We start from the raw sequence: 57671 nt of genomic DNA on the forward strand, positions 1-57671 counted from the left end.
ACAGTGAGGCTGTAGCAGGCAGGATTGATGATGAGGTCAAGGAGATAATAGACGACTGCTATAAGCAGGCATCGGATATAATTGCAAAGCACCGCGATGTTCTCGACAGATGTGCGGAGCTTCTTATAGAAAAAGAAAAAGTTACAAGGGAAGAATTTGAGGCGCTGTTTTAACATAAAAATGTATTGGCAGGTATTGCAACAGGTCATATGTATTTGAGTGTATACAACAAATTCGACATTTTGTACAAAAAAATATGTCAAATTTTGTTACATTTGTGACCACTTACAGTAGGCGCGATGCTATAATAAATATCGTAAAAACCCCCCAATACATTATTTATATATTACACCCCATAATAAGTGAAATACCTTCTCCAAAAAGGACAGCCTGCAACGCTGTCCTTTTTGCATGTTTTTTTGCATGCTTTTTTACAAGTCTTTTTACACAGTCTTTTTTACAAGTTACTTTTTCCCTTGAATTATCCCCCGTTTCGTTATAAAATTAATCTGTATATGTTGTAGTTTTGGAAGGAGAGCGGTCCCGATCTATGCGAATTACTAAGAATTTTGATGGCATGACGGTTTGTGAGAAGAGACTTAATTATCTCATGAATGTTAAGCCTATACTTAATATACATGCCATATTCAGTGATGCAGGTCCGGAATACAGAATTCCACCAGAGCCTGATAAGGATGAGAATGTGAAGCTTAGGCTTAGAACAGCAAGATACAACATCGACGAGGCCTGCGTTGTGGTTAACAATAACAGAATTGCCATGCACAGGACATTTTCTAATGAGCTGTTTGACTTCTATGAGGCAGATATTAATGTCGGAAGTGAGAAGCTTTATTATTACTATGAAGTACGTGTTGGAAAGGTTGTATGTTATTATAACCAGATTGGCGTTATGAGAGATCTTAACCCATTCTACAATTTTCAGATAATGCCGGGCTTTAAGACCCCACAGTGGGCTAAGGGTGCTGTCATGTATCAGATTTTTGTTGACCGTTTTTGTAATGGGGATAAGACCAATGATGTGCTTACTAATGAATATGCATATATCGGTCAGCATGTTGAACGTGTAGAGGAATGGGATTCAAGACCTAATGAGATGGATGTGCGCCGTTTCTATGGCGGTGATCTTCAGGGCGTTATGGATAAGCTTGATTATCTTCAGGATCTCGGTGTTGACGTAATATATTTTAATCCATTATTTGTGTCACCGTCTAATCATAAGTATGATATTCAGGACTATGATTATATAGACCCACATATCGGCAGGATTACAGATGATGGCGGAAGCCTGCTTGACGAGGGGGATAATGACAATACAAAGGCTTCAAGATATATAAAGAGAGTTACGGGAAAGAATAATCTCGAAGCAGGCAATGAATTCTTTGCGCAGCTTGTGAGCGAAGCGCACAGAAGGAATATGAAGGTCATTATTGACGGAGTTTTCAATCATTGCGGTTCGTTCAACAAATGGCTTGACAGAGAACATATATATTATGCATCAGAGGAGAACTATGAGAAGGGGGCATATGTAGACCGCAACAGCCCTTACCATGACTTCTTCAAATTCTACGGGGATACATGGCCTGATAATAATTCATATGACAGCTGGTGGGGCAATGATACGCTTCCGAAGCTTAATTATCAGGGATCACCAAAACTTGAAGAATATATACTGAGAATAGCAGCTAAGTGGGTATCGGCACCGTATAATGTCGACGGCTGGAGACTTGATGTGGCGGCAGACCTTGGATATGGTACGGAGTACAACCATGAGTTCTGGCGTAAGTTCCGTAATGTCGTGAAGAAAGCCAACCCTGATGCGCTTATTCTTGCTGAGAATTATGGAGATTCATATGACTGGCTGCAGGGTGACCAGTGGGATACCATAATGAATTACGATGCATTTATGGAACCTGTTACATGGTTTCTTACAGGAATGCAGAAGCACAGCGATGAGTTCAGGCAGGATATGCTTGGCAATGTAGACAATTTCTTTGGCGTAATGAATCACAATATGGCAAGAATGGGAGGACAGGCAGTTGGTATTGCCATGAATGAACTGTCTAACCATGATCATTCAAGATTTCTTACAAGGACTAACAGGACTGTCGGCAGGCTTGCATCAAAAGGTTCGGATGCTGCATCCCAGGGCGTCAATAAAGCCGTATTTATGGAGGGAGTAGTTATTCAGATGACATGGCCGGGCGCACCGACGATATATTATGGTGATGAAGCCGGTGTATGTGGATGGACCGATCCTGATAACAGAAGAACATATCCGTGGGGACATGAAGACAAGGAACTTATAGCATTTCACAGGGATATAATAGCTGTGCACAAATCAAGTCCTGCACTTATGCATGGATCATATAAGATGCTTGTCGCAGAACATAATCTTATATGCTATGGAAGATTCTGCGAGGATGATGTGGTTATCGTAGTCATTAACAACGGTGATGACGAGCGGCGTGTGAATATACCGGCATGGCAGACAGGACTTACTTCGCATGATGATGTGGAGCAGGTGCTTGTTACGTATGATGGCGGATATAGCACGGAACGTCTTGGATACAGTGTGCCGGGGGGATATCTGGATCTTGGATTAAGAAGAACATCTGCGGTAATACTAAGAAAGATACAGTATTAGATTGGAGAATATATGGATAAGAGAGATAACGAATTAAACAATATACAGAATTCACAGGCAGGTCAGGAGAGCAGGCCTAAGGCTGACGGAATGAGAGAGCCGAGAAGACTTGCTAAGTCAGTCCCACCTTCATCGGGAACACCGAGACGTCAGCGCCCGCAGGGACAGCAGGCAAAGCAGGGCGCAGGAAGCGCATCTTCGGGCGCGGCGAGACGCCCACGTCAACAGGGACAGCAGAGCGGAGAGAGAAACGCTGACGGACAGGGAAGAAGCCCTCAGAGACAGTCGGGACCGGGACAGAGCAGACCGAGAAGAATGCCTAATCCCGGCGCACAGGCGAAGAGAGCTGAAGGACGCAGATATATACCTCTTGATGAGGCGGATGACAGTCGTTTTACCGACATTAAGCTGAATAAGAAGATGCGTACATGGAACAAATACAAGAACTATATATTCGGCGGTATCGCAATTATAATTCTTGTGGTAATAGTGGCATTCAGTGTCCGTTCATGTGCCAATGACAAGAAGCAGGAGGAAGAGTCACTCTATTCAAAGCCTTCAATGGGACCGCTTCAGGTAACACAGGGAGCTGATACCCAGACTCAGACACAGGCATCGACAGAAGTGCAGACGACACAGGCAGCTACACAGGCAGCGGGAGGAGTTGTATCCACTACTAAGACGGCTGCGGCTGAGGACTTTACAAGTGAGGCATCATACAGCAAGAGTGTATTTATTGGCGATACAATTGTATCGGGAATGGAATACTATAAGTATCTGGGCTCAGATAAGATAATAGCTGATACTAATCTTACTGCATCAAAAGCAGCGGATAAGGTGAGCCAGCTTGCATCATCTAATCCTGAGAAGGTCTATATCATGCTTGGACTTAATGATCTTAACTACAACTCCAAGACTGTAGACTCAATTGCACAGGATTTTGCAAGTCTTATTACACAGATTAAGCAGACAGTTCCAGCAGCAAAGATATATCTTGTTTCTGTAACACCTATAACAAAGGCATGTGAGAGCAAGAGCAGCATTTACATTACAATGAGTAATGTTGAGGCACTTAATGCAAAGTTAAAAGAGGTTGCGGCAACATCAGGGGCAACATTTACGGATATTAATTCTGCATTCCAGGATTCTTCGGGATATCTTAATTCGGCAGTGACAGGCAATGGATATAACCTTAAGAATGAGTATTACGGATTCCTTCTGAATACGCTTGCAGAGATGACTAAGTAAGAGCGGAGCACGTGAGATGAATTTTCATGTATTAACATTGTTTCCACAGATGATACTTGACGGGATGAATACAAGTATTATGGGGAGGGCAATCAGCAAAGGAAAGCTTTCTGTTGATGCTGTGAATATCAGGGACTTTTCAACCAATAAGCATATGAAGGTTGATGACTACACATATGGAGGCGGGGCAGGAATGCTTATGCAGGCTGCTCCGGTATGTGCGGCATATCGTTCGGTTGAAGAGAGCATAGGAAGGAAGCCGAGGGTTGTGTATCTTACACCGCAGGGACGGGTGTTTAACCAGCAGATGGCATGGGAGCTTGCGCAGGAGGATGAACTTGTATTCCTGTGTGGACATTACGAAGGTATTGACGAGAGAGCGCTTGAGATGATAGTTACGGATTATGTATCTATAGGTGATTATGTTCTGACAGGCGGTGAGCTTCCGGCTATGGTTGTTATGGATGCCGTGGCGAGACTTGTGCCGGGTGTGCTTAATAACGATGAGTCAGCTCAGTTTGAAAGTTTCCACGACAATCTTCTTGAGTATCCGCAATATACAAGACCTGAGGAATTCGAGGGCAGGAAAGTTCCGCCGGTTCTTCTGTGCGGTGACCATGCTAAGGTTGAAGCATGGAGACTTGAACAGTCAATTGAGAGAACTAAAAAGTTCAGACCGGATCTGTACGAAAAGTACAGACAGGAACATCCGGAAGATACAGCAGGTAAGAAAAAGAGATAAGAGTGATATAGACTAGACAGGGAATACAAAGGTATGATAGATACATATGTTGCCATAGATCTGGAGACAACCGGAACCAATCCTGCTGAGGACAGGATAATTGAGGTAGGGGCGGCAAAAGTGGAGTGTGGACGTGTCGTGAGCATATTTTCAACATTTGTCAATCCACAGATATCAATAAGTCCGAGAATAACGTCTCTCACAGGCATTACAGATGAAGATGTTGCGGGTGCACCGGTAATTGCCGATATAATTGCTGATATGATTGCATATACAAAGGATGTTCCGATTCTCGGACACAATGTGATATTTGATTACAGCTTCATAAAAAAAGCAGCAGCTAACAGTAAGCTGGAATATGCAAAAGAAGGAATTGACACGCTTAAGATTGCGCGAAGAATTCTCCCGGATGTTCCGCATAAGAATCTTCCGGCGCTGTGTGAGCATTTTAAGATAGACCCGGGCAAGAGCCACAGGGCGCTTGATGATGCGATAAGTGCATCGAAGCTGTATTACGCACTGTATGCTGTTAATCCGGAAGATGAGATGTTCAATAAGGCAATGGTTCTTAATTATAGCGTTAAGAAGGATTCGCCGATAACGCCGGCACAGAAAAAATACCTTACGGCACTTGCTCAATACCATAATGTGGCGGTAACAGTTCCAATAGACAGTATGACAAAGAGCCAGGCCTCACGCATGATTGATGGTATTATCGGACAGTATGGCAGAATCCCGGTATATTAAGTACGTGGTCAGGCATTCAGCTCATCCATTTTTTTGAGAATATACTTTTTCATCGGAGTGTTCAGCATATGAACGCGGTTACGGAGATTGTTGAATTTGTCTGAATCTCCGTTTTTTATATAGCAGGATGCCAGCAGAATGTAGTTGCTGCTTGTGTCAGTACCGCATTCGATTCCGAATTCAAGGACGCGGACAGCTTCTTCAACATGACCTTCATTAATGAGCTGCTCACCCCACTTTACTATGGTGCCGGTAAGTGATGCATAATTATTATCATACTCAGAGAGTGCGGGCAGATTGGCAGCACCGTAAGTAAGCTTAAGGTCTGTGTTGGTTATTCCCTGAAGATTTACTATCCTGCATGATGCGAGATGCCTGATTGTTTCCTGACAGGAAGCAATTTCTTTTGAGGGATTTGAAAAAAATGGTAGGGAATCAAGCGGGATTGTGATATAATCAAGAGAATCAAGGCTCTGCCGTCTTGTGGCGTTGGCCCTGGATTCACGCTCAAGATAAGCCGATTCGGTTAATCTGTCACGGCGGTAAGTGTATTTTACAAAAGCCGTGAATGCAAGTGAAAGAATCAGAACAATAATAAATATCATCGAAAGCCTCCTGAAAGGAAAATTATGATTAATTTTACAAGCATAAAGAATAAAAAAATCCTAGTTGTAGTAATATCTATAATGATAATAGCGATGGTAGCACCGCTTGTGTTAAGCTCAGTACTTGGAATATTGTAATACCTGTACTGTACAGCTGTCAATTACAATGCTTATGCACGAACCTGAGATGCGCATAAAGTAGCGCAGGAATGGAGGATAGTGATAGTATGCTCTCGGATACAGTTTTCAGAAGAAGCGTTCTTAAGAATATAACTGAATACAGATCAGGCAGCCAGGGCATATTATCAGCAGTCAGCAATGGAAGATATGCGGTTATTGATGCATGTAATGCTCTTGCGTGCCGCGGCGGGGAGCCGGAAGGCATTAATGCGGCGGTTACAATCCCTGACAGCTATGATGAGAAGTTACTCAAAAAGCTCATTGCAGATATAGATGCGCAGTGCAGAACGTGTGGGACACATATTGAGGATGTTGCGGTCAGTACATCTCAGCACATACGGAAGCCTGTTATAACAGCAAGTGCATTTGGCAGAAGCAGTGAGGAAATGCCTGCCGGTATGCAAAAGGCGGGCGGTAATCTTGATATAATCGCATCAGGAAGTATCGGAATGTCAGGCATAATGAATGTGCTGGATTCGCATATGGATGAGGCAAAGAAAGTCTATGCTGACAGTGTCATTAATGCGGCGGCTGCAGACGCGGGGAAGCTGTCTGTCGCAGACAGGGCGTCACTTGCAGCAGGGGCAGGAGCATCATACCTTGTGGCAGCAGGCGATGGCGGTATATACGCAGCACTGTGGCGGCTGGCAGCGGATAATGGATGTGGTTTTGATATTAATCTCAGAGATATTCCTGTAAAGCAGGAGATAATCGAGATGTGCGAGCTGTTTGATATTAATCCTTATGAGTTATCATCTACGGGATGTATGCTGATGACAGCTGAAGATGGATGTGGTATAGTTGATGTACTTAATGAGAATGGCTATGACGCTGTTGTTATCGGGCATACAACTAAGGAGAAGGCTAAGATGATGCATCTTGAAGATGAGGTGCGTTATCTGGATGTACCGCGTAATGAGGAATCAGAAAGGTTTATACAGCTTTAATATAATAGAATGGAGAAGGATAATGAGAGAGAAGATCCTGAATATGCTTGAAAAAAACGGCCGTATTGATATTAAAGATATGGCGACAATGCTTGGAACGAATGAGACTGTAATAGCTAATGAGATGGCAGATATGGAGAAAGAGCATATCATATGCGGCTATCATACACTGATTAACTGGGATAACACAAGCGATGAGAAGGTTACTGCACTTATAGAGATTAAGGTAACTCCACAGCGCGGCGTAGGATTCGACAGTATAGCAGAGAGAATCTACAATTACGAGGAGATTACATCACTGTATCTTATGTCTGGCGGATTTGACTTTACTGCAATTATCGAGGGTAAGACAATGAAGTCCGTAGCACAGTTTGTCTCGAGCAAGCTTGCACCGCTTGAATCTGTTCTTAGCACTTCAACACATTTTATTCTTAAAAAATATAAAGATTACGGCACGGTTCTTGATGTGCCTGACAAAGATGAGAGGATGCTGGTGACACCATGAGAAACCCTGTAGCAAAGAAGGTCACACAGATTGAGCCTTCAGGAATAAGAAAGTTTTTTGATATTGTAAGTGAGATGCAGGATGCTATTTCTCTTGGCGTTGGTGAGCCTGATTTTGACACTCCGTGGAGCGTAAGGGAAGAGGGCATATATTCACTCGAGAGAGGAAGAACGTTCTATACTGCTAATGCGGGCCTTAAGGAACTGCGTATTGAGATTGGCAATTATATCTCAAGAAAATATGACCTGCATTATGATGCTGTTCATGAGATTATGGTAACAGTCGGTGGAAGCGAGGCAATAGACCTTGCACTTCGTGCAATGGTAGATCCGGGAGATGAAGTGCTTATTCCACAGCCAAGCTATGTATCGTATCTGCCATGTGCGGTTATGGCAGATGCCAAGCCGGTAATAATTAATCTCAAGGAAGAGAATGAGTTCAAGCTTACCAGAAAGGAGCTTGAAGAGAGTATAACAGACAAGACTAAGATTCTGGTGCTTCCGTTCCCGAATAATCCGACGGGTGGAATTATGACTAAGGAAGAACTTGAGGAGCTTGTACCGGTTATTATAGAGCATGACCTGTACGTTATCTCTGATGAGATATATGCGGAGCTGACATATAAGGGCAGGCATGTATCGATAGCAAGCCTTCCGGGGATGCATGACAGAACTGTCACGATTAACGGCTTTTCAAAAGCATTTGCAATGACAGGATGGAGACTGGGGTATGCTATAGCACCTAAGATGATTATGGACCAGATGATTAAGCTTCATCAGTTCGCAATTATGTGTGCACCTACCAACAGTCAGTTCGCTGCTGTCGAAGCACTTAAGAACTGCGATGATGAAGTCGCAAAGATGGTAGAAGCATATGACCAGAGAAGAAGATTTTTGATAGATGCATTAAGAGGAATGGGACTTGAATGCTTTGAACCGTTTGGAGCATTTTATGTATTCCCATCAATTAAGAAGTTCGGACTTTCATCAGATGAATTCGCCAGCAGGCTGCTTAGAGAGGAGAAGCTTGCTGTAGTTCCGGGAACGGCATTCGGTGACTGCGGAGAGGGCTTCCTGAGAATATCTTATGCATATTCACTTACTGATTTGAAAAAGGGATTAGAGCGATTACAGAGATTTATTAATAAACTTCAGACCGAATGATGGGTTTGATGAGGTTCCTGTATTCGTGGAGGGAGATACTATGGCGGATTTTAATGTAAACCTTATTAACCCATTTCTTATGGCATCATCGAGCGTGATAAGAGATGTATGCCAGTGCGAACTTAAAGTAGGTAAGCCATACGTAAAAGGCGGAGATTTTAAAGAGGATACTGTAATGATAATGATCGGACTTACGGGCGAGCTCAGAGGACAGGTAATGCTTGTGTTCAATGAGAAGAATGCACTGTCGGTCGTAAGCCGGATGGCGATGATGGAGATTACAGAGATGAATGAACTTGCGGTAAGTGCCATAAGTGAGCTTACCAACATGATTATGGGTAATGCCGCGACAATTCTTTCAACGAAGGGAATTGCTGTGGATATTACACCCCCTACATTCTGTCATGGTTCATTCAGTGTTAGTACCGCTTATACGAAAGATGTATGTGTGCCTCTGCTCTCAGACGGAGAGACATTCGTTGAAGTTGATATTGCGATAAAAGGTGAGGAAGAATGATAAATATAGTACTGCATGAACCGGAGATGCCTGCTAATACCGGTAATATCGGACGTACATGTGTGGCAGCAGGAGCAAGGCTGCATCTCATAGAACCGCTTGGATTTCATATCAATGAAAAGATGGTGAAGAGGGCGGGACTTGATTACTGGGACAAGCTTGATGTAACAGTGTATGATAACTATGAAGATTTTCTTGAGAAGAATCCCGGAGCCAAGATATATATGGCAACAACGAAGGCACCACATACCTACTGTGATGTGCGCTATGAAGATGACTGCTATATTATGTTTGGTAAGGAAAGTGCAGGAATACCGGAAGATATACTTGTGCAGCATCCGGATACTGCAATAAGAATACCTATGATAGGCGACATACGCTCATTGAATCTGTCCAATTCGGTTGCAATAGTTCTGTATGAAGCTTTAAGACAGCATGATTTTGCGGATATGAGGCTTCATGGGCATCTGCGTAATTATGAATGGAGCGAATAATAATCAATGCGGCTTTCTGTAAGAAAGCCGCATTTTTTATACAGATTCAGTGCAGCCGTGTTCCTTCCTGATACCTGAAGCATGAATACAGGCGCAGGCATATTGTTATCATTGGAAGTTGTTAATGCGGCAGCTATGATACACTGCATAAGAAGCAATGCAAGCCCCTTACGGCGGTGATGTGCGTCTGTCTCAACACCCCAGATGCATATGTAGGAATTCTCATCATCAAGGAAGCAGGATGACAGGATATTATCTTCGGAATCAGTTATACAGCAGAACACTGATTCCTCTTCTTCATCTTCATGGAAAAAAAGGTTGGCAGCCGCAAGCTGTTCCTGCAAAGGAACCGGAAGTCCCCCATATAAAGCAGAGCCGGAATCATTATCGGAATTCCCTGCCGGATAATTATTACAGTCGAGCTTCAGAAGATACTCAGAATGTGAGTATGCAGGTGAAGGATTGGATGCTGTATCCGGTGTATTGTCTGATGTGTGGACAGGTGCGTAATAAAAATGGCTTATGTTAAGAAGCGCGGCCGAATGCCGCGCTTCATTAAGCAGTAAGCCAAACACACCCCTGCTGCGCATATCAGGAGCTACAAGTGCAGTAATCTCAGCTTCATCACATCCCGGGACATAGATGAATGAAAGAAAGCCTATTAGATGGCTGCCATCCCAGGCAGCAAAGAAAACGTCAGCATCAGCCTGCACCTCATCTTCATAATAAAGTTCGTATTCAGGCATGCAGGAATTAAGGCTCTCAATACATTCAAGAACATCCGTGGTTAAGCTGTTGTATGCTTTTATTGTAAAAATATTATCAGACATATGGTAACCTAATCTCCGTAAATTATGTGATTATGCGGCATTGCCGGAGCTTAAGGACGAAGTCCCATTCCACCCTCAAGTGTTATTGTCTCACCGCTCATATACTTGAAGTCAGGAGATGCAAGCTGTACGCATGCACGTCCTATCTCAGTCTCTACGTTGCCGTAATGTCCGGCAGGCGGCATCTTAACATTAGCCTTGAATGCATCAGGATAAGCCTGCTGGAACTTCTCAAGCTGGGCAGTCCATGCAAGAGGACATACGATGTTGACATTGATTCCGTCAGGGCCCCATTCTGTAGCCGCAACTCTTGTAAGCCCACGGATACCTTCCTTGGCAGCAGCGTATGCACACTGTCCGAAGTTACCGAAAAGTCCGGCACCCGACGCAAAGTTAATTACTGTTCCCTTAGTCTTCTTAAGATATGGATAACATGCCTTCATGTAGTAGAATGCAGCATAAAGACCTGAATATACGGCAAGGTCAAACTGCTCTGTTGTGTGGTCTGCAAGAGTTACACCTGAAGCAGAGGCCTGTGCATTATTGATAAGTACATCAATTCTCCCAAATGTATCAACTGCCTGCTTAACTACGTTCTGAACGGCAGCCTCATTGTCGGCACCTGCGCTTACATCAGCCTGGACAGGAAGAACCCTGATGCCGTAAAGGCGCTCAAGTTCTTCTTTGGCATCCTCAAGCTTCTGCACGTTACGTCCTGTTATGACAAGGTTAGCCCCTTCCTTTGCATAAGCAGTTGCAATACCATAGCCGATAGAACCGCAGCTTCCGTTACTTAATACGGCGCGTCCTCCACCTGTGATAATGGCTGTCTTACCTGTAAGAAATCCCATGATTCTTATTCTCCTCTCATAATTGAAAATAGTTGCGTTTTGATAACAAAACTTATGTATTATTTTATAGGATATCGAATGTTTAATCAACCAATGAGTTATGTATAATTTCTCAGTATGTATCTTTAAGTATGAAATATTGCAATATGTAAATTGTAATGCCACGAAACAGGGTATTCATTACAACATTGCTATTTGCCATATTTGAATGTATAATTAACTATTATTTGTAGAGGAGCGTATGTAAATGGGCAGGGTAGCAGTACTTACGGACAGCAATAGCGGAATTACGCAGATAGAAGCAAAAGAACTTGGAGTTAGTGTAATACCGATGCCGTTTTTTATTAATGGCCAGATGTATCTTGAAGATATAAATCTTACACAGGAGGAATTCTATAAGCATCTGGTTGAGGATTCGGAGATATCAACATCAATGCCGTCTCCCGGAGAATGCATTGATGCATGGGAGAAACTTCTTAAGGAGTATGATGAAATTGTATTTATACCTATGTCGAGCGGTCTCAGCAGCTTCTGCCAGACAGCAACAATGCTTGCAGAGGATTACGATGGAAGAATACAGGTTGTCAATAACCAGAGAATATCTGTTACGATGAGACAGTCGGTTCTTGATGCGAAGCAGTATGTGGCACAGGGACGCAGTGCGGCGGAGATTAAGCAGCTGCTTGAAGAGTCTAAGATGGAGTCGAGTATTTATATAACACTTGATACACTTAAGTATCTTAAGAAGGGTGGCAGAATAACACCTGCAGCGGCTGCAATCGGTACAATACTTAAGCTTAATCCGGTACTGCAGATACAGGGTGAGAAGCTTGATGCATTTGCAAAGTGCCGCGGCAAGCAGGCAGCTAAGAAGACGATGATTAGCGCCATTAAACATGACCTTGAGACAAGATTTGCAGATGCGGCAGGCAATAAGAGAATTCATATTGGTGCAGCATATACAGGTAATCCTGAAGAGGCAGCCGTGTGGGAAAAAGAGATAAGGGAAGCATTTCCTGAATATGATTTACATATGGATCCGCTGTCACTCAGTGTTGCATGTCATATAGGACACGGCGCGCTTGCAATAACAGCGACTGTATATGGTCCGGAGCTTGATTCATAGTATGTAAGGAGAACAGTATGTTAAGATGTGACGTTGCTAAGACAGACAAGTGGAGCATTGAGGATATATACGAAGATGATGCTGCGTGGCAGTCTGATTATGACTGCTTTGCGGATGAATTAAATAAAGGACTTCAATACAGAGGGCGTCTCGCTGATTCAGCGCAGACGCTCCTTGACGCAATAAAGATATATGATGAACTTGATGAGAAAGCAGAGAAGATATATGTATATGCATATATGAGGCTTTATGAAGATATGTCAGATGCTGCAAGTCAGGGAATGGCGCAGAAAGCGCAATCGCTTGTAGTTAAGTTCGCTTCTGAATATTCATTTATTGAACCGGAGATTCTGGCAATTGACGAGAATATCCTGCGCGGCTGGATGAATGGAAATTTGGGGCATTATACGCATATGATAGAGGATATCCTTCTGGAGAAGCCGCATACACTCTCAGCAGACAAAGAACAGCTGCTTGCACAGGCGTCGGTTATGCAGAGTGCGCCTAAGGATATATTTTCACAATTCAACAATTCAGATATCAGGTTCGCAGATATCACGGACGAGAACGGAGAAAGTGCGTCTCTTACCAATGGCGTATATGGGAGATTTATGGAGAGCAGCGACAGGCGTGTAAGGAAAGAAGCTTTTGAGAGCCTGTACAGGGAATATGCCGGGCATATTAATATGCTTGCGGCGGCATATACAGCCAATCTTAAGCAGGCGGGATTCTATGCGGGAGTGCGTAATTACGGTTCATCTCTTGAGATGTATCTTTCACAGAATAATATACCGGTTAATGTATACACAAATCTCATAGATACAGTGAACAGGCGGATGGAGCTTATGCACAGATATGTAAGGCTGCGTAAGCGGGCACTCGGAGTTGATGAGCTTCATATGTATGATGTCTATGCACCTATGGTTCCGGATTACAGTATGAAGGTGGGCTATGATGAAGCCAAGGAGATGGTGCTTGAAGGAATGAGACCGCTCGGAGAGCATTACGGCAGGATACTCCGTGAAGGCTTTGACGGTGGATGGATTGATGTAAGGGAGAATCAGGGCAAGCGCAGCGGTGCGTATTCATGGGGAGAGTATGGAACACATCCTTACGTAAGCCTTAATTATTCGGACAGACTTGATGATGTATTTACGCTGGCACATGAGATGGGGCATGCAATACATACATATCATTCTAATAAGAAGCAGCCGCATGTATATGCAGGATACAGGATATTTGTTGCAGAAGTGGCCTCTACATGTAATGAAGTACTGCTTATGAGAAGTCTTCTTGAGAAGTGTACGGACAATAGGGAAAGAAAGTATCTGCTTAATCATTTCCTTGAGCAGTTCAAGGGAACTTTGTTCAGACAGACGATGTTTGCTGAATTTGAAATGCAGACGCATGAGGCACTACGGAATGGAGAAGCACTTGGGGCGCAGGACATTTGCAATATATACAGGAAGCTGAATGAAAAGTACTTCGGAAGTGATATGGTGCTTGATAAACAGATTGAGTATGAATGGGCAAGAATACCGCATTTTTATACGCCTTTTTATGTATATCAGTATGCAACGGGCTTTTCGGCAGCAATTGCTATAGCCCGGTCACTTATTGACGGTTATAAGAAGGGGGATGACAGTGCCCGTGAGGGATATTTCAGATTCCTTTCGGGCGGCAGCTCTATGCATCCGATTGAACTTCTTAAGCTGTGCGGCATAGATATGACATCACCGGCTCCTGTCGAGGCCGCATTGGATGTATTTGAGGAGTTGTTGGATGAATTTGAAAATGGAATCTGAAGGAATGAAATGTGGTATGGTTCTCGATAAAATATACAGGTATACTGTCGGAATGCTTATGATTGTTATTACGGGTGTACTGTTCGCAATGGCATTGTGCGGTACGTCATTCATATCCCAAAGTGAGCATACGACATACAGGGCAGACAATTTTATTGTGCAGCTTGCAGCAGTACTTGCCGTTACCGCAATTACATTTGCTGCCGTCAGGATTAAGAAGCAGCCGGAATTTAGAAAAGCCGCAGCTGCGGCATGTGTACTGCTTGGAATTTTTCTGTTTGCGCTTATAGTCGGAACTCAGATGGCACCCGGTTCGGATTCGGGAATGATATGTGCGGTCGCAAGACGGATAATACGCAATGACCTGTCGGAAGATTTTACACAGACAACGATTCGGTATATGCAGAAGTATCCCAACCAGAATGGAATGGTTGTATTTATATGGGCACTGTTTAATTTTATCGGAACGGACAATTATATTGCACTTCAGCTGATTAATCTTGCAGCACTTTTTATTGCATATTACTACATATACAGACTTATAAAGGAAGTGTTTGGCGAAGATATTGCAGCGGTAAGCGTTATTGTCATGTGTATGTTCCTGCCGTTTTCAATATATGTCATGTTTGTCTATGGAACGATGCTCGGAATGGCATGCGCCATGGCGGCGTGCTATATGCTTGTACGTTTTGTCAGAGACGGACATATGAGGCATGGCGTGCTGTCAGCAGTCATGGTGGCACTTGCATGCGTATTCAAGTCTAATTATATGATTGTGTTTGCAGCACTCCTCATTACAGAGCTGATTACACTGATTAAGACAAGAAGCAGGAAGATGCTCGCAGCAGCAGTGCTTATGACAGCACTTAATATGATGGTAAGTCCGCTTACATCAGCTGCATATACTGCAATATCCGGCGATGCCGCAAGTGACGGAGTACCGCATCTTGCATGGGTTGCAATGGGACTTCAGGAAAGCCCCGGCAGGGCAGAGGGCTGGTATAACGGATATAACGACAGGGTATATGCGGATAATAATGGGGATACGGCGGCTGAGTCACAGCAGTGCAGGGAATATCTCAGACAGAGAATTCCTTATATGTTAAAAAATCCTGCATATACAGTTAAGTTCTTTGCAAAAAAGACGGCATCGCAGTGGAATAATCCTACATTTGAATGTTTTACGTTTATTGGGGACATGCAGACTGCCAATCATAAAGTAATGCCATCAATGGAAGCTATATATACTGACGGTACTTCAGTTAACAGCCTGCTTATAAAATTTATGAATATAATGCAGAGTGTGATACTGGGTGGTGCATTCGCATATTTCGTACTTAATTTTAAAAGGTCAGACTTACAGGAACTTATATATGCACTCATATTTGTCGGCGGCTTTTTGTTTCATTTTATGTGGGAAGCCAAATGCCAATATACGGTTGTATACATTTTACTATTGATACCTTACGCAGTTATGGGATATAATGCCATGTGTAGAAGACTACAGGAACGGGGTAGATAAGGGAATGGGAATTTCCACATGCAAGGGCATATATGAAATCATAAGAAGAACACTTTCCATGGTTAACCGCAATATAGTCAATCACGGAGAAGTGGTAGGATATATAGTTTCAAAGATGCTGGAGTACGAAAGAGTATATACACATGCTGAGATAGTCAACTATACAATGGTTGCAATGCTTCATGATATAGGAATGTACCGCGAGGAGAATATTAAGAATGTAGCCGATTTCGAGAATATTGTTGTATGGGAACATTCTGTTTACGGATATCTTTTCCTTAAGTATTTTACACCTCTTGGCAATCTTGCGGATATCGTGCTGTATCACCATCTGGCTTATAAGAAGCTGAAAACGGTTGAGTCAAAGCATGAGCATATAACAGAATGTCTTGCACTCGCTGATCAGATGGATACATATATGCAGCAGAAGAGCGGGATGATGGATAAGTCATATTTTATTAATAATGTGGATGTCAGATTCTCAAGAGCTGCGCTTGAATTATTCTTCAAGGCGGATGCCCGGTACGGAATACTTAAACATCTGTCTGACGGAAGCTATAAGGATGAGATTAATGAACTGCTGGACAAGTTTGAACTTAACGAGCGTGAGAGAAGGGCATATCTTGATATGCTTGTATATACAATCGATTTCCGAAGCGAATTTACCGTAATACATACGATGTCAACAGTCAATTTTGCGCAGCAGCTCGGACGCCTTATGAGACTGTCAAGTGTTGACCTTAAGAATCTGTACTATGGTGCACTGCTTCATGACCTTGGCAAGCTTGCAATTCCGGTTGAGATACTTGAGTCGCCGGGAAGACTTAACGATGCCGATATGGAGATTATGCGTTCACATGTTACAATAACAAGAGAGATTCTTGACGGAATAGTGGATGATGCCATAAGGGATATTGCGGCGAGGCATCATGAGAAGCTTGACGGTTCGGGATATCCGGCAGGACTTACAGAGAAAGATCTGACATTCCCGCAGCAGATAGTAGCTGTGGCAGATATACTCAGCGCACTCTATGGCAAGAGGAGCTATAAAGAAAGCTTTGATGCAGACAAGATAAAAGATATATTAAGAAGTGATGCGGATAACGGCAAGATAAGCCGGAGGGCTGTAGACTGTCTTATGCGTAATTACGATACGATTATAAAGAATTATGAGAAAGAGAAGGCTAATACAGTCGGTCTTTATCTCATGATTAAGCAGAAGTATGACGAGATTATTCCGGGCTTCAGGGCACTTGGCAATAATTGAGTCCTGACTTAATGAACGGTGGAAACTGATGTTTATAGGTAATGTTGAGATTAAGAATAATGTGATTCTGGCACCGATGGCAGGCGTAACCGACCTGCCATTCAGACTGTTATGCAAGGAACAGGGCTGTGGAATGCTCTATTCCGAAATGGTAAGTGCCAAGGCCATAATGTATAATAACAGAAATACGGATGAACTTCTTAAGGTAAGACCTGAGGAGAACCCGGTAGCTGTCCAGTTATTCGGATCTGATCCGCAGATTATGGCTGATATGGCTAAGAGAATTGAGGAGCTGCCATTTGATACGATAGATGTCAATATGGGCTGTCCGGTACCTAAGGTGGTTAATAACGGAGAAGGCTCCGCACTTATGAAGAATCCGCTGCTTGTCGGGCAGATAGTGAGTGCAATGGCAAAAGCCGTGAAGAAGCCGGTAACCGTGAAGATACGCAAGGGCTTTAATGATGATATGATTAATGCGCCTGAGATTGCCCACATAATTGAAGAATCCGGAGGAGCATGTGTTGCCGTACACGGAAGAACAAGAGAGCAGTATTATACCGGTAAGGCAGACTGGGACATTATAAGACAGGTAAAGCAAAGAGTGCATATTCCGGTTATCGGTAACGGAGACATAACGGATGCGCTGTCTGCCAGAGCCATGCTTGATGAGACCGGCTGTGATGCCGTAATGATAGGAAGAGCTGCGAGAGGTAATCCATGGATATTCAGGGAGGTGTCGGAATATCTTCAGAATGGTACAATACCACAGCGTCCATCGGATGAAGATGTCCGTAATATGATACTCAGGCATGCCAGACTACTTGTGGAATGTAAGGGCGAGTTTACCGGAATAAGAGAGATGAGGAAGCATTTTGCCTGGTACACGGCGGGCTTTCCCAATTCGTCGATGCTGCGCAATCAGGTCAACTTTATAGAGAGCCTTGAAGCCCTTGAAGAGCTCGTTAAGAATGTTAAAAAACTATGAAGAAATGATTAAATTTTGTTTGACACAAAATAGCGAATATGGTACGATACAAGAGGTTGAGGGACATGATTTGTTCACAATTCAACCTCATTATTTTTATTTTTATTCGGAGGTACTTGGAATGAAAGGTACAGTAAAGTGGTTTAACAACCAGAAGGGTTACGGCTTCATCTCAGACGAGTCAGGTAACGATGTATTCGTTCACTACTCAGGACTTAACATGGAAGGCTTCAAGTCACTTGACGAGGGCGCTGAGGTAGAGTTCGACGTAGTTAATGGCGCTAAGGGACCACAGGCTACTAACGTAACAAAGTTATAATCAAAGAAGTTTTACAGTGTGCCTTTTTCTGATAAAATATATATATAATTTATTTAGAAGAGATATATTGTTACACAACGAAGATTATGTACATGAGGACTGCTGCGTATGCGGCGGTCCTTTTGTAATGTCTAAATGCATTGCAAAATCCGTTTCGGTTATTTATAATAGAGATACCGCATTTTTGCGTGGGAAAGGATTAATGTTTTATGAATGATGGTTTTGATTTATCTATGATTGACATGTCACAGACGGTGCCGGACAGCACGGCATCCCTTATAAGTGCAGGAGGCATGGTTATACTATCGGTATTCCTTGTGCTGCTTTTTGTAATTTTCATACGTTACAAAGCTAAGATAATGCCGCTTATAGCAGGTGTTCTGGGATATGTGATATTTATATTTATGGGAAGTAATTTTGTCATAAGCATACTTCCGGACTTCGCAAGGCCTGACGGAATGACAGGAGGCATGGAGATATGTATGACATCACTTGTCATGACACTGTTCTACACGATTGCGAGAATATGTGTTGCTAACATAATTAAGGACAGATATAAGGGACCGGGAGATGTATTTATCGCCGGACTGGGGCTTGGTGTAGGTGATGGCGCAGTGTATGGAATAACAACGATTATGACTATGAGTGTGCTTGCATCGTCAATTAACCATGCGGGACTTGAGGAACTCCTTCTTAATACGGGGCTGTCAGCAGATGCGGCCGTAGATCTGTATGTGTCTACAATATCACCGCTGATTCATGTACCTCCTGTTGTATGGCTGCTTATGGGAATCAGTCTCAGTATGGACATGATTATGAATATAGGCCTTATGATGATATGCAGCGGTGTTGCGGACGGAAAGCTTGATGGCAGATGGTATGCAATTACAGCGGTTATTAATTTTGTAATGCTTATTCCGTTTACATTTAATTCAACTAATTACACAACGACTGCGCAGGCTGTTGTACCATTTGTAATTAAAGCAGCCATGTTTGCTGCATTTGCATATATGGTGTTAAGAATTGATAAGGAAAAGCTTGGTTCAATGCTCAGTAAGGATCTTAAGGGTTACACATATGAGAGGATGCCAAGATTCGGTAATCTGAGGAAGAAGTAATGAGGGATATGGGACACAATAATCAGAAAAAGGTTGCTGCAATCAATGACCTGTCGGGATTTGGAAGGTGTTCAACTACGGTGCTGCTTCCGATAATTTCATATATGGGAGTCCAGTGCTGTCCTGTTATTACATCCATATTTTCCAATCATTCAGGATATGACAGTTATTTTTTTGATGACTGCACTGATAAGATGCAGCCGTATATTGATGAGTGGAGGAAGCTCGGTCTTGAGTTTGAAGGAATCTATACCGGGTTTCTGGGGTCACACAGACAGATTGATATTGTAAGACGTTTTATAGATGATTTCAGGACGGAGAGAACAACAGTAATAGTCGACCCTGTTATGGGGGACGGAGGCAGTGCATATTCAACATATACAGAAGATATGTGCAGGGATATGAGGCAGCTTGTCAGCAAGGCGGATATTGTGACACCTAATGTTACGGAAGCGTGTATGCTTACGGGAACCGAATACAGGGAGAAGTATACGGACGCGCAGCTTCACGAACTGGCAGGAATGATAGCACAGCTTGGTCCGAAGAAGATAGTTATAACAGGAATCCGGCAGGGAAGCAGTTATATTTCCAATTATGTATATGAGGAGAATGCTGACGGCAGTGTTAATGCAAGGCGGCTTCGTTCTAAGCTTGTAGGTACTACAAGATGCGGAACGGGTGATATATTTGCATCAATAATATGTGCCGACGCTGTCAACGGGGTACCTCTTGAAAAGTCAGTAAGAAAGGCATCTGCATTTATAAAGGAATGCATACTTAAGTCAATGGAATATGATATTCCTGAGACGGACGGAGTGTGCTTTGAGGAAGTCCTCTACAGACTGAAAAGATAGGAGCAGTAATGAAAAATCATAAGACTAATGCCATGAGGCAGTTGGATGCAGCAGGGATCGAGTATGATGTTAAGGAGTATGAGGTGGATGAGAACGACCTTTCGGGGGTGCATGTTGCAGCACAGCTTGGGCAGCCGCCTGAGCAGGTATTTAAGACGCTTGTCCTGCATGGTGACAAGATAGGATATTTTGTGTGCTGCCTGCCTGTGGATCAGGAACTTGACCTCAAAAAGGTTGCCAGGGCATCAGGCAATAAGCATGCGGAGATGATTCCGATGAAGGATCTGCTTGGGGTGACGGGATATATAAGGGGCGGATGTTCGCCTATAGGTATGAAGAAAAAGTTCCCCACATTTATTGATGAGACGTGTGAGCTTTTTGATGAGATGGCCGTTAGTGCAGGTGTACGCGGCATGCAGATAATAATTAATCCGCAGACACTTATTAAGTTCACGGATGCAACCCTGGCAGATCTTACCACGTATTAAATGTAGTGCAAGGGTGGATTTTATTGGATAATAGTGATATAATCCACTACGGTAAATATTGGATATCAGGATATTAAGGGAAGAGGCAAAATGAAGAAGAACGATGATGATTTGTTGGATATCGAGGACATAAGCCTTGATGAGACACAGAATCTGTCAGATGCATTAGAGGATATCGAAGATATTCTTCTCATGGACGATTCGGACGATGATGACGATTCAGATGATAATTATATAGCAATGTATGATGATACAGATGATGACAATCAGAGCGGTAATGACGGGGTATTTGAACTCGATCTTCAGGAAGTAGATGAAGATAATGATGATTCCGTTGATGACAATGACGATGAGGACGATTCAGATGATGATGATGAGTCTAAGGGTGTAATTGAGCTCCTTGGACATGTTGGCGGACGTATTGCAGCATTTACGAAAGGCAGATATGCAATAGCTGCCGGCGTAGCAGCTGTTATTGTTGCCGTTGCAGCGGGAACAGCTGTTGTACTTACTATACGCAATACTAATAAAAAGGCGGCATCACCGCAGACTTCACCGGTTGTTGCACAGGCAGTTGTTGAGACTGAGGAAGCAACACATCCTATGCCGCTTCAGGGAATGAAGCTTGAGGCAGTTGCGGATGAGTCATCGATTACGGCGAAGATACTTGATGAGTCGGGTTCAGCACTGGAGGGACATGATTTTGTTGTTAAGCTTTTCTCGGGAAGCCTTGATGATAATAAGGAGAAGGTAGACAAGATCCTTGAAAAGCAGAAGGAGCTGGCAACTCAGGCAACTACGCAGGCAGCAACAACAGGTGCGACTAAGGCGGCGCAGACACAGGCAGCCCAGACCAAGGCAGCACTTGATGCACTTGAGGAAGATGCCATGTCATACAAGGATGAAGACAAGAACGGCGAGGTTGTGATAAAGAATCTTGATGCCGGTACATATACGCTTCTCGTTCAGGCCGAAGCAGGATTTGAAGTTCCTGATGCAACTGAAGCCACTATAGTCAGGTATGAAGTCATTGACAATATCATGGAGCAGGTTGTCGAGCAGGATGCAGATACCGAGAAGGAAGATCCGCAGGCAGTAAGGGAAGCGGAGGCACAGCAGCAGACAACTGCAATATCTGCAACTACGCTTCCTGCAGTAACCAAACCTTCTGTAACAGCAGGAAAGAAAATCATTACTATTACAAAGTTTAAGAAAAATGGTGATGAGATTGTATACACGGCTAATAACACAGGTACATATTACAATTATTCGGATGTTGAATCTTATATTAACGATGACAACAGACAGACGATAAGCCTTGACGGTGGTTCTTCAATTACAGGATATGTATATGAAAAATCCACATACAAGATTACGGATGGCGAGTATGATGTTGTATCAAAGCTGCTTGTGGAAGTCGATAAGACTGCAGATGCATCAGAGCTTAATATGCTCTCGGATATGGCGGAGGTAAGACTTACATCTTCGTCTAAGGCTGCGGCAACACAGGGACAGACGCAGAATCAGTCATCAACTAAGCCACAGGAGACAACTAAGCAACAGGAGACAACTAAGCCGCAGGAGACAACTAAGCCGCAGGAGACAACTAAGGCGCAGATAACAACACAGGCACAGACAACGACGCAGGCACAGACAACAACGCAGGCACAGACAACAACACAGGCACAATCCACGGCTCAGGCACAGAGAAGATTCCAGGTTGTTGAACTCAGCGTGGTAACAGAAGAAGAGACAAAGCAGGTATTGGACGGCTGGTATGCTGATGGCGGAAGTATGATGTATCTTGATAACGGAGCAGCATTCACCGGATGGCATTGGATAGACGGACTTAACTATTATTTCAATGCAAGCGGCGCACTCAGCTCAACTCTTGTAATCGATGTCTCAACATATAATGGCGATATCAACTGGAGTGCAGTCAGAGCGTCAGGCATAGATAATGTAATTGTCCGTGTCGGGTACCGAGGCTGGGGAACAGGACGTATTGTTAAGGACAGCAGATTCGACCAGAATGTAAGCGGCGCAAGGGCAGCAGGACTTAATGTGGGTGCGTACTTTGTAACACAGGCAGTCAATACGGCTGAAGCTGTAGAGGAAGCCAGCTTTATTGTTCAGGAAGCAGCAATGAACGGACTTAATCTTCCACTTGCAATTGATGTTGAGTGGGCCGGAGGCGGCGGAGAGCAGGGCAGAGGCAATTACCTCTCAGCCGGTGAGAGAACAGCAGTTATCAATGCGTTCTGTGAGACTGTAGCAAGTGCTGGAAGAATGCCTATGGTATATGCAAGTAAGTCTTGGTTTAATAACTATATTAACGCAGGAAGCATTGTATCATATGCGCAGATATGGGTAGCACAGTATGCAGATATTGATGAGACAACATATGGCGGAAGATATGATATGTGGCAGTTCAGAAGCGACGGAGCTGTTAACGGAATCGGCGGTAATGTAGATATGAGTGCATATCTCAGATAAAGAATCAATTACTTCAGCAGAGTAACGGCAATTGGAGGAATAAAAACCGTGTGGAATTACAGTTTTGTTTCACACGGTTTTTTAGAAAATAAGAGTTAGACATAACTAACACATGCGATGACAAACGCAGCCGGGATTGGGGAGTGAGTGGAAGATTTAAAATTTCAAAAAATGGTAAAGTAGACACAAAAATATTTTAAAAAAATTAGCACTCACCTCTTGACAGTGCTAACAATTAGTGTTATAACATAGCCAGAACGAAGGAAGAGAACAAAAGGAGGACATGAATGAAAGTCCTATGAGTTCCCATAACATCCCGGTTCCAGGAAACAAGGTAACGTGCATGAGATGTTCACAGAATGTGAACATATATTAGAAAAGGAGCGATGACTTATGTTAATGCCTAGTATTTTTGGAGAAGATTTGTTTGATAATTTTATGAATGATTTTTCATTTTACAATGATGCACCATTCGAGAATGTTGAGAAGAAGCTTTACGGACATCACGCAAAGAATGTTATGAAGACGGATATCAAGGAAACGGATGAAGGATACGAACTTGAGATTGACCTTCCGGGCTTCGCAAAGGATGAAGTTAAGGTTTCTCTCGACAATGGATATATGACAGTTTCTGCTGCTAAGGGTCTTGACAAGGATGAGCAGGAGAAGAAGTCAGGTAAGTATATCCGCCGTGAACGCTATGCAGGCGCCTGCGAGAGATCGTTCTATGTTGGTGATGAGATTACTGAAGAAGATGTAAAGGGCGAGTTTAAGCACGGAATGCTTAAGCTGTTCATACCTAAGAAGGAAGCTAAGCCGGAAGTTGAACAGAAGAAGTACATTTCAATTGAAGGCTGATTGAATTGAATCTGTAAGCTGCATCCCGCAGGCAGATTAATTCAATACATAATGTGAATATGAAGCACCGGAAGCGATTCCGGTGCTTTTGTTATGCTGTCTGCTTAAATTATTCTACTGTATTAATTAAGATATGTTATAATAAAATACATAACATAACGGAAGGAAAAGAAAATTAATGAAGAAAAGCAGAGCAGCAGTATTGCTTGCACTTGCTGTAATATTTATATTCGGCAGAAGTGATAGCGTACGTGCGGAGGATGATTCTAATTTTACAAATCTTATTGTATTTGCGAGATTTGCAGATGAAGATGAATTTGTTGATGATGTTTATGAGGGAAGCACGGTAAGGGAAATAACAGATAATTCATATAATACGGCAGAGTACAGCGTTAGTGATTATTACCGGAGTGTATCAGATGACAGGCTTCGCATGAAGAGTGTATATCTGTTTGATAATGGCGGTTCTGTCCGATTGTCACATCAACGCGGATACTATGCAGAATACAGCGATACCAATAAGATAGGTTATGCAGATGACAGTGAGGCCGCAGCCCGCATGTATGAGCTTAAGCGTGAATGGTCAGATGCGGTCAATGCTGCAATATCTGCCGGAAATGTGATATCTGATTATGACGGTTCAAAGACATATTCATTTGACGAGCTCGACAAAGACGGTAACGGAACAATAGATTCAATTACAATAATTTATAAGAATACGACACAGAACAACATTGCTGTAAGCTGGGCATCACCATTGTGGAATTATACGGATTACGCGGATTATGTTGAGATAGGCACCGGCAAAGGCACCATAAAAAGCAGCAGGTATGTACAGATCACCAATTCATATGCAAGACCGGATGGAGATTCCAACGGATATCTGTTCAGGGATTCTGACGGCAGAATTATGTTGTCTGTTGCAGCAGCAACACACGAGATGGGACACGTAATGGGGCTGCGGGATTTGTACAATTCCTACAATTCATCACCTGTATATTATATGTCATTAATGGCTAAGCATATATCGCCGGTGCCGCAGTTTATTTCGGTGAAAGAGAAGGAGGCGCTTGGCTGGGTTCATGAAGGGGACGTTGAAACACTTGTGGCGGATGGCGAATATAATCTCAGGGCGCTGGGGACATCCGGCGGTAAAGGTGCAATAGGGTATAAGCTTGATATACCGGCTAAGAATAAGACACTGTATCTTGAGTACAGAAACTTTGAGACAGATGGCAATAAGTATGATTCTCAATATAAGACCCTGTATAAGATGAACGGTAACACGGTTGACAGAATTCCGATGAAATCCGGTCTTGTCTGCTATCTTATAGATACCGGTACCAAATTTCCAAGCAATATGAATTTCTCATCACCGAGATGGAATTATGAAGTACTTGGCGGCACATATAATACAAAATCAGATGCGGCGCTTGCAGCGGGAGAAGATATAGGTATTTATTCTGATATATATATTGAAGTAGAAAGTGTTGATGATAACTGTCTTACTTTCAGAATTGAAGGTGACTTTGAAGAGCACATACATACAGGAGGAGAGGCAACATGTGTTGAACGTGCTGTATGTTCTGTATGTCATAAGAAATATGGAGAGCTCAATCCCAATAATCATAAGAATACATTTATAAAAGGAGCATCGGATGCAACATGCCGCGAGACCGGATATACAGGCGATATGTATTGCAAAGACTGTGACAAAATGATATCTAAGGGCAGTGCAATTGACAGAATCCCACATCAGTTAAAGCACGTTGAGGCCAAAGCGGCAACGGCTGCAAAGGAAGGAAATACGGAATATTATTTCTGCCGGATATGCTCAGGATATTTTGCTGATGACGCCGCATCGCATGAGATTGAGTTTAAAGATACGGTGACGGACAAGCTTAAGCCTTCAATAATAGAAGGCAATAATGCATCTGTTGATGCATCGGCGGCAGTGGCAGCAATATTCAGGTCTGATGCAGCATATTCGGATTTTATCAGAGTTGCGGTTGATGGCAGGCAGCTTGTGGAGAATAAGGAATTCTCTGCCATGGAAGGCAGCATAATTATCACGCTTACTCCTGAATTCATAAAAGGTCTTTCAGCAGGAAGGCATACATTGGAGATTGTTTCGGCAAGTGGAACGGCAGCAACAGATTTTACTGTTATAAGTGGCGGCAGCCAGCAGGAGCCGACAACAGCACCGCAGGAGACAACGGCAGCACCGCAGGAGACAACGGCAGCACCGCAGGAGACGACAACAGCACTACAGGAGACCACAACAAAAGAACCACAGGAGCCAGCAGCGGCAGCACAGGAGCCGACGGCAAAAGAGCCGCAGGAGACAACGGCAGCAGCACAGGAAACCACAACAGCTTCAACCGCTCCATATTCAGCCGGGGATATATCATCACCTGATACAGGAGACAGTTCACATGCCGGCATATGGATTGTCATAGCAGTAATATTTGCATTTTTTATATGGCTGATGTTGACATTAAAATCAGCACAAGACCATAATTATAAGTAGTTAGTATAAACTTACTATGACCGGAGGTTATTTATAATGGACAATGTGAATTATAAATATAATGACATTAATGAGAGATATAAGCGACTTAACCATTTTACCATACTGTCAATATCCATTATGGCTGTTGTAGTATTGGCCTATCTGTGGCTTAAGCTTGCCAATGGCGGGATTAATAAGTCTCTTGTATATGGTGTAACGGCTGTTGTAGCTGCAGCAAGCATCATTAATGGTATCATTAATGTGAAGAATAAGTCTAATTCGTATCTGAGTATTGCAGCCGCAATTGACGTATATATTATATATATTCTTATAGGGTTACAGACGGATGCAACATTTATTCACTATATGCTTTTTGGTATTCTTATATTACAGATTCCGTATTACAGGAAGAGAAGAATGCTCTATACAACGATAGGTGCAATCGTTTCATTTATACTGGTACTCGTTATGCAGGCTGTACACGGTGTCAGCGCTATGGATGTTAATGCATTTTGTCAGGCGATGCTTGAATTGTCCGTAATTGTCGGAATATATTTTGCGGGAAAGATATCGATTGCATTCAATGGTGATGCGCTTGGTGCAGCCAAAGACGAGCAGGAGCGTGTTAATAGCATACTTAATGATGTTTTGAATACCTCAAATACTGTTAAGAATGAAACAGCCAGAAGTACACAGCTTATGGATGAGCTTGTTACAAGTACTAAGTCTGTTGCCGGCAGCATGAATGAGATATCTGATGCTGCTTATTCCACAGCAAAAAGTATAGAAGAACAGAATACTATGACCGCCCATATTCAGGAAGCAATTGCACAGACTGAGAGCAAGTCCGTGGAGATGGTCAGCATAGCTGACAGTTCATCCGAGAGTGTGCAGAGTAATATCAAAGTGATTGAGGAGCTGGAGGAACAGTCAGCCAGAATCACCGAGACTAATAAGAAAGTAACTGAATCCATGACCAAGCTTCAGAACAAGACGGCAGAAGTTGAACAGATTGCGGGAATGATTCTTAATATATCAAGCCAGACCAATCTGCTTGCACTTAATGCATCTATAGAAAGTGCAAGGGCGGGAGAGGCCGGACGTGGTTTTGCGGTTGTTGCGGATCAGATAAGACAGCTTGCGGAGCAGACCAAGAATTCTACTGAAGAGATTACGAGAATAACATCAGAACTTAATGCTAATTCGCAGGATGTTGTCAATTCCATTAATGGTTCGATTGAGGCCAGTGATATTCAAAGCCGGAAGATATATGCGGCCGGAGAGGCATTTAAAGAATTAAGCAATAACATGGAAGAACTCAGGAGCCATATTAATGAAGTTGACAGCCATATTGCAGAGCTTTCCAAGTCTAACGACAGGATTGTTGAGAATATCTCACAACTTTCGGCGGTTACTGAGGAAGTCACGGCGAGTGCCGATCAGGTCAGGAATATGAGTAATGATAACCTTGAATGTGTTGAGAAGGTGAAGATGGCTGTTGATACTATCAGAAGAACAGCGGATTGTTCACAGAATGTATAACAGCCATGGACAGCATTTGTATTTTTGCTTGTCAGTGGAATATTTAATTGGTTATCGGGCAGTGGAATTGATTAGTTCCATAATAACCGGAATAGCATCATTCTGACGGCTTACGCTCATTGCACCGATATACTGGTCACGCCTTGCATAGAGGTCATTAATTGCTTTGAGAAGCGTTTCATTGGTAATATTCTCTTCTTCTATGACACTGCTGTATCCCTGCTGTTTGAATGAGTTGGCATTAAGAATCTGATCACCGCGGCTTGCATTGGCTGAAAGCGGAATCAGAAGGTTAGGCTTTCTTAATGCCAGCAGCTCGCAGATAGCGTTGGCACCCGCTCTCGACACAACAATATCACTCATTGCGAATAAATCACGCATCTCTTTGTTAACGTACTCAAACTGCACATAACCGTTAAGATTCTTAAGGCTCTCGTCAGTTTTGCCGGCACCGCACAGATGGCATACCTGATAGGTCTTGAGAAGTTCGGGAAGTATGGCACGTATAGCATTGTTGACATGAACTGCGCCGGTGCTTCCTCCTGTCACAAGAAGAACGGGCTTAGCTGTTGTAAAACCACAGAAATTAAGACCTGCAAGCTTGTTGCCGCTGAGGAGCTCCTGCCTTATAGGTGTACCTGTAAGAACGGCTTTGTCAGCCGGGAGCAGTTTGACTGTCTCAGGAAAATTACAGCATATCTTACTTGCGGACTTAGCAGTGATTCTGTTAGCCAGACCCGGAGTCATATCCGATTCATGGCTTATGACCGGGATATGATGCGCTGCAGCAGCGAGAACAACCGGCACGGACACATATCCTCCCTTTGAAAAGACAATGTCAGGCTTCAGCTTTTTCATAAGTGACGCACTTTCACTATATCCGTGGATTACATGGAATGGGTCACTTAAGTTCTTAAGGCTCTTGTAACGTCTTAATTTGCCTGTATCTATTCCGTAATATGTTATTCCGAGATCTGTAATAAGCTTCTTCTCTATTCCGTCATAGGAGCCTATGTAGCAGATGTCATAACCGGCATCCTTAAGACTTGGAATAAGTGCAATATTAGGTGTAACATGTCCGGCAGTTCCACCACCGGTAAATACGATTCGTTTCATGATTATTCTGCCTTTCCGATTCCGTCCTTATATGCAAGGAGTGCCAGTGCAAGCTGGTCAGGACATGATGTTGACTTGAATCCGCATCTGATGCCTTTCATACGCTTAATGGCTTCATCAATATCCATACCTTCAACAAGTCTTGCAACACCCTGTGTATTACCTGAACATCCGCCTTCAAACTGTACATCTGTGACTTTATTGTCTTTTACGTCAAATGTGATTGAACGTGAGCAGACACCTTTTGTATTGTATTTCATGATAGTACCTCATTTCTGTGCCTGGGAATTATATGCACATAAAATTTTACAATATAGTATATCACAAATGAGACAACGATATCAATAGAGGGAAAAATCCGTTTTTGTATAAATTTATGCTCTGATATCCATACTAATTACGGAAGTATTATTTAAATTAAGGTGAAATGAGGCAGTCTATGATAAAGGGAAAACAGAGTATCGAATTTGAAAACACGCCATATGTTATAGGATATGCATGTACTGCAGGGAAAAAGGAAGGCGAGGGCCCGCTTGGAAGCTATATAGATACAATAAGTGAAGATGCCATGTTTGGTATGCAGACATGGGAGGAGGCGGAGAGTCATATGCAGAAGCTTACGGCACAGACACTGCTTGATAAATCAGGACTTACAGCGGAAGATATCAGATATATATTTGCAGGAGATCTGTTAGGGCAGCTTATTGCAACTTCGTATGGAATAATGGATCTGCAGATTCCGCTGTTTGGTGTGTATGGTGCATGTTCGACAATGGGAGAGACAATGGCACTTGCGTCAATGAGCGTGGCTGCCGGATATGCCCCGAAAGCTGTAGCACTTGCGTCAAGCCATTTTGCAAGTGCTGAGAAGCAGTTCCGATTTCCTCTTGAATACGGCAATCAGAGACCGCTTGCGGCAACATGGACTGTTACGGGATGCGGAAGTGTTGTCTTAAGTGAGGATGACAGTATGCATGACGGAAGCGGAAAGAGGGCACATATAAGGGTTGCCGGCATAACAACCGGGAAGATAGTAGATTACGGAGTGAAGGACAGTATGAATATGGGGGCCTGCATGGCGCCTGCAGCGGCTGAACTTATTGCGCAGAATATGTCAGACTTCGGTGCGGGTGATGACTATTATGACCTGATAATAACGGGGGATCTCGGCCTTGTTGGCAGGACCATAATACTCGACCTGCTTGAGCGTAAGGGAATACACATAGAGGACAGATATTCTGATTGCGGAATAGAGATATTCGACGGAGATAAACAGGATACGCATGCCGGCGGCAGCGGATGCGGCTGCTCAGCGGTAACACTGTGTGCAAAGATACTTCCCATGATAGAACAGGGAAGGCTTGGACGTGTATTGTTTGTGCCGACGGGAGCATTGATGTCTCCGACAAGCTTTAATGAGGGCAAATCAGTTCCCGGAATTGCACACGGAATTGTGCTGGAGCATGTGTGAAAAGAGGAACAGCTATTTGTGTCTGCGGAGTGGAGGATTAAAATGGAAAAATATGTAATAGCTTTTATTGTTGGTGGATTTATATGCGCAGCGGTTCAGGTGCTTATGGAAAAGACGAAGCTTATGCCGGGCCGCATTATGGTGCTTCTGGTGTGTGCCGGTGCAGTACTTGGTGCCGTAGGACTGTATCAGCCGTTCACAGACTGGGCAGGTGCAGGGGCAACTGTACCGCTGCTTGGGTTTGGCAATGTATTGTGGAAGGGTATAAAGGAAGCTGTAGACAATGACGGAGCTTTGGGACTGTTTAAGGGGGGATTTACAGCCGGAGCCGTGGGCTGCAGTGCTGCACTGATATTTGGATATCTGTGCAGCCTCATCTGCAATCCTAAGATGAAGAAGTAGATTTGGGAGTCTTAAGAGAAAATACAAATTCAGTTCCGACACCCTCGGTACTTATGACGTCAATACGTTCACCGTGGGTCTGTATAATCTCACGGACGATGGCAAGCCCGAGGCCAGAGCCTTTTTTGTCACGTCCGCGGGAATTATCCGTCTTGTAGAAACGCTCCCAGATTTTCTTGAGGTCGTCCTTTGGAATACCGATGCCGTTATCCTTCACGGAGATAAATGCGCGTCCGTTCTTCGTGGTTGTTGAGATTGCAATAAATGAATCCGGATGGCTGAACTTTACGGCATTGTCAACAAGATTGTATACAACCTGCTGGATCTTCTCCATATCTGCGTGAACCATGAGCTGCCTTGATGAAAATGTAAGCTTAAAGGTAATCTTTTTCTCTGTACATACGCCCTCAAACGTCTCAATAGTGTGACGTATAACATCATTAATGTCAAAATCACTGTAATTAAGACGGACACTCTTAGGGTCAAGGTCATTGAGAGTAAGCAGATTATTGGTGAGCTTGGTAAGGCGCTCGGTTTCGAACAGGACAATTCCGATATACTTCTGATGAAGCTCCGGAGGGATTGTGCCGTCAGACATTGCTTCAAGGTATCCCTTTATGGATGTCAGCGGAGAACGGAAATCGTGCGATATGTTGGAGATGAACTTCTGCTGGAACTTATCCATCTCATTAATCTCGCTGCTCATGTAGTTAAGGGATGCACCGAGCCTGTGAAGCTCATCACCCGGGGCAAGGTCGATGCGGTAATCAAGATTGCCTTTGGAATATTCGTCAACACCTTTGATAATCGCCTTAAGTGGTCTGTGAATCATTATGAAATAAAACGCCACGAAAAGAAGGATAAGCATCATCATAATAATAAATGTCACATAGTTGGTGTTAAATGTTGTATATACCTGCGAACGGAGTGTGCCAAGCGGTATGTGTATGGCTACATATCCCTTGACAGTGTAAGCGTTGGTAATCGGAGCCATAACGCTCAGCATATCCTCACTGAAATAATCAAAAAAACGTCCGGACTGGGAATAGCGGCTGCCGCTTCTTGTATAGTCAAAATCATTGAGCCGGACGCTGTTCTGGCCTGTAATATCGCGGGATGTATCCATGAGAATGTTGCCGTCAGTATCTATGAACATAATACGTTCACCTGATGCTGAGGCAACGGTTATCATCTCACTTCTGATAAGCCTTATTTTCTCGTCTGAAAAATATGTGCTGGCATAATCTTTGGATATCGAGACAGCCTGATTATACATCTGTTCAGTCTTCGACTCTATAATGGCACGGTAATCAAGGGAATAACAGATATTGCTGATTAATATAAACCCTATACAGCCTACAAAGATGTAGAGCAGCAGGAACTTCTTAAAAATAGAAATATGCATGGCAGACTACTTTACCTCGAACTTATAACCAATTCCCCAGACAGTTGCAATTGACCATTGTTCATGATCCTTTATCTTCTCGCGCAGACGCTTGATATGGACGTCAACGGTTCTTGTATCTCCGAGATATTCATAACCCCAGATATGATCAAGAAGCTGTTCCCTTGTGAATACCTGATTAGGAGATGATGCAAGGAAATAAAGCAGCTCAAGCTCCTTTGGGGGCATCTCAACAGGGGTACCGTCATATATGACAGAATAGTTGGCAAGATTGATTGAAAGACCGGGATATTCAACAGTCTTAGCATCTGCCGCTGTATCAGCCTTGGGCTGCTGATAACGTCTGAGTACTGCCTTGACACGCGCAACAAGTTCCTTTGAATCAAATGGCTTTATCATGTAATCATCAGCACCGAGCTCAAGTCCAAGAACCTTGTCGAATGTCTCACCCTTTGCGGAGAGCATTATTATCGGGAGATTATTGTTCCTGCGTACCTCTCTGCATACCTGATATCCGTCCATGCCGGGAAGCATAAGGTCAAGAATCATAAGATCCGGTCTGAACTCGGTAACTGCCGCAAGTGCTGCTTCGCCGTCATGGACGGTCATTGTCTCAAAGCATTCCTTGGTAAGATAAAGTGCAATAAGTTCTGCAATGTTTTCGTCATCATCAACGATAAGAATTTTCTGTTTTGCTGCCATTAAAACCCCTCCATTAATTCATCTGCCTGAGATTTATTTAAACTCTACGATAGTAACGCCGGCATCTCCTTCGCCCTGTTCACCGAGGCGGAATGACTTGACATAAGATATTCCTTTAAGATAGGCGGCAACGCCATTGCGGAGCGCACCTGTGCCTTTGCCATGAACAATGCGTACCTGAGGAATTCCGGACAGATAAGCGTCATCAAGGTACTTATCAAGCTTAGCGACAGCTTCATCGACCGTATATCCCAGAAGATTAATCTCGGGAGATATGGACGAGGATTTGCCCATCTTAATGCTTCCGCTTCCGCCAAGCCCTCCGGCAGGCTTGCGGCCCGTACGGCTGCCTTTGCTGATTGCATTGCCAAATGCATCCTCTTCTATAATCTCAAGGTCGGAAATATTAACCTTGGAACGTATTATTCCCATCTGAACAAAGAGGTTACCCCTGGCATCGGGACGTGTACTTACTGTTCCGACAAGGTTCATGCTGAGAACCTTGACGCGTGTACCGAGTGTGAACTCGGAAGGCTTATGAACCTTACGCGGCTCTGCAGGCTCATCTTTCTTCCTGCCGGCACTGATACGTTCTCTTGTTGAATTCATCTTGTCACGGACTTTGGTACGGGACTTCTCAAGTTCCTGTACAGTCATGCCATGCTTATTCATCACACGGATTGTCTCGTCAGCGTAGTCCTTCGCCTCCTGAAGAATCCGGGCAGCTTCGGTTGAAGCCTTATCAAGAATGCGGTCACGCTGCTCATTGAACTTTGCACGCTCAGACTGAAGCTGTGTCTTAAGACGCGCAGCTTCCTCCTTAAGCTCAGCCACCTCACGGCGTTCTTCCTCAAGTGCGATTCTCGAGCCCTCAAGGTCTGTAAGAACATCTTCAAACTTAACATCCTGAGTCTCGATACGGTTCTGTGCATCATTGATAATATAATCTGACAGTCCTAATTTGCTTGATATTGCAAATGCGTTACTCTTGCCGGGAACACCGATAAGAAGTCTGTAGGTCGGACGAAGTGATTCAACGTCGAATTCACAGCATGCATTCTCTACGCCCGGAGTTGAGAGTGCATATACCTTAAGCTCACTGTAATGTGTTGTTGCTATGGTTCTTATTCCACGCTTATGCAGATTGGCAAGTATTGCCGTAGCCAGTGCAGCGCCCTCTGTCGGGTCAGTACCGGCACCAATCTCATCGAAGAGAATAAGAGTGTTGCGGTCTGCGTATCTTAATATCTTAACTGTGTTAGTCATGTGTGATGAAAATGTACTGAGGCTCTGCTCAATACTCTGTTCATCACCTATGTCTGCATAGACCTTCTTGAATACGGCAAGCTCTGAGTTGTCAAATGCCGGAATATTAAGTCCTGACTGTCCCATAAGAGTAAGAAGTCCTACCGTCTTAAGCGAAACAGTCTTACCGCCAGTGTTGGGACCCGTAATTATGAGCAGGTCAAAATCTCTGCCGAGCCATATGTCAATAGGTACGACATGATGCGGCTCAATAAGCGGATGACGGCCTTTCTTGATGTTGATATAGCCGTTCTCATTCATGACAGGGCGGCTGCATTTGTAGAAACGTGACAGTGAAGCCTTGGCAAATGCAAAGTCAAGCCGGACAAGAGATTCCTGGTCAGTAAGAATTGCATCGGCATACTCAGCACAGTGAGAACTGATTCTTGCAAGTATTACTTCAATCTCAGCTTCTTCCTTAAGCGAAAGTTCCTTAAGGTCATTATTAAGCTTAACAACGGACATTGGTTCAATGAAAAATGTTGAACCTGTTGCAGACTGGTCATGAACCATTCCCGGAACATTGGACTTGTATTCAGCCTTGACAGGCAGACAATAGCGTCCGTTCCTTGTGGTTATGACGTAATCCTGAAGATATGTGCGGACTGAAGCTGAATTAAGAAGTGATGTTAATTCAGTATGAATCTTATCCTGCCCGGCTTTTATCTTACGCCTGATATCCTTAAGATTCTGGCTTGCATCATCGCTTATCTCATCCTCGCTTAAGATACACCTCTTAATTTCCGCTGCCAGAGATGTAACCGGGTCAAGTGATTCAAAGAGTGGCGTGAGGGAATCCGCTTCTTCCTTATGACCTGCATAAGATGAAGCTCTGGCTGCGGCTTCAAGTATCGAACCGATATTAAGCAGTTCTCTTGTGTTAAGGCTGCCTCCTGCTTCGAGACGCTTAATGCACATACGGCAGTCTGCAAATCCGCCAAATGATGGTGCACTGTGCGTAATTGAGCGGCCAAGTGCATCATTGGTATTGGAAAGAGCTGCCTCTATTGATGTAATATCAGTCATCGGCTGAAGCTCATGGCACATGCGGCGCGTCATATCCGTTGCTGCATAACCTTCAAGCTTTTCTGTTATTTTGTTATATTCAAGAGTCTTTAAAACTTTCTCGTTCATTATGAAAACACCTTTCTGAAAATACATATCCATTTTACCTTATAAGAAGCAAAAATGCCACAGATATTTGGAGGCCGGCGGCTAAATATTTACACTCAATTCATTATTTGTTCATAAATATATTATAGACTAAAGAAATGTTATAATGTATCAAAAGTACTGAATCTTGCGAGGTCATGAATGAAGTCAGCAGATAATAAGAAAAAGAATGCAAAAAACATCAAAGATAACAATGGCAGTACGGGCAGCCCGGAGTCATACAGTCTGTATACGGAGAATATAGTAGAAAAGCCATCTGTAAGATATCATAAGCTTATAAGATTCGCTGAGCTTGTGTGCTGTGCAGTAGTGTTTGGAATAGTGGCGGCAGTAGTATTTGTTGTGGTATATGAGAAGATTGAATCATCGGATAAGCCCGGCAGCAGTGCGGAAAGAACAGGAATAGTCATAGAAAAAGACGAATATCCTTATGAGACAGACAGCGTATCCGGAGAGACTGGTCAGGCAGAGCCGGAGACTTATGATGTAACAGGACAGCCGGGATTAGGACGGCCGGAATCAGAACAGACAGGTATTGATAATAATACTAAGGACACGCTGCAGAATATTATGCAGTCCGTAAGCAGATCGACAGTAAGAGTTACCGGAAGACAGAGCACGGATGAGCTGCAGTTCGGCACCGGGGAAGCTTCTGTATCAGGTGTCATCTTTGCAGAAGTAGATGCGGAATATTTTGTGATTACGGGATATGATGAAGTGGCAGATGCGTCACGGATTATAGTCAGGTTTGCAGATTCAAGTGAGGTCGGGGGACATTATCTCAAAGGTGATGCTGATACGGGAATAGCTGTTATAAGCATAAAGCAAAGCGACATGACACAGACAGCGCGCTCATACATAAAGTGTGCCAACCTTGGTAATTCATATATGGTGCGTCAGGGTGATACGGTTATAGCGGCAGGACGTATTCTCGGAGCTGATTTTGGAGTTAATCAGGGAATTGCAACGAGTGTTGTTAATAAAGACAGTCTCGTTGATTCTTATCTGGGACTTATATACACGAATATGGCAATGATATCAGGGGATTACGGATATCTGTTTGATGCTTCGGGCAACCTTATAGGAATACCTGTAAGAACGGGATTCAATGGAGTTATGTCATTCTATGGCATATCTGACCTTAAGGCACTTATTGAGGAGCTGTCCAATGGTTATACGGTTACATACTGCGGGATAATCGGAGAGAATATAACGGCAGATATGGCATCGGCATATGGACTTCCGGCAGGAGTGTATGTAAGGGAGGTCAAGGAAAATTCACCTGCATTTGAGGCAGGGATTCAGTCGGGTGATGTCATTACGTCAGTTAATGATGAAACTGTTTTGACATTTAGCACATTTAGTGAGAAAATATATAAGCTTAACAGTGGAGATAAGGCAACAATCAATGTTAAGAGATTAGGCAAGGATGAATATAAGAATATATTATTCAGTGTCACGCTGGGAAGCAAATAATTATTTATAGAATATAGACAGATGAGGCTTAAAAGATGAAGTTTATTGAGACTTTGAAAGATGGTGACAGGATTTCGGATATTTACCTGTGTAAGAATAAGGCAACGGCAACCACTAAGACAGGACGGGAATATGAGAGTGTTATACTCCAGGACAAGACAGGCTGCCTTGATGGTAAGATATGGGATCCTTCTTCAATGGGAATAGGCGAGTATGAGGCTCTTGATTATGTAGAGGTAAATGGTCTTGTGACAAGCTATAACGGGGCATTGCAGCTTAAGATTGAGAGACTGCGCAGGGTTGGGGAAGGTGAATATGACCCTGCCAATTATATGCCGGTAAGCCGTTTTTCAATTGATGATATGTACAACGAACTGCTTGGTTATATAAAGGGAATTAATAACGGATATATTAAGAAGCTGCTTGAGAGTTTCTTTGTTGAAGATAAGGAATTTATCGCAATATTCAAGAAGCGTTCGGCAGCCAAGAGCATACATCATGGGTTCATGGGGGGACTGCTTGAGCACAGTCTGAGTGTTACAAGGCTGTGCGCACATATCGCCAAGGCATATCCTTTTCTGAATGAAGATCTGCTTATAGCATGTGCGATGCTTCATGATATCGGTAAGGTGCCGGAGTTCTCGGATTTCCCGCAGAATGATTACACGGACGAAGGGAATCTTCTCGGACATATAGTCATGGGCGCTGAGATGGTCGGGGAAAAGGCGCACGGTATAGAAGGATTTCCGCCGATGCTGCTTACGGAGATTAAGCACTGCATTCTGTCACATCATGGGGAGCTTGAGTATGGTTCGCCTAAGAAGCCGGCACTTGCAGAGGCAATGGCACTTAGCATGGCAGACAACATGGATGCCAAGTTAGAGACAGTCAGAGAGATATTCGACAGTAAGGAGGGCGGCGACTGGATGGGATATAACCGCCTGTTTGAGAGTAATATTAAGAGAACAAAGGTGTGAACTGCATGATTAATAAGAATGATGTTGTAACGGTTAAAATCGAAGATATAAGTTCAGAAGGACAGGGAATAGGAATTATACGTGATGAATCCACAGGCGCAGATGCCTGTGGATTTGTTCTGTTTATTAAGGATACTGTGATTGGTGATGTAGTTGAAGCCAAGGTGATGAAGACTAAGAAGACATACGGCTACGCAAGGCTTGTAAGAATTATAGAGCAGTCACCTGACCGTGTAACGGCAAGATGCCCTGTCGCAAGGCAGTGCGGCGGCTGCCAGCTTCAGGAGATGAGCTATGAGGCACAGCTTAGGTTCAAACAGAATAAGGTTGCCAATAATCTGAAGAGGCTTGGCGGACTTGGCGAGGCTGACTATGTCATGCATCCGATTGTCGGAATGACAGCACCGGATGAGCCGTATCATTACCGCAATAAGGCACAGTTTCCGGTAGGCTGTGACCGTGACGGCAATATTAAGATAGGATTTTATGCGGGAAGAACGCATGACATTATCGACTATATGGACTGCTGTATCGGTGATCCCGTGAATAAGGATATTCTGCGAATCGTCAGACAGTGGATGACTGATAATAATATAAAGCCATACAACGAGGAAAATCACAGCGGTGTTGTGCGGCATATTCTCATCCGTACAGGCAGGGCGACAGGTGAAATCTGTGTATGCCTTGTAATCAATGCGGATAAGCTCCAGCGGTATGATTCACTTGTCGGTGAGCTTGCCAAAATCGATGGCATGACTTCAATCATGATAAATGTAAACCGCGAAAAGACCAATGTAATTCTAGGCAGACACTGCGAGACACTCTGGGGCAGACCTTATATAGAGGACTGCATAGGTGATGTGCGCTACCGCATTTCTCCGTTATCATTTTATCAGGTTAATCCTGTCCAGACTAAACGTATGTATGACAAGGTTCTTGAATATGCTCAGCTTACCGGCAATGAAGCTGTATGGGATCTCTACTGCGGCATCGGAACAATCTCGCTTTTCCTTGCAAAGAATGCGAAAAAGGTATACGGCGTTGAGATAGTTCCTCAGGCAATTGAGGATGCAGGGAATAACGCGGCACTCAATAATATAGATAATGCACAGTTCTTTGTCGGAAAGGCAGAGGAGGTAGTGCCTGAGTTCTATAAGAACGGTGGAGAGGGTGATACGGATTCTGCCAGGTCAGGGGCGGATATGCTAAGACCGGACGTTATCGTTGTAGACCCTCCGCGCAAGGGCTGTGACACATCACTTCTCGATACAATGCTTGAGATGGCACCGCCAAGAATCGTCTATGTAAGCTGCGACTCGGCTACACTCGCACGCGACCTTAAGTACCTTCGTGAGAGTGGCAGGTATGAGGTCAGGGATGTGCAATGCTATGATAATTTCTGCCAGGGAGTGCATGTGGAAACGGTAGTATGGATGTCGCGCGTTAGCAATGAGCCACGCACAGACCGAGCATAAGGTGCTTTGGAAGCTTGCTCACAAAGGAACTGTTATGCGATGGGCTGTATGCGGCGAATGCCGTGGATAAGCGTAGGAAGCTTTGCTTCCGTAGCGCATCCAGCGTGGCGTAAGACAAATTAAAAAACATAGATTCCGGGCTTTTTCGGAGGTTTGGATTTGAAGCCTGACTTCTGAAAAAGCTCGGTTTTCTTATATGGAAACATATCTACTGTAAAATGTTTGTCAGGTTGTAACCTCGGATTAGATGTCACAATTTGAGGCAGTGGATTAGATGTTAAGAGAGGTTATACAAATCGGAATTTGTGGAGAGATTTCCTGAACTTTCCTTATTTTTCAAGGCTTTCAGCCTCTTAAATAGTGAAATGATATGTATTTTCCCTTATTTTTGCCCTTGTGAGATAATCGTAAGGGAAATAAGGGAAATTTCTTTTAGTCATTGCCTGCCACCTTGTCGAGAAGCCTTGCTGAATCACGCTTAGCTTTTCTGGTGGAGTGAGCATAGATATTCATAGTGGTACTGACATCTGAGTGTCCTAACAGTTCCTGCACATCCTTTGGAGCAGCTCCGTTTGCAAGCAAGTTGCTTGTATAGGTGTGTCGCAACTTATGAAAATGAAATCCTTCAAATCCATCTAGTTTAGCGGAAACTGACCGGCACACAAGACCAAGTGTGCTTGGTAATTCAAGGCAACCATCCGGTCTTAAGCATACAAAGGATATTTCCTTATATTCTTCAGGAACATCCTGTGTTCCATCCAGATGATAATATTCATAATACACTCTGTTTTTGTCCTGCACTTCTTTGTAGTAATTGCAGTGATAGAGTTCACCATACTGCATCCGGTTTTTAAGCTGTTCTTTTCTTGCTTCTTTCAGTATGCCTGCTAGAGTATCTCCGAAATCAACAATTCTTACCTTTTTACGTTTGGTAGGTCCAATGATGTTCTTGTGTCTGGCTCCATCATAACGGATACTTCTCTTGATAGTCAGGTATTGTTCCTCGAGATTAATATCCTGCCATGTAAGACCACAAACCTCACCAATACGAAGTCCTGCATAATATGCTATCTGAATTGGCAGTATTGCTGGGGGATTTTTTTCTTCAAGGTATTTTATTAACCTCTGATAATCTTCGTGTGAGATTGGCTGAACACCTTCCTCAAAGTCATCATCCGAAAATAAATCCACATCCTCTGCCTGTTTTTTCAGCTTGATATACTGCATTGGATTGAAAGTAATTAACTGTTTTGGAAATACTGCAAATCGGAAAGCCTGCTGTAATACAGCGGAAAATGAATGAATATAATCCTTGCTGTAGCCCTTTTTGACAGTTCCATCCGGATATTCGCCACCAAATGTCAGTAAATCAAAGAATGACTGTAAATGTTGTGCAGTAACATTCTTTAACTTTCTGTCAGCAATAGGATGTTTCTTGATAACTCTGATTGCACCAAGGTAGTTTTCAACAGTTCCATTACTTAATGTACCTGTTTTCAGTTCTTCCTCAGACCATAAATCAAGTAAATCTCCTACAGTGAGATTATCCATCTTAGCAACAAATCTTTTATTCTCATAATCATCCATTGCCTGACGGAGCAGTTTTTCCGTTTCACTCTTGCTTTCTGTTCCAGCATATTCTTTCTGAACCAGATTGCCACTTTGATCTTCTACATAGAAGCGGTAGTACCATTTCTTTCCTTTTTTTCTTACAGATCCTTTTGCCATAATCGTGTTTCTCCTTTCGATATTCGACAATCGGAACTGATGAAATGCTTCTTGCGTGTAGGCATCTTATGGACAAGTCCATAAGCCAATTCGCCGCTCGTCAAATCTGTAAACAGTTTGACTCGCTTGGGCTCATTGTATCATAACTCCGGTTGTCATTCTATACCGAGTCGGAATTATCTTCTAAGAGATTGGATAATCTTTGCGCCGCCATATCCGGATTCTTGGAATATGTTCTTATGATGTCAGCTATGTCATTGAATGCATTAACAGAGTGGGTTATCTCTCTTAAAAACATTATCTCATTGTATTCCTGATTGGATTCAAACCCCATCTTGGCTGCCACATCTGCATATTCTGTGTTTCCCTTGAAATTATTGCAAGCATTTGTAAATGAATCAGCAAATAGCTTGTATTCGTTTAATATTGCCAGCAACAGGTTCTTGGCGAAATCTCCATCTGCATTATCAAGGTTTGTTGGAAGATTTTCGATAATACCTGTCATAGCGTCTCTTATAAGAAGTTCTTTCTTATCTGTTATATCTGTTTCGTAGCTGTCAGTTTCGCCTTTAAGCCATTCCACAGATACATGAAGTGCTTCTGAAAGTCCTTCAAGTACCATCTTCTTGGTATTGTCGATTGTTCCAGCTTCATAACGCTGTATGGTGGAAGCGGTGACTCCCATCTTGTCTGCAACATAAGGTTGTGTAAGGTTTAATTCTGTTCTGCGGCTTTTAGCCCTCTCACCGATAATCCGGCGAAGTTCCTTATCCTTCATGTTGTCTGCCTCCTTTTCGGTTATTCCTTTCGGTATGTTCATACTATATCATATAAAAATTAAAATTGCAATATGCAATGATATAATTATTTTTGTAATTTCGTAATGCTTGACAATAAAATATAAAAGCGATATACTGACAGAAAAATAAATTGCATAATGCAATTTGAAAGGAGACGATTAAATGACGGAAAGAAAGATTGCTTTATCTATAGAAGATGCTGCCGATTATACAGGAATTGGAAGAAACACCCTGAGAAAACTTGTTGAGTGGGAAAAACTTCCTGTTCTAAAGGTCGGAAGAAAAGTTCTCATAAAGACGGATATGCTGGAAAAGTTTATGGAAGTCAACGAAGGCAGAGACTTGAGAGATAAGACCAGCGTAAAAGCAGTCACAAGAAAAGTGACAATTTAAAAGAGGCGGCTTCTAATGAAACCGCCCCTGATATATCAGACCGAAGCCATGATATACCTACACGCAAGAGGATTATAACATGTGCTTCTTCTGATATGCAACAACCAATTAACGGAATGGAAGACTGACAAATCACAAGATATCAAAGCCCTCGGCGTTTGAGAGCGAAATACACCCCTCGCACAAACCTGCGGTTTATGCTCAGCGTATTTCGCCCTTGCAGGGAGCAAAGCCACGCAGGCGTGACTTATACAAATGCTGTCGCATTTGGTTATGTCGGATACGGCAATAAGCCAACAACAATACCACTTATATTATCTGTTCATCTTTCATTCCAATTATCAGAGGAAGGAGAAGAAAGCACATTGACAACAAGACATTCATTTATACAGATGACCAAGCTGTCGAATGTCCGGGGAAGAATCACCTATATATCAAGCCATGCAAAGCAGGAACATCTGTATGCGGTTTATGAAACAACTGACAGAAGTTATTGGACGGAGCTTGCACGATGCAGCCAGCAGGAATTTAAGAAAAGCGGTGTTGATGGAAAATGTATCGAAGCAAGGGAGCTTATCATTGCCCTGCCTGAATTACTTTATGAACAGGGAATGCCCGATATGCTGCTAAAATCGTTTACGGATAAATTCAAAGAAAAGTATGGTGTGGAATGTGTTGCAGCACTTCACCACAATAAGCGTATGACAAATTTCCATATCCATCTTATCTTTTCTGAAAGACAACTCCTTGCAGAACCTGTCATAAAGACTGCCACAAGGAATATGTTCTATGATGAACATGGAAATCATGTACGAACCAAGAAGGAAATCCTTGATGAAGCTGGCAATATCCGCAAAAGATGTAAGGCTATCAAAAAAGGCGAGGTTTATGAGAAGAAGCTGTTTACCTCTAAGAATACGAGGTTTAAGCAGGAAGATTTTCTGGACGAGGTAAAATTATTTTACACCAGAATGATAAATCGCTGGGTAACGGACGAAAAAGATAGACTTACAGTATTTGACCGTAATGGTCCATATCTTGCTACCAAGAAGATTGGTAAGAATAATCCCAAAGCTGAACAGATTGAGAAGGATAATAAACTGCGGATGGACTGGAATCGTGAAGTTGACAGGGCTATCATAAGCGAGGTTTCTATGGATGATATTCTACAGATAAAGAGGGAACATATCACAGAGCCAGTAAAGAGGTCGATTGAGCGATACGGCAATAAGCCCGAAATGCTCTCGCTTATCCTGAATATGGCAATAGCAGAGCTGGTACTGCTTATCACAAAGGTGCTTGAGGCTATAAAAGGCATTCACAGTAGGCTGCAACGTGAAAATGCTCCCGAAGATAAAAACAAAGCCCAAAAGCAGGACAACGGAATACTTACAGCAGATGCTTTACCGCCAGAGCCTGTTATGACACCGGAAGCAGCCGCCTATCCGAAGTTAAAAAAGATAAAGACAGAACTGGACAGCCAGAATGCCATTATCTTTGAAGCTGAGAAACTAAGAGGCAGTCTTGAAATAGAAATGTCAAACTTAAAGGGACTGGCGAAGCTCACCAGAAAAGGTGATTTACAGAGAAAGATTGACGAAAAGACGGATTATATCAACCGATTAAAGGTAGGACTCTCAAACATGGTTCGTAATAGCGGTTTTGAAAACATGAACGAGTTCCTGCTGACATTCAGAGAATGCAGGAATGCTTATACGGATTATCAGAGACAATACGAAAGCTGGAAGAATGCCTGCAGAAAACCGGATACACCTACGCATAAGGATGAAAAACTGTCGGATAAACTTGCAAGACTACAAAGGGAAGCCGCTGAAAACCAGAACAGTATCAGCAGGCAGACAAAGAACAGAGGGGCAAGATAATATGCCCTTTGTTTTATATTCTTTTGACGGAATTACGATAGAATATTGGAACTTAGCATGATATAATAATAGAAAATTTTTAGGAAGAGGTGAGAACGATATGAAAATTATCCGAGATAACTACTCAGTACAGTTGATGTAAACTGTTGGCAGATTGTGCTGAGGTTAAAAGAAACTTGCTAGCAGTCGTTGACTGTACTGTCCTAATGCTTGAAATACAATCTATAAAGGAGTACAGTTATGCGTTATATAAAAGAAATATTAAAGAAAAACAGAATATGGGTATTAGTCTACATTGGGCTAGGTATATTTAATGCATTTATGGCTAATTACAAGGCTGACTATTTCCAAAAGGTCATTGATGGATTGGCTGATAGAACACTTGCATTTGCAGGAGTTGCAACATATGGCTTTATTTTGCTGGTAAATTATTGTATGAATTATTTGGATAATTATCCTGAAAAGAAATTGGAACATGGTATTTATCTGGATTTTAAGCTTTTGTCCCTTAGAAAAATAAGTACAATTGATTATACAGAATACCAGAAAATAGGTACAGGCAAACTTGTTCAAAGGATTGAGAATGGTTCAACAGCAGGAAGAAATGTATTATTCAATTTCTGGTTGCGTTTGATTCGAGACTTACTTCCTGCCATTGGTTTTAGTATATACTTTATTTGGAAAATAGATGAAAAAGTCACTTATGTACTGTTTGTAGGCTATGCGTTTATTTTTATAATAACCAACATTCTATTAAAGTTTCTTTACAAAATAAAAGAAAAGATTTTGAATAGTGAAGAACTATTAAATCACTATTTGGTCAGAGGCTATATGGAAATGTTGGTATTTCGTATGAGTAAACAGTTCCCGAGTGAAATAAAGAAGACTTGTAATGCAAAAGAGGATATTGTTTCATCAAAAGTAAAAATGAATATGATTCATGAAGCATTCTTCACAATATTTGCACTATTTGTGGCAATGTTAGATATTGGTATTCTTTTTTATGCATGGAAAACGAAAAACCTTACAGTAGGTTCTGTGGTTGCACTAATTGCACTGATTGAAAATGCTTATACACCAATTGCCATTTTTAATGTACTTTATGTCCAATATAAATTGGACAAGGCGTCGTATAAGAGATTTGAGGAATTTTTAGGCTTAAAAGACGATGTTCAATTAAGAAACGGTAACGCAATAAATACAAATGTTGGAAAAATTGCAATAAGAAATTTATCATTCCAATATGAGGAACGAAAAATTATTGATGGCTTGAGCCTGTCAATACAAAAGGGAGAAAAAATAGCTTTTGTAGGAGAAAGTGGTTCCGGAAAATCGACCTTGATTAAGATTTTATTAGGGTTGCTAAAATATAATCAGGGAGAAGTTCGCTTAGGAGACATGGAGTTAAAAGAAATTTGTCTTAATAATCTGTATGATAGAGTTAGTTATTTATCACAGGATGCCCCTGTTTTTGACGGAACAATAAAAGAAAATCTGGTATTTGAGAAACAAGTGTCAGAAGAACAAATGCTAGGGGCATTGAGTGAAGTGCAACTATCTCATTTAGTTGAAAATCTTGCGGAAGGTTTAAATACTGAAATTGGTGAGAAAGGTACTTGTTTATCGGGTGGAGAAAAACAAAGACTTGCATTAGCTCGCTTGTGGTTTGAAGACTCCGAACTTGTCATTTTGGATGAAGCAACATCTGCAATGGATAATTTAACAGAAGAAAATGTAATGAAATCAGTTATGCAAAAAATGAAAGATAAAACTGTCATTGCCATTGCACATAGATTAAATTCCATTGCAGGTTTTGACAGAATTATTCTCTTTAAAGAAGGGAGGATTGTTGGACAAGGTACTTTTGAAGAACTACTACATACAGATTCTTATTTTATGGACTTGTATAATGCGAATGTGAAATAATTGTTTTTTAGGTCGAAACTTGTAAAAATACAAAGGGGCTGTTGCTATTGCACTTTTTTAATTGTTAGAGTAGCAGTCCCTTAGTGTACTTAAAGTTCAATAGAGTCTTCTGCGTTTACCCATATCTGCATAGTTCCATCCAGATATAGTTTTGCATATTCAAGAGGTTCATCAATAGCAAGAGCATTTAATGCACACTGAGAGCATGGTGTAGTTTTAATACCATCTTCTGCCTTGTTGCAGTCAATACGGAGCATATATCCGGCACAGGTGTAAATGTCTATGCTATTCCGGTACATATTGTATTCTGCGTAAATAATATTCATATCGTGTCTCCTTCAAATCAATTAATCAAAATAAGAAATTCAGAAGCATTTCAATCAGTTCACCATGTCAGTTTCATTTTGTGTTATACTGTGTTATATGATTTTGTTTCCCTTGCTTTTTCCCTTACCTGAGTCCATAAACACTGATGGAACGATATAACACAAGGGAATATATAAGGGAAAGCACACCTGTCACAAACTTAGTATTTTCAATGGTTTGTGAGAAATTTGATAACAAAATATAAAAGTTATTAAATTTCTTAGAATAGGTGAAATCTCAATCGGAATTTTAAGAATTGTCTAGGATATATGATTTATGAAAAAAACACATTTAATAAATGTAAATATAATTCTTTTACTGTGGTATTTTCTTTCAATGATAGGATTGAAGATTGGAGACAAATACTTGGTAACAGGTGCATTTGAGGAAGAATGGCTATTTATGCTTATTCCGACAATTACATTCGTTTTAATGTTAGTTACAAAAAATGTTGGAAGGAATATACATTTGATATGGTTGGCAGGGTGGTTTGTCACTCAGTTCTTAAGTCATGAATGGTATACTTTATTTGGAAGAGGATTTATGGGAGAAATGGACAAGAAGATTGCCTATTTTTCAGAATGCATTCAATTAATAAATGTGGATGGAAGATATGTTCCTGATGTATATCATATTGTATTACATATTTTGATAATTATTGCATTTGTTGTGACCTTGCTTTATAGAGAAGAAAAAACATTAGTTGACGAAGTGTGAAAATTCGGAATTTGTAAAGGAGATATACAACATGCAGAAAGTCTGCTTAGCGGTTTTGCCAGCTTTAACAATAGTGTTAGAATTATTACCCTTGGGAGCAGTTTGTATTTTTGCAACATCTCCAACAGAAAGAGTAAAAGAAACATTCTCATACTTTAGCCTTACACCGTTTGGCTATGGGTGAGCAAGACGATCAAAGAAATAGCGGAAGAAATCGGTGTTTCTAAGCAAGCAGTTTTCAAAAAAATGAAGCGTGAACCACTATCAACCGGTTTACAGGGGCTGACGACAACCGTTGACGGTCAAAACCGCCTTTATGAGATATTGGAAAGGGAGCTGCAAGCGAAGAATGAACAGATAGTAGCACTACAAGCGGAGCTATCCAAGGAACGGCAGCACAGCCGGGAACAGGCCGAGAGAATAGCGGTACTGGCAGATCAGGCGCAGCGTTTACAGCTTGCTCAGATGCAGCCGCAGCAGATTGAGGATTGCGTAGCTCCGGCAGAGCCGCCCCGGAGCTGGTGGAGCCGATTTTGGAGTAAATAAAAGGGGTGATGAAATTTTGCTGGAAACAACGCAAATAAAGCAGCGTTTACCGTTTATTGATTTGATAAGAGGTATGACCATTATTGAAATGATTTCGTATCATTTCTTATGGGATTTAGTTTATCTGTATAATGCAGATATTCCATGGTATAAGTCCCACGGTGCCTATATTTGGCAGCAATCCATTTGCTGGACTTTTATTTTGCTAGCTGGGTTCAGCTGGCATTTAGGAAAAAAACACATGAAAAGGGGATTGTGGGCGTTTGGTGGTGGTGTGGTCGTTTCGCTCGTTACCGCCATAGTTCTTTCCAATGATCGGGTGCGCTTCGGTGTTCTAACGCTTATCGGCAGCTGTATTTTGATATGGATTTTACTGGATAAGGTTCTGAAAAAAATCCCGGCTGGGGTTGGGGTAAGCGTTAGTTTTGTGCTATTCCTCATTCTCAGAAGTTGGACGAAGCAAGACCCTATCCAACTATCTGATAATTTGCTGAATGTTACATGGTTGAAATCGGTATTAGCTTATATTGGATTTCTGCAAACTGGCTTTTCATCTACCGACTATTTTCCGTTGCTCCCATGGATTTTCTTATTTGCAACAGGATATTTCCTGTACAGTTTCTTACAGGAAAAGGGGCTGATTAACCGGCTATTTGGAAAAGGGAAAGTTCCAGGTATTAACTTTTTAGGGAAACATTCGCTTATTATTTACATGATACACCAACCGATCTGCTATGTTGTAGCGTTCTTGGTTTCCGAGATTTTTTAATATTGAGCCGTTGATCGGTGGAGTAAACAAGAAAGGAAGCCCCCAAAAAGGGGGCTTCCTTTCTTTAATATCGGCAAATGTGTTTATTTTTGATTATCACAGTTTGTAGCCGGTGATGTATGCAAATTTTGCTCCACTTATTACAGCCACACTTACTGTTGCCATCTTCTTACTTTCATTGCTTTCATTGAAGACGAAAGGTGTTCTCAAAGCATTGTTTGTCCTTTCCATTATTACGGTAAATATCTCAAAAGGTATTGAAACCAAGCCATATAATGCAGAGAGGCTAAAAGGTTATCTGCCAGAACTTAGGGGGATGACGGTTAAAAAGCCGGAAGAATTCCTTCCAAGAATGCGTGAAATTTTTGCTGAATGTGGAGTCGCTTTTGTCTTGTTACCACATTTGAAAAATTCAGGTGTGAATGGTGCTGTTAAATGGGTATCAGAGGATAGAGTAGTACTTGCAATGAATAATAGAGGGTTAGATGCAGATAAATTCTGGTTCTCATTATTCCATGAAATTAAACACGTACTGCAGCAAAAAATAAAAACTGTATTTATTAGCAGCACAGTTGAAGAAATGAAGGATATTAATAATAAATTGGAAATTGAAGCAGATAAGTTTGCAATGAACTATTTGATTCCACCGGCAGATTATAAAAGACTGGCTCCAACAAAATATACTTCAGATGATGAAATTGTTGAATTTGCAAAAAGCATAGGAATACATCCGGGAATTGTAGCTGGAAGATTGCAGCATGAAGGAATCATTGCGCAGAATAGATGTTCAAAGTTAAAAGAAAAGTATGTAATTGAAATAAAGCATATTGCATAAAATGGATTATAGGGGAGTTGTGAAATACGATACCCCTATTTTAGTGTTATACAAAAGGGGTATCGAAAAATGACCTGCTTATACATTGAATGAAAAAGTGCGGAGAAGGTGCTGCTATGGGGCCTTTTTGCCTGTAAGTAAGCGCATAGTTTCAGGGTATAAAAAGCCAATTCCACGCATTGCGTATTGCATTGCTCTGTGTTATAATTATAAAAACACGCAATACGAGGTGGTAATATGGATTTAGCTAAGAAGATAAAAGAATTAAGAGAAAGTATAGGAATGTCACGCAAAGAGTTTTCTGAGCATACTGGCATTCCTGTTCGTACATTAGAGGACTGGGAAGCAGCAAGAAGAACTCCTCCGGAATATATACCCAGACTTATTGCTTATCAGCTAAAATATGAAGAGTTGGTGGGAAATTCAGTTGATTGTGCCGAATCCGACGCCTTAAGATATCACAGGAGAAATTAATTTGATGAGGCCGGTAAACTGAAGCCATTCTATGATAAATACAAAAAATGGAAATAATGCCAATAACAGCATCAAAGTCAAATGCGGTTAAACAATTGCAAAAGTTATTGGAATGTGAAAAAGCCATTTCTTTTGGTGACGGGAAAATGATATAGATATGTTTAAAATGTCAGACAGGAGCTATGTCGGGCAGAGAGATTGAGAGGTTATATTATATGAGACATATACGCAGGATATTAATTATGGCCGGTCTGCTGGTGATGTTTGCAGTAGCGGGCTGCGGTGCAGAACTCCTTGACAATACGGATACATCAGCTGTCAGCAGCACCCTGACACAGAGTGACGAATCACAGACAGCGGCAGGTAATGTAAAGATATCGCAGCATCTTACTTTCAGAAGCCGGAGGCTTTTGGAGGAGCACTATAAGAAGCATGGCAGGGAGATGGGATTTGCCAGTCCGGAAGAGTATCAGAGTGCAGCAGCGGCAGTCGTCCTGAATTCAGAGGCACTTCACAAGACAGAAGCTGAAGATGGAGATGATGTATATTATATTGAAAGCACGAACGAATTTGTAGTTGTATCAGCTGACGGCTATATAAGGACATATTTTAAGCCGGACAGCGGTATAAGATACTATAACAGGCAGTAGTATTATATGAGACGGTTACATGCGGTACCCCATCTTTTTTATTGTGTTGATATCTTCATCTATGGAAATGCCTTTAACGGTGAGCATATCTCCGGTAATTGCTGCATTAGAGCCTGAATGAAAACATGAAAAGCCACTGTCGCTAAGGTAATCGCGTCCGGCAGCAAGACGTATGTACTGTCTTGGCAGTATGAACCGGTAGACTGCGATTATGCGGCGTACTTCATCACGTGTAAGAACCGGTGTCTCTCCAAAAGGTGTTCCGGGAACAGGATCGAGCATGTTGACAGGGACTGACTGTACATCAAGCGAACGCAGCGTCAGAGCCATATCAATGCGGTCTTCCGTCGTCTCACCAACACCGAATATACCACCGCTGCATACCTCAAGACCTGCTTCACGGGCTGCACGGATTGTTGCAATCTTTTCATCGTAGGTGTGGCTTGTGCAGAGTGTCGGGAAATAACGTCTTGATGTCTCAAGATTATTATGGATTCGTGCAACTCCTGCTTCTTTAAGCCTGCGAAGCTGGTCCGGCTTAAGAAGACCAAAAGAGGTACATACTGTAAGATGTGTATCACGGCATATGCGGCTGATACCTTCACAGATATAGGCAATGTCGCTGTCACTCACACGTCTGCCGGTTGAAACAAGACAGTAATGCCTGATTCCGTCAATGTTACGTAATTGGGCATTGGCAGCGAGCTCATCGGGCGATATCATTGAGTGCGCAGGAACAGGAATCTGGGCACATGATGACTGTGCACAATAGCGGCAGTTCTCAGAACAGCGGCCGCCCTTTACGCTTATGACGGCACACATATCGAAGTCATTGTCAAAAAAGTGACGCTGTATCTCATCGGCAGCGCGGCACAGCTCATCAAGGCGGCTGTCTGGAGTATCCGCAAGCAGAAGTGCTTCGTCTCTGCTTATGGAATATCCGTCAATAACTTTATCTTTTAATTCATTAATCATATCTGCTTTAATCATATTTATTGATATTTCTCCAAATCTGTCAATTATAAGGGTACTGACTGTCTAAGACTAACTGTCTAAGACTAACGGTCTAAGACATACATATTATAGATGTCGCAGAAGCGTATGTCAATTGCAATGTTAACTAAAATAAATAATAGGTTGACAATTACATGGCGGGTTAGTATACTGTGAACTATCATGAAAATATGTGAGGTAAAACAAATGGATAAGACCACTAATAAAAAACCTGCCATCAGCACGCAGTCCCTTGTGACAATGGCTATATTTGCAGCAATACTCAGCGTGTCAGCATATGCAAGTATACCGATTCCGCTTCCAAGCAATCCACATATAACACTTCTTAACTTTGTGATTCTGCTTGTGGCGCTGCTGTTTCCGCTTGAACAGTCATTTCTTGTAATACTCGTATGGATGCTCCTTGGAATCTTAGGTGTACCTGTATTTATAGCGGGTGGTTCAGGCTTTGGCTACATAATAGGGCCATATGGCGGATACACAGCAACATTCCTTGTTGTTGCAGTTGTACTTCCACTAATCAGAGGTAAGAAATATAATCGTATCCGCTACACGGCAGCAGCTATTGTCGGAGTGCTTATAATAGACATACTCGGAATGTTGTGGCTCATGCTTCAGAATCATCTGAGCTTAAGTGCCGCATTCCTTGCGGGATTTGTACCGTTTATTCCGCTCGACCTTGTAAAGGCTGTCATTGCGGCACAGATTATTCCGCCACTGAGAAGAATTGTTAAGGCAGAATAGATTAAAACAGCTAACATCATAATAGACTCTCTATAAAGAATCAGGTATCGTCAGTGCAGGCGGTGCCTGATTTTTTTGTTTCCTTTTTTGTTGCCTGATTGCCGTTGTAAATGTATAATAATATAGTTATTGCAGCTATTGGTGCAGCAGGCACCACGGATAGCCATATACTGCAAGCCCGTATATAAAGTCTGGATTGTGGTTTTTACAGCATATTATGCCTGCGGAATGGAGTTTATTTTGAAGATTTCACAGATACATCATGATAAGAAACAGTCGCTTTCATTCGAGATTTTTCCACCTAAAAAAGAGGAAGATTTTAAAAATATTGACGCAACGCTTGAGATTTTGTGCGACTGCAGACCGGATTACATAAGTGTTACGTTTGGAGCAGGAGGCAGCTCTAATAATAATAAGACAATACAGCTTGCCAGGAAGATAAAAGAAAAGTATCATGTAGAGCCTGTTGTGCATCTTACGTGCCTTTGCTATAACAGAGCAGAGATAGACGAATTTGTAAGGGAGCTTACGGCAGAAGGGATAGAGAATATTCTGGCACTGAGAGGAGACCGCAACCCGGATGTTCCTGCCAAGGAAGATTTTGCGCATGCCAGTGACCTTATTAAGTATCTGAGGGCAACTACAGGAGACAGATTCTGTATAGCGGGAGCATGTTATCCGGATGTACATCCGGAGACGGGAAATCGTGTCGATGATATTAACAATCTTAAGATTAAGACTGATGCAGGGGCTGATATCCTCATATCACAGCTGTTCTTTGATAATGACACATTTCTTCAGTTCGTAAGTGATTGCAGAAGGGCGAGGATTGAAGTGCCTATTGTTCCGGGTATTATGCCATGTATTAATGCGGCACAGATTCAGAGAATGGTAACAATGTGCGGTGCTAAGTTCCCTGAGCGTTTCCGGAAGCTTATACGCAAATACGGTGATAATAAAGACGCACTTTTTGATGCAGGAATGGCATACTGCCAGAGCCAGATAATTGAGCTTCTTGCATCTGATGTCGATGGTGTACACCTGTATACAATGAATAATGTAAAGGTCGCAAAGCGTCTCACTGAAGGCATAAAGAATATAATTTAATATTGAATAATAATTCATTTTACTTTAAAATGTATTTTTATATAATGATACCAGGGTCAAAAGGTATAAACCCACATGAGCTTGCTCATAGGTGGGTAGGATTGTGGGAGTGCGAATCACGGAACAATCCACAGGTATCAAAGTCGGGGCTTTTGACCCCGACATCATATAATGCGATTTAATATTCGCGGAATGGAGATAGTGTAAAAAATCAGATTGATATCTGATTTTTTACACGGCTGTTTGTGCAGCAGGCGCCACAAACAGCATCTATCGCAGAGCCAAATCTGATATTTGGCTCGCGGTTCCTCCAGCACTTTGTGCCTGCGGAATGGAGATTAATATGTTACAGTCGATTAACACGATACTGTCTAAGATAGACGGTATGGTATGGGGCATCCCTCTTATGGTGCTTATCCTTGCAGGAGGCATATATCTTACAATTAGAATGGGGCTGCTTCAGATACGTAAGCTTCCGCTGGCACTTAAGTGGATGGTTAAGAACGAAGAGGACGGACATGGAGAAGTATCGTCATTTGGCGCATTATGTACGGCTCTTTCAGCAACTATAGGTACCGGTAATATCGTAGGTGTTGCAACTGCAATATGTGCGGGTGGACCGGGAGCATTATTCTGGATGGAGATTGCGGCGTTCTTCGGTATGGCTACCAAGTATGCTGAGGGTCTCCTTGCTGTAAAGTACAGAGTGGTTGACGAGAATAATCATTCTCTTGGCGGACCTTTCTATTACATAGAGAAGGGAATGGGTAAGAACTGGAAATGGCTTGCCAAGCTTTTTGCTTTCTTTGGTATCTGTGTCGGTCTGTTTGGAATAGGAACATTCTCACAGGTTAATGGTATAGCTTCAGCAGTTAATAATTTCTTCGACCCTGCTAATCAGATGACAGTAGTAATTCCGGGAATCGGTACATATTCATGGACAGTTGTAATTGCATCACTTATACTCAGTATATGTGTTGCACTCGTACTTATTGGCGGAATTAAGAGAATTGCCAATGTATCACAGGTTGTAGTTCCGTTTATGGCTGTAATCTATTTTGTTATATGTATAGCACTTGTAATATGCAATATCAAGTCTGTTCCTTCAGCAGTTGTAACAATCATTGACGGAGCGTTTAATCCGGCGGCGGTGACAGGCGGTGTGGCAGGCTCAATAATCGTTGCAATGCAGAATGGTATTGCAAGAGGTATTTTCTCTAATGAGGCAGGACTTGGTTCAGCACCTATTGCGGCAGCAGCAGCCAAGACTAAGGAGCCTGTACGTCAGGGGCTTGTATCTATGACAGGTACATTTATTGATACTATAGTAATCTGTACAATGACAGGACTTGCAATCGTTATGACAGGTGCATGGCAGGTTAACGGACTTAAGGGTGTTGCGGTTACAACATATGCATTCAATAACGGACTGCCTATTCCGACAGTGATTTCTTCATTTCTGCTGATGATGTGTCTTGTATTTTTTGCATTCACAACAATTCTTGGCTGGGATTACTATTCGGAGAGATGTCTTGAGTATCTTACCGGAGGTAACATGAAGATGGTTGGAATATACCGCTGGCTGTATATCCTTGCGGTGTTTATCGGACCATATATGACGGTTGAAGCGGTATGGACAATTGCAGATATATTCAACGGACTCATGGCAATACCTAACATGATTGCAATATTTGCACTCAGTAGTGTTGTTATAGCAGAGACAAGGGACTTCTTTAAGAGACATAAGAAGGAATCAGAGGCGTAGGTATATTGGCAGGCACTATAAGCCGGATATACTGCTTTTGGTGTAATATCAATATAATACAAATGAAATATATATAAAAAAGCACCTGTGGCGCATGGCAGACGGTTCCTGACTGTCAGTATATGTGTAGCTGCGGGTGCTTTTTTTAGTTGGGACAGAGTGCTCAATTGGACAGTCTCATTTTTGTATTACGGGGATTCCGGAGCAGATATTAAATATATATAATTTATGAAAAATTAATTGACATGATGGAAATGCTGCTATAAAATCGTTCTAAAAAGAACGATATAAGGAGGGCGGAATGTATTTCTGGGATAAACATAAGACAATTACGAGCTATTATGAGCTGCTCTCAGGTGAGGTATGTGACCGGTACGGGCTGACACAGATGGAATATGACATACTTATGTTCCTGCATAATAATCCGCAGCACAATACCGCCGCAGAGATAGTAAAGGTCAGAAAATCAACAAAATCCCATGTTTCAACATCGTTAAAAAAATTAGAAAACAAAGGTCTGGTTGAACGGATACAAAGTGAGGATAACAAAAAGCATATAGAGATTGTTCTTCTGGACAAAGCAGAGTTAATCGTGGAAGCTGGGATTAATGCACAAAAGCGGTTTGCACAAAATGTACTAAGAGGATTGACGGAAGAAGAAAAGCATATGTGTATTAATGTATTTGACAAGATCTGTAATAATGCGGAGGAGTGTTTAAGAGAATATAGGGAGAATTCAGATGAAAGATAAGTTTTGTGTAAAGAAAAAAACATTGCTGCTGATTGCAGGTGTTGTGTGGATGATTGCCGGTTTTAATGTTGCAAGGCTGGGAGTGTTGTCATATTTGAATATTGACAGAAAGTGGTATATGTACATTATGTCGGTATTTGTATTTCTTCTCTTTGGATTAATGTTTTTTAAGATGAGCCGGAAGCATACAAAGCGGATACTGGGATACGAGGATTACCGGCCATTCTGGCATTTCTTTGATTGGAAAGCATATTTAATTATGACCTGCATGATGAGTGGTGGAATCGGATTCAGGGCAGCAGGGATATTCCCGGAGATATTTATTGCATTTTTTTATTCCGGGCTTGGTCTGGCGCTGGCATCAGCGGGAGTTATTTTTACAAGGAATTATTTATTGTACAGTCAGTTGATGGAGAAGGAGCAGGACTAATAATGAAAGAAAATAATTACAAACCACAGATTCCGGATGTTATGGAAGCAGTATTTGACGCAGCATATTTAATTTTTGACCTGGTTGCTGCAGGTTTATTTTTTATATTTTCACAGGGAAATATATTATTTATCCTTTATGGAATATTGACATTGACACTTTGCGGAGGGGATGCCTTCCATCTGGTGCCGAGAATTATAAGAGCGGTGCGTGGAAGCAGTGACAAGATAAAGAGACAGCTCGGAATAGGATTGCAGGTATCGTCAGTTACAATGACAGTATTTTATATTATTTTGATGTATATCTGGCAATTTACATTTCCGGAATTAAAAATACCGGCAGTAATCGCAGCAATGATATGGATATCGGCGGTTGTCAGAATAGTGATATGTATGTTACCTCAGAACAACTGGTGTAAAGATGAAGGTAATATGAAATTATCCATTATCAGAAATGCAGTCTTTGCGGTTACCGGAATAGGGGTAATCATACTGTACTTGATTTCCGGGAATACATACGGGTATCATTTGATAAGGATGGCTGCAGCTATTATTATTTCTTTTGGATGTTATATTCCGGTAACTTTATTCAGCAAAATAAAACCGAAGGTCGGATTATTAATGATTCCGAAGACATGTGCGTATATGTGGATTATTGTAATGGGGCTTCAGCTTTTATTTTAAAATATGTGATTTAACCAGGAGGCAGGCATAATGAAGACAGAAGAATTTGTAAAACTTATGACAGGGCATTTTGATAATAAAGAACAATTTACTGAGATGAAAGCAGCCGGAAAAATATTTCCGTATGCACAGCATGTGAATACAGTCTGCAATGACAAAATAAATAACATCCCTGAGGATTTTCACGGGATATTTATTG

General features: G+C 42.2%; 56 protein-coding genes (2 of these 56 running past the window's edge). 44 read left to right on the plus strand and 12 right to left on the minus strand.

All coding sequences use genetic code 11. The features are described 5' to 3' along the window. The 5 genes from ftsH to NQ488_01935 all read left to right on the plus strand — a co-directional run. On the plus strand, positions 1-173 hold the 3' portion of the coding sequence (ftsH, locus tag NQ488_01915; protein UWN96089.1) for an ATP-dependent zinc metalloprotease FtsH. Its footprint begins 1648 nt before the window's first position; 173 of the gene's 1821 nt are visible here — the last part of the coding sequence; its start codon lies beyond the left edge, outside the window; it ends in the stop codon at positions 171-173. 377 nt (positions 174-550) lie between these two features. After that, positions 551-2665: a glycoside hydrolase family 13 protein gene (locus tag NQ488_01920; protein ID UWN96090.1), complete on the plus strand. Its 2115-nt coding sequence runs from the start codon at positions 551-553 to the stop codon at positions 2663-2665. A 12-nt stretch (positions 2666-2677) separates the two neighbouring features. Next, entirely contained in the window at positions 2678-3913 is a 1236-nt protein-coding gene (locus NQ488_01925) for a GDSL-type esterase/lipase family protein (GenBank protein UWN96091.1), read from the plus strand. A gap of 16 nt (positions 3914-3929) precedes the next feature. Then, complete coding sequence (gene trmD, locus NQ488_01930; protein ID UWN96092.1) at positions 3930-4655, plus strand: tRNA (guanosine(37)-N1)-methyltransferase TrmD; 726 nt, start codon at positions 3930-3932, stop codon at positions 4653-4655. A gap of 33 nt (positions 4656-4688) precedes the next feature. After that, on the plus strand, positions 4689-5402 hold the full coding sequence (locus NQ488_01935) for an exonuclease domain-containing protein (protein ID UWN96093.1): 714 nt from the start codon (positions 4689-4691) through the stop codon (positions 5400-5402). Between the two features lie 8 nt (positions 5403-5410). On the opposite strand, the gene NQ488_01940 is transcribed toward NQ488_01935, so the two are convergent. Further along, the gene (locus NQ488_01940) at positions 5411-6007 is read right to left on the minus strand and encodes a hypothetical protein (GenBank protein ID UWN96094.1); all 597 of its coding nucleotides are present in this window, start codon (positions 6005-6007) and stop codon (positions 5411-5413) included. A gap of 209 nt (positions 6008-6216) precedes the next feature. Here NQ488_01940 and NQ488_01945 point away from each other — a divergent pair, with 209 nt between their 5' ends. From NQ488_01945 to NQ488_01965, 5 genes are read left to right on the plus strand one after another with little or no spacing between them, the layout of a single operon-like run. Further along, the gene (locus tag NQ488_01945) at positions 6217-7134 is read left to right on the plus strand and encodes an AIR synthase-related protein (GenBank protein UWN96095.1); all 918 of its coding nucleotides are present in this window, start codon (positions 6217-6219) and stop codon (positions 7132-7134) included. Between the two features lie 22 nt (positions 7135-7156). Beyond that, positions 7157-7639, plus strand: a complete 483-nt coding sequence (locus NQ488_01950) for an Lrp/AsnC family transcriptional regulator (protein ID UWN96096.1) — start codon at positions 7157-7159, stop codon at positions 7637-7639. Next, the gene (locus tag NQ488_01955) at positions 7636-8802 is read left to right on the plus strand and encodes an aminotransferase class I/II-fold pyridoxal phosphate-dependent enzyme (GenBank protein UWN96097.1); all 1167 of its coding nucleotides are present in this window, start codon (positions 7636-7638) and stop codon (positions 8800-8802) included. The genes NQ488_01950 and NQ488_01955 overlap by 4 nt, the downstream gene beginning before the upstream one ends. A 40-nt stretch (positions 8803-8842) precedes the next feature. Next, a complete protein-coding gene (locus tag NQ488_01960; GenBank protein ID UWN96098.1) occupies positions 8843-9319 on the plus strand; it encodes a chemotaxis protein CheX in 477 nt (158 codons plus the stop codon). Next, on the plus strand, positions 9316-9813 hold the full coding sequence (locus NQ488_01965; protein UWN96099.1) for a tRNA (cytidine(34)-2'-O)-methyltransferase: 498 nt from the start codon (positions 9316-9318) through the stop codon (positions 9811-9813). Before NQ488_01960 ends, NQ488_01965 begins: the two co-directional genes overlap by 4 nt. On the opposite strand, the gene NQ488_01970 is transcribed toward NQ488_01965, so the two are convergent. Further along, the gene (locus NQ488_01970; GenBank protein UWN96100.1) at positions 9795-10643 is read right to left on the minus strand and encodes a GNAT family N-acetyltransferase; all 849 of its coding nucleotides are present in this window, start codon (positions 10641-10643) and stop codon (positions 9795-9797) included. The two genes, NQ488_01965 and NQ488_01970, sit on opposite strands and share 19 nt — an antisense overlap. 50 nt (positions 10644-10693) lie before the next feature. Continuing rightward, positions 10694-11494, minus strand: coding sequence for an SDR family oxidoreductase (locus tag NQ488_01975; protein ID UWN96101.1), 801 nt, complete (start codon positions 11492-11494; stop codon positions 10694-10696). A gap of 247 nt (positions 11495-11741) precedes the next feature. On the opposite strand from NQ488_01975, the gene NQ488_01980 reads away from it, so the two are divergent. From NQ488_01980 to NQ488_02040, 13 genes are all read left to right on the plus strand, one after another. Then, complete coding sequence (locus tag NQ488_01980) at positions 11742-12620, plus strand: DegV family protein (GenBank protein UWN96102.1); 879 nt, start codon at positions 11742-11744, stop codon at positions 12618-12620. 17 nt (positions 12621-12637) lie between these two features. Next, the gene (gene pepF, locus NQ488_01985; protein ID UWN96103.1) at positions 12638-14425 is read left to right on the plus strand and encodes an oligoendopeptidase F; all 1788 of its coding nucleotides are present in this window, start codon (positions 12638-12640) and stop codon (positions 14423-14425) included. Continuing rightward, positions 14403-15947 (plus strand): glycosyltransferase family 39 protein, encoded by a 1545-nt coding sequence (locus NQ488_01990; protein ID UWN96104.1) that lies wholly within the window; start codon positions 14403-14405, stop codon positions 15945-15947. Before pepF ends, NQ488_01990 begins: the two co-directional genes overlap by 23 nt. Continuing rightward, positions 15910-17214, plus strand: a complete 1305-nt coding sequence (locus NQ488_01995; protein ID UWN96105.1) for an HD domain-containing protein — start codon at positions 15910-15912, stop codon at positions 17212-17214. Before NQ488_01990 ends, NQ488_01995 begins: the two co-directional genes overlap by 38 nt. A gap of 28 nt (positions 17215-17242) precedes the next feature. Further along, complete coding sequence (dusB, locus tag NQ488_02000) at positions 17243-18202, plus strand: tRNA dihydrouridine synthase DusB (protein UWN96106.1); 960 nt, start codon at positions 17243-17245, stop codon at positions 18200-18202. A 121-nt stretch (positions 18203-18323) separates the two neighbouring features. Next, entirely contained in the window at positions 18324-18521 is a 198-nt protein-coding gene (locus NQ488_02005) for a cold shock domain-containing protein (GenBank protein ID UWN96107.1), read from the plus strand. 209 nt (positions 18522-18730) lie between these two features. Beyond that, complete coding sequence (locus tag NQ488_02010; protein ID UWN96108.1) at positions 18731-19639, plus strand: hypothetical protein; 909 nt, start codon at positions 18731-18733, stop codon at positions 19637-19639. Positions 19640-19647: 8 nt separating this feature from the next. Further along, positions 19648-20493: a pyridoxamine kinase gene (locus NQ488_02015; GenBank protein UWN97083.1), complete on the plus strand. Its 846-nt coding sequence runs from the start codon at positions 19648-19650 to the stop codon at positions 20491-20493. A gap of 8 nt (positions 20494-20501) precedes the next feature. Beyond that, a complete protein-coding gene (gene ybaK, locus NQ488_02020; GenBank protein ID UWN96109.1) occupies positions 20502-20981 on the plus strand; it encodes a Cys-tRNA(Pro) deacylase in 480 nt (159 codons plus the stop codon). Between the two features lie 90 nt (positions 20982-21071). After that, on the plus strand, positions 21072-23477 hold the full coding sequence (locus NQ488_02025) for a hypothetical protein (protein UWN96110.1): 2406 nt from the start codon (positions 21072-21074) through the stop codon (positions 23475-23477). A 393-nt stretch (positions 23478-23870) separates the two neighbouring features. Continuing rightward, on the plus strand, positions 23871-24335 hold the full coding sequence (locus NQ488_02030) for an Hsp20/alpha crystallin family protein (protein ID UWN96111.1): 465 nt from the start codon (positions 23871-23873) through the stop codon (positions 24333-24335). Between the two features lie 178 nt (positions 24336-24513). Next, positions 24514-26865 carry a hypothetical protein gene (locus NQ488_02035; GenBank protein UWN96112.1) on the plus strand — a complete coding sequence of 784 codons (2352 nt, stop codon included), beginning with the start codon at positions 24514-24516 and terminating at the stop codon, positions 26863-26865. Positions 26866-26901: 36 nt separating this feature from the next. Continuing rightward, positions 26902-28389, plus strand: coding sequence for a methyl-accepting chemotaxis protein (locus tag NQ488_02040; GenBank protein ID UWN96113.1), 1488 nt, complete (start codon positions 26902-26904; stop codon positions 28387-28389). A gap of 51 nt (positions 28390-28440) precedes the next feature. Here the strand turns inward: NQ488_02040 and NQ488_02045 are convergent, their stop codons facing one another. Together NQ488_02045 and NQ488_02050 are read right to left on the minus strand one after the other, a co-directional pair. Next, positions 28441-29505 carry an undecaprenyldiphospho-muramoylpentapeptide beta-N-acetylglucosaminyltransferase gene (locus tag NQ488_02045; GenBank protein UWN96114.1) on the minus strand — a complete coding sequence of 355 codons (1065 nt, stop codon included), beginning with the start codon at positions 29503-29505 and terminating at the stop codon, positions 28441-28443. Between the two features lie 2 nt (positions 29506-29507). Beyond that, positions 29508-29765 carry a TIGR03905 family TSCPD domain-containing protein gene (locus tag NQ488_02050; GenBank protein ID UWN96115.1) on the minus strand — a complete coding sequence of 86 codons (258 nt, stop codon included), beginning with the start codon at positions 29763-29765 and terminating at the stop codon, positions 29508-29510. Positions 29766-29944: 179 nt separating this feature from the next. Here NQ488_02050 and NQ488_02055 point away from each other — a divergent pair, with 179 nt between their 5' ends. Beyond that, entirely contained in the window at positions 29945-30976 is a 1032-nt protein-coding gene (locus tag NQ488_02055) for a stage V sporulation protein AD (protein ID UWN96116.1), read from the plus strand. A gap of 42 nt (positions 30977-31018) precedes the next feature. Further along, on the plus strand, positions 31019-31378 hold the full coding sequence (locus NQ488_02060) for a SpoVA/SpoVAEb family sporulation membrane protein (protein UWN96117.1): 360 nt from the start codon (positions 31019-31021) through the stop codon (positions 31376-31378). Here the strand turns inward: NQ488_02060 and NQ488_02065 are convergent. From NQ488_02065 to NQ488_02075, 3 genes are read right to left on the minus strand one after another with little or no spacing between them, the layout of a single operon-like run. Next, complete coding sequence (locus NQ488_02065; protein UWN96118.1) at positions 31362-32783, minus strand: ATP-binding protein; 1422 nt, start codon at positions 32781-32783, stop codon at positions 31362-31364. The two genes, NQ488_02060 and NQ488_02065, sit on opposite strands and share 17 nt — an antisense overlap. Positions 32784-32789: 6 nt before the next feature. Beyond that, a complete protein-coding gene (locus NQ488_02070; GenBank protein UWN96119.1) occupies positions 32790-33485 on the minus strand; it encodes a response regulator transcription factor in 696 nt (231 codons plus the stop codon). Between the two features lie 33 nt (positions 33486-33518). Further along, positions 33519-35924: an endonuclease MutS2 gene (locus NQ488_02075; GenBank protein ID UWN96120.1), complete on the minus strand. Its 2406-nt coding sequence runs from the start codon at positions 35922-35924 to the stop codon at positions 33519-33521. A gap of 180 nt (positions 35925-36104) precedes the next feature. Between NQ488_02075 and NQ488_02080 the strand changes: the two genes are divergently transcribed. From NQ488_02080 to rlmD, 3 genes are read left to right on the plus strand one after another with little or no spacing between them, the layout of a single operon-like run. Further along, positions 36105-37439, plus strand: a complete 1335-nt coding sequence (locus tag NQ488_02080) for a S1C family serine protease (protein UWN96121.1) — start codon at positions 36105-36107, stop codon at positions 37437-37439. Positions 37440-37474: 35 nt separating this feature from the next. Next, the gene (locus NQ488_02085) at positions 37475-38416 is read left to right on the plus strand and encodes an HD domain-containing protein (protein UWN96122.1); all 942 of its coding nucleotides are present in this window, start codon (positions 37475-37477) and stop codon (positions 38414-38416) included. 5 nt (positions 38417-38421) lie between these two features. Beyond that, positions 38422-39891 (plus strand): 23S rRNA (uracil(1939)-C(5))-methyltransferase RlmD, encoded by a 1470-nt coding sequence (rlmD, locus tag NQ488_02090; GenBank protein UWN96123.1) that lies wholly within the window; start codon positions 38422-38424, stop codon positions 39889-39891. Positions 39892-40323: 432 nt separating this feature from the next. On the opposite strand, the gene NQ488_02095 is transcribed toward rlmD, so the two are convergent. After that, positions 40324-41619, minus strand: coding sequence for a site-specific integrase (locus NQ488_02095; GenBank protein ID UWN96124.1), 1296 nt, complete (start codon positions 41617-41619; stop codon positions 40324-40326). Positions 41620-41779: 160 nt separating this feature from the next. Beyond that, complete coding sequence (locus NQ488_02100) at positions 41780-42397, minus strand: helix-turn-helix domain-containing protein (GenBank protein ID UWN96125.1); 618 nt, start codon at positions 42395-42397, stop codon at positions 41780-41782. A 184-nt stretch (positions 42398-42581) separates the two neighbouring features. Here NQ488_02100 and NQ488_02105 point away from each other — a divergent pair, with 184 nt between their 5' ends. The 3 genes from NQ488_02105 (at position 42582) to NQ488_02115 (ending at position 46621) form a co-directional block, all read left to right on the plus strand. Then, positions 42582-42812, plus strand: a complete 231-nt coding sequence (locus tag NQ488_02105) for a helix-turn-helix domain-containing protein (protein ID UWN96126.1) — start codon at positions 42582-42584, stop codon at positions 42810-42812. Positions 42813-43009: 197 nt separating this feature from the next. Beyond that, the gene (locus NQ488_02110) at positions 43010-44695 is read left to right on the plus strand and encodes a MobA/MobL family protein (protein ID UWN96127.1); all 1686 of its coding nucleotides are present in this window, start codon (positions 43010-43012) and stop codon (positions 44693-44695) included. A gap of 240 nt (positions 44696-44935) precedes the next feature. Next, a complete protein-coding gene (locus NQ488_02115) occupies positions 44936-46621 on the plus strand; it encodes an ABC transporter ATP-binding protein/permease (GenBank protein UWN96128.1) in 1686 nt (561 codons plus the stop codon). 89 nt (positions 46622-46710) lie between these two features. Here the strand turns inward: NQ488_02115 and NQ488_02120 are convergent, their stop codons facing one another. Continuing rightward, positions 46711-46947 (minus strand): DUF6061 family protein, encoded by a 237-nt coding sequence (locus NQ488_02120; protein UWN96129.1) that lies wholly within the window; start codon positions 46945-46947, stop codon positions 46711-46713. A gap of 316 nt (positions 46948-47263) precedes the next feature. Here NQ488_02120 and NQ488_02125 point away from each other — a divergent pair, with 316 nt between their 5' ends. The 6 genes from NQ488_02125 to NQ488_02150 all read left to right on the plus strand — a co-directional run bounded on the left by NQ488_02125 (position 47264) and on the right by NQ488_02150 (position 50978). Continuing rightward, the gene (locus tag NQ488_02125; protein UWN96130.1) at positions 47264-47704 is read left to right on the plus strand and encodes a hypothetical protein; all 441 of its coding nucleotides are present in this window, start codon (positions 47264-47266) and stop codon (positions 47702-47704) included. 180 nt (positions 47705-47884) lie between these two features. After that, the gene (locus tag NQ488_02130) at positions 47885-48250 is read left to right on the plus strand and encodes a hypothetical protein (GenBank protein ID UWN96131.1); all 366 of its coding nucleotides are present in this window, start codon (positions 47885-47887) and stop codon (positions 48248-48250) included. Positions 48251-48266: 16 nt separating this feature from the next. Further along, positions 48267-49019 (plus strand): DUF1624 domain-containing protein, encoded by a 753-nt coding sequence (locus tag NQ488_02135; GenBank protein ID UWN96132.1) that lies wholly within the window; start codon positions 48267-48269, stop codon positions 49017-49019. 115 nt (positions 49020-49134) lie between these two features. Further along, positions 49135-49854 carry an ImmA/IrrE family metallo-endopeptidase gene (locus tag NQ488_02140; protein ID UWN96133.1) on the plus strand — a complete coding sequence of 240 codons (720 nt, stop codon included), beginning with the start codon at positions 49135-49137 and terminating at the stop codon, positions 49852-49854. A gap of 237 nt (positions 49855-50091) precedes the next feature. Then, positions 50092-50328, plus strand: a complete 237-nt coding sequence (locus NQ488_02145; protein UWN96134.1) for a helix-turn-helix domain-containing protein — start codon at positions 50092-50094, stop codon at positions 50326-50328. A 215-nt stretch (positions 50329-50543) separates the two neighbouring features. Then, entirely contained in the window at positions 50544-50978 is a 435-nt protein-coding gene (locus tag NQ488_02150) for a hypothetical protein (GenBank protein ID UWN96135.1), read from the plus strand. Between the two features lie 15 nt (positions 50979-50993). Here NQ488_02150 and bioB read toward each other — a convergent pair whose 3' ends face one another. Further along, on the minus strand, positions 50994-51968 hold the full coding sequence (gene bioB / locus NQ488_02155) for a biotin synthase BioB (GenBank protein UWN96136.1): 975 nt from the start codon (positions 51966-51968) through the stop codon (positions 50994-50996). A gap of 210 nt (positions 51969-52178) precedes the next feature. On the opposite strand from bioB, the gene NQ488_02160 reads away from it, so the two are divergent. From NQ488_02160 to NQ488_02190, 7 genes are all read left to right on the plus strand, one after another. Beyond that, a complete protein-coding gene (locus NQ488_02160) occupies positions 52179-52736 on the plus strand; it encodes a biotin transporter BioY (GenBank protein UWN96137.1) in 558 nt (185 codons plus the stop codon). 240 nt (positions 52737-52976) lie between these two features. Beyond that, positions 52977-53843 carry a methylenetetrahydrofolate reductase [NAD(P)H] gene (gene metF, locus NQ488_02165; GenBank protein UWN96138.1) on the plus strand — a complete coding sequence of 289 codons (867 nt, stop codon included), beginning with the start codon at positions 52977-52979 and terminating at the stop codon, positions 53841-53843. Between the two features lie 343 nt (positions 53844-54186). Next, positions 54187-55608: a sodium:alanine symporter family protein gene (locus NQ488_02170; protein ID UWN96139.1), complete on the plus strand. Its 1422-nt coding sequence runs from the start codon at positions 54187-54189 to the stop codon at positions 55606-55608. A gap of 301 nt (positions 55609-55909) precedes the next feature. Then, entirely contained in the window at positions 55910-56359 is a 450-nt protein-coding gene (locus tag NQ488_02175) for a MarR family transcriptional regulator (protein UWN96140.1), read from the plus strand. Continuing rightward, complete coding sequence (locus NQ488_02180; protein ID UWN96141.1) at positions 56349-56789, plus strand: hypothetical protein; 441 nt, start codon at positions 56349-56351, stop codon at positions 56787-56789. Before NQ488_02175 ends, NQ488_02180 begins: the two co-directional genes overlap by 11 nt. A gap of 2 nt (positions 56790-56791) precedes the next feature. Beyond that, positions 56792-57472, plus strand: a complete 681-nt coding sequence (locus tag NQ488_02185; protein UWN96142.1) for a hypothetical protein — start codon at positions 56792-56794, stop codon at positions 57470-57472. 27 nt (positions 57473-57499) lie between these two features. Then, positions 57500-57671, plus strand: partial view of a hypothetical protein gene (locus NQ488_02190; GenBank protein UWN97084.1) — the beginning only. Its footprint extends 266 nt past the window's final position; only the first 172 of its 438 coding nucleotides appear in the window; it begins with the start codon at positions 57500-57502; its stop codon lies beyond the right edge, outside the window.

It is taken from the genome of [Bacteroides] pectinophilus (assembly GCA_025146925.1).
GTDB lineage: Bacteria > Bacillota > Clostridia > Lachnospirales > Lachnospiraceae > Bacteroides_F > Bacteroides_F pectinophilus.

Coding starts and splice junctions, on each gene's coding strand:
- NQ488_01970 (UWN96100.1), bottom strand. CDS start 10,643: ATGTCTGATAATATTTTTACAATAAAAGCATACAACAGCTTAACCACG.
- ybaK (UWN96109.1), top strand. CDS start 20,502: ATGAAAAATCATAAGACTAATGCCATGAGGCAGTTGGATGCAGCAGGG.
- NQ488_01990 (UWN96104.1), top strand. CDS start 14,403: ATGAATTTGAAAATGGAATCTGAAGGAATGAAATGTGGTATGGTTCTC.
- NQ488_02035 (UWN96112.1), top strand. CDS start 24,514: ATGAAGAAAAGCAGAGCAGCAGTATTGCTTGCACTTGCTGTAATATTT.
- NQ488_01950 (UWN96096.1), top strand. CDS start 7,157: ATGAGAGAGAAGATCCTGAATATGCTTGAAAAAAACGGCCGTATTGAT.
- NQ488_01995 (UWN96105.1), top strand. CDS start 15,910: ATGCCATGTGTAGAAGACTACAGGAACGGGGTAGATAAGGGAATGGGA.
- NQ488_01925 (UWN96091.1), top strand. CDS start 2,678: ATGGATAAGAGAGATAACGAATTAAACAATATACAGAATTCACAGGCA.
- NQ488_02075 (UWN96120.1), bottom strand. CDS start 35,924: ATGAACGAGAAAGTTTTAAAGACTCTTGAATATAACAAAATAACAGAA.
- NQ488_01955 (UWN96097.1), top strand. CDS start 7,636: ATGAGAAACCCTGTAGCAAAGAAGGTCACACAGATTGAGCCTTCAGGA.
- NQ488_02010 (UWN96108.1), top strand. CDS start 18,731: ATGAATGATGGTTTTGATTTATCTATGATTGACATGTCACAGACGGTG.
- NQ488_02065 (UWN96118.1), bottom strand. CDS start 32,783: ATGCATATTTCTATTTTTAAGAAGTTCCTGCTGCTCTACATCTTTGTA.
- NQ488_02015 (UWN97083.1), top strand. CDS start 19,648: ATGGGACACAATAATCAGAAAAAGGTTGCTGCAATCAATGACCTGTCG.
- NQ488_01935 (UWN96093.1), top strand. CDS start 4,689: ATGATAGATACATATGTTGCCATAGATCTGGAGACAACCGGAACCAAT.
- NQ488_02120 (UWN96129.1), bottom strand. CDS start 46,947: ATGAATATTATTTACGCAGAATACAATATGTACCGGAATAGCATAGAC.
- NQ488_01940 (UWN96094.1), bottom strand. CDS start 6,007: ATGATATTTATTATTGTTCTGATTCTTTCACTTGCATTCACGGCTTTT.
- NQ488_01980 (UWN96102.1), top strand. CDS start 11,742: ATGGGCAGGGTAGCAGTACTTACGGACAGCAATAGCGGAATTACGCAG.
- trmD (UWN96092.1), top strand. CDS start 3,930: ATGAATTTTCATGTATTAACATTGTTTCCACAGATGATACTTGACGGG.
- bioB (UWN96136.1), bottom strand. CDS start 51,968: ATGATTAAAGCAGATATGATTAATGAATTAAAAGATAAAGTTATTGAC.
- NQ488_02125 (UWN96130.1), top strand. CDS start 47,264: ATGAAAAAAACACATTTAATAAATGTAAATATAATTCTTTTACTGTGG.
- NQ488_02145 (UWN96134.1), top strand. CDS start 50,092: ATGGATTTAGCTAAGAAGATAAAAGAATTAAGAGAAAGTATAGGAATG.
- NQ488_02025 (UWN96110.1), top strand. CDS start 21,072: ATGAAGAAGAACGATGATGATTTGTTGGATATCGAGGACATAAGCCTT.
- NQ488_02060 (UWN96117.1), top strand. CDS start 31,019: ATGGAAAAATATGTAATAGCTTTTATTGTTGGTGGATTTATATGCGCA.
- NQ488_02115 (UWN96128.1), top strand. CDS start 44,936: ATGCGTTATATAAAAGAAATATTAAAGAAAAACAGAATATGGGTATTA.
- NQ488_02140 (UWN96133.1), top strand. CDS start 49,135: ATGTATGCAAATTTTGCTCCACTTATTACAGCCACACTTACTGTTGCC.
- NQ488_02170 (UWN96139.1), top strand. CDS start 54,187: ATGTTACAGTCGATTAACACGATACTGTCTAAGATAGACGGTATGGTA.
- NQ488_01920 (UWN96090.1), top strand. CDS start 551: ATGCGAATTACTAAGAATTTTGATGGCATGACGGTTTGTGAGAAGAGA.
- NQ488_02080 (UWN96121.1), top strand. CDS start 36,105: ATGAAGTCAGCAGATAATAAGAAAAAGAATGCAAAAAACATCAAAGAT.
- NQ488_02045 (UWN96114.1), bottom strand. CDS start 29,505: ATGAAACGAATCGTATTTACCGGTGGTGGAACTGCCGGACATGTTACA.
- NQ488_02100 (UWN96125.1), bottom strand. CDS start 42,397: ATGAAGGATAAGGAACTTCGCCGGATTATCGGTGAGAGGGCTAAAAGC.
- NQ488_02150 (UWN96135.1), top strand. CDS start 50,544: ATGAGACATATACGCAGGATATTAATTATGGCCGGTCTGCTGGTGATG.
- NQ488_02085 (UWN96122.1), top strand. CDS start 37,475: ATGAAGTTTATTGAGACTTTGAAAGATGGTGACAGGATTTCGGATATT.
- NQ488_02005 (UWN96107.1), top strand. CDS start 18,324: ATGAAAGGTACAGTAAAGTGGTTTAACAACCAGAAGGGTTACGGCTTC.
- NQ488_01945 (UWN96095.1), top strand. CDS start 6,217: ATGGAGGATAGTGATAGTATGCTCTCGGATACAGTTTTCAGAAGAAGC.
- NQ488_01960 (UWN96098.1), top strand. CDS start 8,843: ATGGCGGATTTTAATGTAAACCTTATTAACCCATTTCTTATGGCATCA.
- NQ488_02175 (UWN96140.1), top strand. CDS start 55,910: ATGTATTTCTGGGATAAACATAAGACAATTACGAGCTATTATGAGCTG.
- NQ488_02160 (UWN96137.1), top strand. CDS start 52,179: ATGGATAAGACCACTAATAAAAAACCTGCCATCAGCACGCAGTCCCTT.
- NQ488_02180 (UWN96141.1), top strand. CDS start 56,349: ATGAAAGATAAGTTTTGTGTAAAGAAAAAAACATTGCTGCTGATTGCA.
- NQ488_02095 (UWN96124.1), bottom strand. CDS start 41,619: ATGGCAAAAGGATCTGTAAGAAAAAAAGGAAAGAAATGGTACTACCGC.
- NQ488_01975 (UWN96101.1), bottom strand. CDS start 11,494: ATGGGATTTCTTACAGGTAAGACAGCCATTATCACAGGTGGAGGACGC.
- dusB (UWN96106.1), top strand. CDS start 17,243: ATGTTTATAGGTAATGTTGAGATTAAGAATAATGTGATTCTGGCACCG.
- NQ488_02110 (UWN96127.1), top strand. CDS start 43,010: ATGCTCAGCGTATTTCGCCCTTGCAGGGAGCAAAGCCACGCAGGCGTG.
- NQ488_02040 (UWN96113.1), top strand. CDS start 26,902: ATGGACAATGTGAATTATAAATATAATGACATTAATGAGAGATATAAG.
- NQ488_02105 (UWN96126.1), top strand. CDS start 42,582: ATGACGGAAAGAAAGATTGCTTTATCTATAGAAGATGCTGCCGATTAT.
- NQ488_02070 (UWN96119.1), bottom strand. CDS start 33,485: ATGGCAGCAAAACAGAAAATTCTTATCGTTGATGATGACGAAAACATT.
- NQ488_02050 (UWN96115.1), bottom strand. CDS start 29,765: ATGAAATACAATACAAAAGGTGTCTGCTCACGTTCAATCACATTTGAC.
- NQ488_02055 (UWN96116.1), top strand. CDS start 29,945: ATGATAAAGGGAAAACAGAGTATCGAATTTGAAAACACGCCATATGTT.
- NQ488_02030 (UWN96111.1), top strand. CDS start 23,871: ATGTTAATGCCTAGTATTTTTGGAGAAGATTTGTTTGATAATTTTATG.
- pepF (UWN96103.1), top strand. CDS start 12,638: ATGTTAAGATGTGACGTTGCTAAGACAGACAAGTGGAGCATTGAGGAT.
- NQ488_02185 (UWN96142.1), top strand. CDS start 56,792: ATGAAAGAAAATAATTACAAACCACAGATTCCGGATGTTATGGAAGCA.
- NQ488_01965 (UWN96099.1), top strand. CDS start 9,316: ATGATAAATATAGTACTGCATGAACCGGAGATGCCTGCTAATACCGGT.
- rlmD (UWN96123.1), top strand. CDS start 38,422: ATGATTAATAAGAATGATGTTGTAACGGTTAAAATCGAAGATATAAGT.